Consider the following 55037-nt stretch of genomic DNA (forward strand, 5'->3'; position numbering starts at 1 on the left):
ACTCCGGCGGGTAGTGCTTCATGACCACGAGATGTCCGTTCTCAGATCCTCAAGATCTAGTGTCTCGTGTGTCCAAGATCAAGGGTCAAGGTCCGAGCTGGGATATCTCGAACTCGACCGCCGCGGAGCTGAGATGCTCTTCCAGGTTCTGACCGAGCGTGAGGAAAAGAGCAGTGTCGCCATTGCCTCGAATGAATCGTTCGGCGGCTGGACCCGGACCTTCACCGATCCCAGGCTCTGCGCAGCCATTGTCGACCGGCTCACCTTCAACGGAGCGATCATCGAATCCGGCCCCGAGTCCTACCGGCTGGCACAGACCAGGGCCAGGCAACAGAAGAACGGCACATAACTCCCACTCCAGACCCGATACTCCGGGGCCACCCGGTCCCGGAGACCGGAGCCGATTCAAACCGGAACTTTCCTCCACTCGATCTTCAGCTGGAGCCAACTCAGGCCGGAAGAGTGGAGCCGCTACCAGCCGTTAAAGCCACCCCTCGACGTCCTCGCCGAGACAGGTTCCCCGCCTCCATCACCTGGCGCACCGCTCACTGACCCACGCCGAGGGCCACGGATACCTGTGGCCTGCACCACCAGGAGACCAAGCACCTGCCGAGTGCTACGCATATGCGGCTGGGCACAACTACTCACGAAACTGTCAGCTGTACCCTCAGCCGGACGACGCATCAAATCGCCTGACCAGCAGCGAAGCACGACTGACACCCCATCAGAACGAGCGTCGAATGAGCGCCACGAGCGTCATTTCAGCGTCAAGATATCGCCCGTAAAGCCCATGATGTCGCACCCAGCCCCCAACCAGCCGGGAACCGTGCGGCGAATGACGCCGGAGAGGGCTGACAGCCTCGCGCGCCGTTCAAGGCATACCTCAACACCCGCTTCACGGAAGCTCAGGGCCAGGTCAGCGGCACCCGACTGTTCCTGGAGATCCAGGCTCGCGACTACCGCGGCAGCCGCCAGGTCGTCCGCAAACACCTCGCCGCACTCCGCGCGGGCACCGCCGAACCGGCAAGCTCCGCGGACTGCAGCGAATCCTGGCCTGGTGATGCTGTTGTCACCGAGCGGCCTCCCAGGCCGTCCACAATCCGGCGTACACACCACCGGCATCAACCAGCTCTCCGTGGGTGCCGGTCTCGATGATCCGGCCGCGCTCCATCACCATGATCCGGTCGCAGGCTGCTGCCTGGGAGAGACGGTGCGCGACTACGACTGCGGTGCGCCCAGCGAGGACAGCATCAGCAGCGCGGTCGAGCTGTCCGGCGTAGGCGGAGCCGGCCTCGGCGGTCGCTTCGTCAAGGATCACCAGATCAGCGTCGGTGAGCAGCAAGTGGGTGAGCGCAAGTTGCTGCGCCTGTGCGTCGGTGAGCGGGTGTCCGCCGACGCCTATCAGGGTGTCCAACCGGTCGGGGAGAACATCGAGGATCGATGCAGCGCCGGTGGCTTCGAGCGCTGCATGGAGGTCGTGGTCGGTGGCCCCGGGCGCGGCGAGGGTGAGGTTGTCGCGCAGGGTGCCCGCGAAGACGTGGACCTCCTGGGTGATCATCGCGGTACGGCTGGGGCGAGTCACCGTCCCGGCCTCAGGTAGGTGGGTGCCGGCGACCACGCCGGCGAGCGTGGTCTTGCCTGCCCCGGACACGCCGACGACGGCCACGCGCTGACCGGAGGGGATGTCGAGGGTGATGTCGTCGAGCACTCGCGGCCCCTCGCTGTAGCGGAAGGAAACCTCGTCGAGCTGTACGGCGGTGCTCGCGGCCTGCGCCGGGACGTCCGACGAGCTGATCGGAATCGTGACGACCCCGATCATGCGGCTCAGCGATGCGAGGGCGGACTGGAGGGTGTCGATGACCAGCAGCAGCTGGTTGACCGGTCCGAGCAAGCGCAGCACGAGCAGCATCGCGGTGGTGGCGCCGCCGACGGTCGATACGTTGTGGTCGATGAGGACGAAGCCGACGACGAGTACGGCGGCCAGGCTCATGCACTCCCCGACGTTGAGCCGGGCATTGAGCATGCTCAGCACGGTGCGTGCGCGTAGCGACTGCCGCGCGACGCGCCAGGAGTCCGTCATCACAGCCCGGTGCCGTTCCTCGGCGAACCCGAAGCCGAGCACGGTGGCGTAGCCGCGCTGGGACTCGAGGATCTGCTGGGCGCGCGCGCTCATCGCCGTGCGCTCGGCCCGGTAGACCCCTAGTCCGATGCGCAGGTACCACCGCGCGGCCAGCACGTAGACCGGCAGTACGACGGCTAAGGCGGCCGCGTAGGGCCATTCCAGTGCCGCGAGCCCGCCCAGCGACACGACGATGGTGAAGGCGGTGACGGTGAGCACCGGGATCACGGCGGGGGCAGCGTCGGCGACAGCGGTGACGTCGTCGCTGGACCGCGAGATCAGGTCTCCGGTGCCGGCGCGCTCGACGTGGTGCTGTGGGAGCGCCATCGCGTGGCCCACGAGCTCCTCGCGCAGTGCGGCCAGGATGGAGTGGTAGACGCGGGTGGCGAGCACGATCGTCAGCGCGGTGCCCGCAGCACCGAGGACTGCCGAGAGTGCCAGGACGACCGTGACCGTCAGCACTGTGGCGAGGTCCGCGGTGCCGGCCTGTACGCGGTCGACGAGGAATCCGATCGCCACGGAAACGATCAGGTCGACGCCGGTGCTGACGATCCCGAGCACCCCGGTCGCGGCGAGCCGGAGCCGGTACCCGTGGCTGAGCCGCCACACCTCTCTGAGCGTCTCGCGGCCGCTTGCGACGGGCAGCCCGGACAGCTCGGCATCGGAAGCCGCGGTCTCGGTCCCGGCGGAGGTGCCGCTCACGGCGCTGTCCTTGCGGTCGCGGGTACGTCGTCGGACAGCTCGACGACGCGGTCGCAGGCAGCGAGCATCGCCGGGCTCGATGCGATCAGCAGCGTCGAGCGGCCTGCCCGGACACCATGCAGACGGTCTGCGATCGTGTGCTCGGTGACCGAGTCGACCGCGGTGGTCGGGTCGTGCAGCACGAGCACCGGGGCATCGCTCGCCAGGGCGCGGGCGAGCGCGACCCGCTGGCGCTGGCCGCCGGAGAGCCGGTTGCCGCCCTCGCCGACCGGGACGTCGAGGTCGGCCGCGAAGTCGTCGCAGGCGGCGGCTCGCACCGCGGCGTCCACCCTCTCGGACGCGCCGGCGATCACGGCGACGTTGTCGCGGAGGGTGCCGCTGAACAGCGTGGCGCGGTGCGGCGCGACGGTGACCCGGGAGCGGTACTCGACCGGGGACAGTTCCCGCGCCGCGATCCCGTCGAGCCGCGCCTCGACCCCTCCCTCGGGCCGCGGGTCCAGCAGTGCCTCGACGACACGGGCGGCGGTCCGGTCGTCGGCGCGCACGCCCACGAGTTCGCCGGGCTCGACCCGGATCGTCACGCCGGGCCCGGAGATGGTCGGCACGACCACGTCGAGCTTCGGCAGCGCGGTGACGTCCCGCCGGGTCGCGTCATCGGGCCCAGCCGTCGACGTAGTGTTGTCCCGCAGCACGTCGAGGACACGCACGGACGAGGCGCGGGCGCCTGCGAGGTTGGGGATGGACGTGCTCGCGATCGCCTGGATCTGCGGCAGCAGCGCCTGGGCGAGGCCGACGGCGGTGATCAGCCCGCCGATGCTGAGCTGTCCGTCCACGGCGAACCAGCCCGCCAGCCCCACCACCGCAGCGACGAACGTGCCGCTGATCACGCCCGAGCCCACCAGGAACCTCCCCAGCAGGCCCGCGTTGCGCCTGGCGCCTGCAAGGGTCTCCTGGCTTGCCTGCCGGTACCGGCTGGTCGCCTCGGCCTCGGCACGCATCCCCTTGATCACCCGGTAGCCGGTGACCAGGTCCGTGGCCTGTCCGACCGTGGAGGCCAGCAGCTCCTGGTACTCGCGGGTGTCCCGGGAGAGCCGCTCGCTGAGCACGCCCATCGACCAGACCGCGACCGGCGCCCCGAACAGCACCACGAGTCCGAGCAGCCAGTGCGTCGCCAGCAGCGATACCGCGATGAATCCGATGGCCGTGATCCTCGAGACCGGGATGATCGTCAGGGTCACCGCGTTGGACAGGCGCGCGACGTCGTTCGTCATCACCAAGACCACGTTGCCGCCGGGCGCACGGGCGGTGCCGCCGACCGGGTGCAGCACACCTGTGGAGAGGGTGCCGCGGAGTCGGTGCTGCAGTACCTGCACCGCGTGGGCGGTCAGCCGCAGCGAGAGCCTCGCCGCCGACGTCAGCGCGACGTACAGGGCCACCAGCACGCCGAGCCACAGGACCAGCTGTCCCTCGTCCCCGGTCGCGACGGCCCGGTCGATCGCGAGTCCCATCACCACCGGGACCGCGGACTCGCCGACCTGCCACACGATCGCCAGCAGCATCGCAGGAACGCTGATCCGCCGCACCGAGAAGATCACGCGCAGCAGGAACCGGCCCGGGGTGGTCCCCGGCCCGGACTCGAACGGCCGGGCGCCGAGCGGTTCGGCGGGAGCGAGCAGGAGCACTGGCAGCCGGCGGGTCAGCGGTCCGCGCCCCAGTCCTGCGGTGTCGGCGCCCGAGAAACGCAAGGAGTTCCTCATGACTGGCTCCGATCCCCGCTGCGGAGCGGGAAGCACCAGAGCAGGGCATCGGCGAAGATTCCTCGCCACCACGCGTAGTCGTGTCCGCCGGCGAACTCCCTGTAGAGGGTGTCGTAGCCCTTCCCGATGAGTACGTGGTCCAGCCAGCGGCTGTGGGTGTTCGAGCTCTCCAGCTCCCCGACGTCGTGGAAGACGCGGACCGGTGCCGTTTCCACGGCCAGGTAGTCGGCGATCAGTGTCGGTACGGGGGTGCGGCGCAGCAGCTCGCCCGGTCCGGTGCCCCATCTGAGGTCAGGGTGGTAGCCGCACGACGGGGACTGGAGGATGGCGTTGCCGAACGTCGTCGGGTGGTGGAGCGCCGTCCAGCCGGCGCACAGACCGCCGAAGCTCTCGCCGGCCAGCGCGACGTCACCGGGGTCCCGCGAGAGCGGATACCGGTGGTGCAGCCACGGCAGCAGTTCCTGGACCAGCATCCGGGAGAACGCCGGGTTGCAGAGCAGCTCCTTGTCGCGCTGCGGTGCGGGCCGGCCGACGAGGACCACCGCGCAGGGTCGGACCAGTCCCGCCCGGACCAGGGCGTCACGAACGCTCGGCGCGCTGTGGTCCGGCGTCCCGTCGAGGTGGATCACGAAGGGCAGTGCGCTGTCGTCCGAGAACTCTCCCGGGGGCATCGAGACCCAGATGCGGCGTTCGTCTCCCAGGAGCTCACTCGCCAGCACCGCAGCTTCCACTGCCGGGGTCGGCCGTGCTTCGGCCTGATCGAGCCAGGGCAACGGCACCGCGTCGGGCAGCACTGCCACCGAGGCACCGGAGAACCGCTCCACCGAGCACTCCGAGAACCTCGGTGGCGGGTTGAACGGGTCCGGAACCCGTTCGCCGTCACCCGTCGGCCCGCGTCGTGCGAACACGTAGGAGAAGCGCAGGTCGGAACGCATCCGCAGGGTGAGAACGCGGAATGGCGTCCCCGTCACCGGGGCGAACTCCGTGTCAATCGGGTTGAAGCCGATCCTGGGGCCGATCACCACCGAGAGGGTGACCGTCGTGTCGTCTCCGGGCTCGTCGACGAACGTCACCTCCACCTCGTCCGCAGAGACCCGCTCGACAAGTGGCGCACCTGTCTCCTTGAGGTGTCGTCTGAACCATTCCGGGCTCCACTCACGGGTCAACAGCCTCTCGACAAACGGATCAGCCACTTCTCGCACTCTCTACGTCGATGTTGTCGGCGCACTTCCGTCGGGTTCGTTCGCGGCCGAGCGGCACCACTTGGGGGCTGCCGGCCACCGGATCGGGCACCACCAGGCAGCGCAGGCCGAACACCTCCTCGACCAGCTCGGCCGTGACGACCTGATCCGGAGTGCCCTCGGCGACCACCGCGCCATCCTTCATGGCGACCAGATGGGTGCCGTAGCGGGCAGCGTGGTTCAGGTCGTGCAGCACGGCGACCAGGGTGTGGCCGACGTGGTGCAGGTCGGTGAACAGCTCCATCAGCTCGATCTGGTGGGTGATGTCGAGGAAGGTGGTCGGTTCATCGAGCAGCATGATGTCGGTGTGCTGCGCAAGCGCCATCGCCACCCACACGCGCTGGCGCTGCCCGCCCGACAGCTCGTCCACCAGGCGCCCGGACAGGTCGGCGACCGAGGTCTGGTGCATCGCCCTGAGCACGGCCCGCTCGTCGTCCTCGGTCCACTGCCGGATGAACCCCTGATGGGGGTACCGTCCGCGGGCCACGAGGTCGGCGACGGTGATCCCGTCCGGGGCGATCGAGGTCTGCGGCAGCAGTCCGACCCGCCGCGCCACCTCTCTGGTCTTGTAGGAGTTGATGTCGGCGCCGTCGAGGACGACCTGCCCGGCCGAGGGCTTCAGCAGTCGGGACAGGCTGCGCAGCAGGGTGGACTTGCCGCACGCGTTCGGGCCGACTATGACCGTGAACGACTCGTCGGGGATTGCCACCGAGAGGTGCTCGGAGATGATGCGCCTGTCGTAGCCGATCGTCGCCGACTCCACACGCAGGCGCGCGGTGTCGGGCGGGGTTGCGCTCACAGGCGTCTCCTGGCTTCGCTGAACAGCAGGTAACCGAGGTAGCCGCCGCCAAGCACAACGGTGACGATGCCGACCGGCAGCGGGGTGGGGGCGACGTGCTGGGCGAGGTAGTCCGACACCAGACACAGCAGCGCGCCGACGAAGGCGGCGGGGGCGAGGGTGATTCCGGCGGTATGGGCGAGTCGGCGTCCGATCTGCGGGGCGACCAGGGAGATGAATGCGATCGGCCCCGACGCGGCCGTGACCGTCGCCGTCAGCGCCACTCCCACCAGGATCAGGCCAAGGCGTACGGACGGGACCCGTACCCCTTGCGAGGCGGCCGCGTCGTCACCCAGCTCCATCTGCCGCATCGGCCGGCTCAACATCCCGGCCAGCAGCAGGAGTACGGCGATGCAGGCGCCGCCGATGACGACCTGGTCCCAGGACACGCCGTTGAGCGACCCGGCACCCCACGCCGCCGCGGACATCGCCTGATCCAGGTCGGCCTTGAGGATCAGCCAGGTGTTGAGCGACCCGAGCATCGCCGAGACGCCGATGCCGACGATGATCAGCCGGAACCCCTGCACCCCCCGTCGGTGGGCGAGCACGTACACGGCCACGGCGGTGGCCATCCCGCCCAGCAACGCCCCGCCGACCAGCTGCGCATAGGTGCCGTTGACGACCAGGATCACGATCAGTGCGCCGGTGTAGGAGCCCTGGGAGAACCCGATGATGCCGGGGTCGGCGAGAGGGTTGCGCAGCAGTGACTGGAAGAGCGCCCCGCTCGCCCCCAGGGCTGCGCCGAACACCAGCGCCGCGGCCACCCGGGGCAGCCGCCACTCGACCACGATGTCGTGGACGATGTCGGTCTCCCGGCCGGTCAGCGCGGAGAGCACCTGCCCGGGGCTCAGCGGGTACGAGCCGGTCATCAGCGCGAGGACCGCTGTACCGGCGACCGCGACCGCGAGCACCGCGCAGACGACGACCGAGCGCCACTGGAGCCGTACCGCGAACCGCCGGCGCCTCAGCACCAGCACCTGCCGCCCGAAGTCCACCCGCGGAATGTGCGTGTTCATAGTCCGCTCGATTTCTTCCGCCGCACCAGCGCGACGAGAACGGGAGCGCCGACGAAGGCGGTGACGATACCCACGGGGATCTCGCCGGGTCTCATCACGATGCGGCCGAGGATGTCGGAGACCAGGAGCAGGCTCGGGGCGAGGAGGATGCTGTAGGCGAAGATCCAGCGCTGGTGCGGCCCGACGATCCAGCGGGCCACGTGCGGCACCATGAGTCCGACGAATGCGATGGGTCCGGCGATCGCGGTCGCGCCGCCGGCAAGAAGGGCGAGCGCGATCACCGCGAGCACACGGGTGCGTACCAGCCGGACCCCTTGGGCGATCGCCAGCTCGTCACCCAGAGCCAGGGCGTTGAGCGGGCCCGACATCGCGAAGGCCAGGACGAGTGCCACCGCGAAGAACGGCAGGATCGGCCACATTACCTCGAGCGGGCGACCCGCGATCGACCCGGCGTTCCAGTTCCGCATCGCGTCGAAGGCGTCCGGGTCGGTCAACTGGAGTGCCTCCCTGGCGCCGCCGAGCACGGCACTGACGCAGACCCCGGCGAGCACCATGACCACCGGCGAGTGGCCCTGCCGTGTCGACCCGAGGGCGAGCACCAGGAGCGTGACGATCAGTGCCCCCGCGAACGCGAACCACATGTAGCCCTGGACGTCGCGGACGCCGAGCAGGCCCACGGCGACCGTCACTGCGAAGGACGCACCGGCATGGACGCCGAGGACACCCGGATCGGCCAAGGGATTGCGGGTGAGCGCCTGGATCAACGCGCCCGACAGACCGAGGGCGACGCCGACGACCAGACCCACGATCGTGCGCGGCAGCCGGAAGTCGCGGATCGCGAACTGGTCGGTGTCGGCCGAGGAGTGGAACAGCGCGTCCCACACCGTGGACGGCGCGATCGCCGTCGACCCGATCATGACGCTCAGCATCAGCAGGACCACCAGCACCACCAGTGCGACGGCCAGGCCGAGTAGACGACGACGCGGTCCGGGCACCGTCTCGGTGCCCGGACCGTCCTGCCCCAGGGCGAGGGCTGTCACTGCTTGCCGGGGAGGGTCGCCAGTGCGCTGTCGAGCGAGTCCAGGTACTGGATGACGGGCCCGTAGGAGTTGTTGCCGGGGCAGAAGACTCCCAGCGCTCGACCGGAGCCCACGGCGGGCAGCGCCTTCCAGGTGTTGGTCGCGACCACCGACTTGAAGGGCTCTGTCGGCTTGCCGTCGGCGTCGACGGAGTAGGTGATCACGTCGTACTTGGACAGCTCACTGATCTGCTCGAACGGCAGGGACTCGTAGGCCAGGGGGTCCTTGCCCTCGGCTGCCTCGGGGAGGTCCAGGCCGATGTCGTCCCGGGCGATCTCGGAGCAACCGATGTCCGCGATGTAGAACGTTCCGGGATCGCTCCAGTCTCCGCGGGAGACGTCGACGAACGAGGTGCCGTTGATGATCTCGCTGTAGGTCGTCTGGATCTTGGCGACCTTTTCCTTGTACTCCGCCTTCTGCCGGCTGAGCGCGTCCGAGACGTTGCCGACGTCCGCGATGGCGTCGGCGAAGGCCTTCCACTCGGTGTCGAGCCCCCAGTTCACGGTCGGGGCGACTGCCTCTAGTTGCTTGCCGACCTTGTCCCAGTCATCCGAGGAGAACTGGACCAGGATGAGGTCCGGCTTGAGGGCGGCGAGCTTCTCGAGGTCCACCTCACCACCGCTGTCGCCGATGATCTCGGCTGCCTCGTACGCGGTCCTCTGTTCCTCCGGCAGCACGTTGAGCTCGGAGTCGGACGCCTCGGTGACGCCCACCGGCTTGCCGCCCAGATCGATGAAGGGGAGGTTCGTGTTGCCGATCGTGACGATTCGCCGGGGGTCGGCGGGAACCTCGATGGTGCCGTTCTCGGCCTTGACGCTGCGGGTCCCGACGGCCTTGTCGCTGCGGGTCGCGGCGGCCTTGTCGCCGGTGTCGTCACCGTCACTGCCGCAGGCGGTGAGGACGAGCGACGCGCTCATCAGTGCGGCGGCGAGGACTGTGCCGCGTCTCATCAGGGGGGCGTTGCTCATGGATGTTCTCTTCTTCTCGGTGTGGAGTGGTTCAGTCGGCGGTGGAGCGGAGAAGCTCATGGACGGTGGCACCCAGGCCGACGGTGTGCGCCGACCTGCGCGTGAGGCCTGCCCGGGCGATGACGGCGTCCAGCTCCGCTGCGGTGCGAAGGCCGGAGCCGTGGCAGACCAGGCCGATCAGGTCTTCCTCGCCGTCGTGCTCGTCGAGGTCGTCGGTGTCGAAGACCTCCTCGATCAGCAGCACCCGTCCGCCGGGGACGAGGTTCTCGGCCGCCCGGCGCAGAGCGTGGGCGGCGTCGGCGTCGGGCAGGGTCTTGAAGGCGCGGCAGACGAGCACGGCGTCGGCAGCTGGGCCGGGCTCGAAGACGGACTGCTCCAGCACACCGACCCGCGTGCGTTGCTGCTCGTCGGGAATCGTGGCGGGCAGGTCGCGGCGCAGCCAGTCGGCCTGGGCGGGCAGGGCGCAGATCGTCACACGCAGACTTTCGTGGGCTGCGACGTACTCACGGGCGTGGGCACCGGCACCACCGGAGTGGATCACCAGGTGCTGGACTCCGGCGAGCAGGCCGGACGTGGCGATCGGTTCGGCCAGTGCGGGCTGGAACTTCGCCAGGCGCTCCAGGTGACGGTCCTCGTAGTCCTGCTCGGCCCGCACCTCTGCAAAGGTCTGGCCGGTGACCGAGGTGTAGGCGGACCGGCCGGTGCGGACCGACTCCGTGAGGCCGTGGATCCCGAGCATCTCGCGACCGACCACCCCGGCGGAGTGGAGCCGGTCGGCGATGAACTCGAGAGTGAGGACGTCGCCGACCGGCGTCAGGGCGTAGTGACCCGGCTCTGTCTCGGTCACCACGTCCAGGGTGTGCAGGTAACGCAGCAGCTTGCCCAGAGCGCGCTCGTCGGCGCCGACCTGGGCGGCCAGCTCGGTCACGCCGGTCACGCCGCGGGAGACCAGATCGGGAACGCCCAGCTCGACGGCGGTGCGGATCGCGATCGGCGCGACGAGCTCGGTCAGGTCGTGGAGCTTCTGGAACGGGGTGACCGTCCTCTCCGGGTCGGGTACCGCCCCGTCGGACTCCAGAGCGACGACCTCGGAGCGACGCCAGTAGCCGGCGAAGTCGATGTCCTCCTTGGCCACGCCACGGTCCTCAACCAGGTGCCGGCGGATGTCCCGGACGGCCTTGTGCTCGCCTGCCAGCCACACGAACGCCTGGCCAGACCACCACTCCGCACTGCGGACGGTCTCGGTGAGCAGCGACACTGTCCCGGTCATTGCGCCGGAGCGGACCAGCCACGTCACGTCGACCCCGGGCAGCTCGCGCAGCTCCTGACGGTGGGCGTCCTCGGCGATCTCAATGAACACCTGCGCCCGGGCGTCGAGCGGGAGATCGTCGAGAAGGCGGCCGATCGCGGGGAGTGCGGTGTCGTCGCCTGCCACGAGCAACCAGTTGGCGCCGGTCGGGAACGCCTTGGACGTGCTCGGGCCGCTGAGGTGGATCCTGTCACCCGGCCGGGCGCGATGGGCCCACGTCGTTCCCGCGCCCACCCCGTGCTTGACGAAGTCCACGTCCAGCTCGCCGGCCTCGGGGTCCCACCGGCGGACCGTGTAGGCCCTCGACAGCGGTCGAGGATCCCTGGGCACGATCAGCTTGGCCTCACCCTGGACCGGGAGCACCGGATCGCGCTGACCCGGGTACGGGAAGTAGAACGCGAGGTCGTCGTCGAAGCCCGGGGACTCGAAGGCCGGCCGCACGAACCCGTCCGCAGTGGTGAACGCACGCAACTGTTCGCCGCTCAGCGTGACCCGCCGCATTCCCGGGGTGATGTCGACTGTCCGGACCACCTCGACCTCACGCAGGGTCGGCGGGCGCACGGTGAGTCGGCGCGAGGTCTTGGGCATGCGGGGAACTGACCTTTCCGGTCGCTGCGAGGGCAGGAGTCGCGCACCGGCGTCGGGAGGGCGCGCACTGCTAAAGTTAGGCAAGCCTTACCCTCAATAGGGTGCGCAGACTGCCGCATGGTTAGGACAGGGTGGACCCCTCCTCGTTCGCCGCAGGTGCCGGCGACCCGCCGCCGATTCCGGCCGCGCGGTTGGGTTCGGCAGATGCCCCCGCTCGACCGCTGCTGCTCTGGGTTCGCACCGGCGTGGCGCAGGTGCGCCTCGACGGCGGGCCTGTGCTCCACCTGGAGGCCGGCGAAGGCGCCTGGATTCCCGCGGACGGCTGGGCGCAGCGGGCGGTCATCACCGAGCCGGGCACTGTCGCCTTCCCGCTGTGGCCCCACGTCGGCGTCGGCGCTTGGGGGGTGTCGGAACCGACGCGGTTCGACGTTCCCAGTGGCTGGCAGGACTGGTTGATCCAGCTCTTCAACCTGCAGGTCACCCCGTTCAGCGGCCGCGGGTACTCCCCCGAGGCGATCGAGGCGCTCCTTCGGCGTCCTGGCTCGCGCTCGCCGGCGCCCGTCGGGGCCGGGCGGGAACCGAGCTCAGAGGGGTTCGCCCCGTCGGCGATGCCGCGAGCCCTCGGCGCCAGAGCAGTCGCCGAGGAACTGATTCGCGACCCCGCGCTCGACCTCACGGTCGAGCAATGGGCGGCGCGGGTGCTCTCCAGCGCGCGCACCCTTCGCCGTGGCTTCCTCGCCGACACCGGGCTCACGTTCGAGCAGTGGCGGCTGCTCTGCCGACTCGGCGCCGCCGTCGAGTTCCTCTCTGCCGGTTACGACGTGGACCAGGTGGCCGCTCGAGTGGGCTTCGCCAGCCGCAACGGCCTCACGCGGGCCTTCAAGGGACGGTTCGGACTGACCCCCCACGAATTCGGACGGAAGCTCTCCGCCCGACCCGGCGCCAACGGGCTGACGCAACGGACGGCGGCGGCCCGGCAGACCGACGAACTCTTGCGGATGATGCGCAGGACGGACACTCCCGCTGCGCCCGAGATGCTGCCCGCGGCCAGCACGCCGTCGCACACCAACGACATCCACGTCCTCAGCTGGATGTATCGAGGCAGCGGGTACCTGGACATCGGCGACCAACGCTACGAGCGGGATCGAGGGGTGGCGACCTGGATCCCCGCAGAAATGGAACATGTCACCGGCCTCCGCGAGAACTCCGTCTCCCTGCCGCTGGGCAACGCGAGTACCGGCGACCTCCGACTGACAATGCCGCTGCAGGTGCGGTTCTCGCCTGCGTGGGACGACTACTTGATGTTCTGCTCGATCAGCGCCCGCTCCGGACTGCGTCCTGACGACCACAACCCCCGCCACATCCTCGACCTGTTCGCGGAACAGGTTGCCGCGCAGCGAGCGCTGTCGGTGCCCATGCCCACCGATCCGCGCGCGCGTGCTGTCGCGATGGAGTGCTTGCGTCGTATCGGCGAGCCCGGCGGAACGCATGATGTCGATGTCTGCGCTGAGATCCACCGCGCCTTCCGTGACGAGACAGGTATGACACTGGGGCGTTGGCGCTACGCCGCCCGCATGCGCATCGCTCGCGACCTGCTCGCCGGGGGCGCGCCGCCCAGCGCCGTCGCGCGCCGGATCGGGTACGCCCACCTACCCACGTTCAGCGTCGCCTTCTCCCGCTTCCACGGACTCTCTCCGCGCGACTACCAGCAGCGCGAGTCTGAGCGGAACTAGTGTCCTGCGCCGTGGATCGTGATCTCGATGGTGAGGGGCGTCGAGGCGGCAGGTGTCCAGCGTGGATCATCTCGCCCGAGATCGCCCATGCCGTCGCGGGCGTCGGCTCCTTCTCCGTCTACCCGAGTTCACCGCGCCGGAGGGCGTCCCTTATCTCGCTGAGCTTCGCGGTCGTTGCCGGGGTCCGCTCCTGTGCTTGTTCAGCGAGTCGGAGGGCATCATCGATCTCGCTGAGCTTCCTGGAGGACAGGACGGCCGCCCGCTCTATCAGGTCGTCCCGGGACACGGTGGTCAGCCACGTGCACGGGGTGAAGCCTGGACGCGGGAACGCGAGCCGCAGCACGCCTTCGAACGGCAGCCCTTCACCGGCGCCGACCGTCACTTCGATGCCCAGACCGCTGATGTCGACGCCCGCCGGAGCGACGACCTGCATCACCTGGAACCCGGACGCGTCGTCTCCTGACAGCAGTACGACCAACCTCCGCTCGTCGAACTGGACCCACCAGACTTCGCCACGTTGCACAAGTCCTCCGATACACAGGACGGCAGGCAGACGCTGCGCGACCTGACGCGGTGTGGAGACGGGTGCCGCCACCGTTGATCATCGGCGTGTGAAGACAAACGATCATGCGGTGGCCGCAGGTCACAGCGTAGACCCTGCCTGCTGGCAGGAGACGTTCGAGGGCCTGATGAGCCAGACAGCGGGACGCTTCACACGGGTCGAATCCCTACGCCGGGCCCGGAAGTTGGTACTCGGCCTGTTGTCGGACCTGCCGCGCAAGAACTGCTGGACCATCGCCGAGTGGACCGGGGACAGGACCCCGCACGGCATGCAGCACCTGCTCGGGAGGGCGAAGCGGGATGCCGACCAGGTCCGCGACCAGGTGAGTGACTACCTGGTGGAGCATCTGCACCACGACGAGGCGGTGCTGGTGGTCGACGCGACCGACGACGTGAAACAAGGCACCGACACCGTTGGAGTCCAGCGGCAGTACACCGGCACCGCGGGCAGGATCGAGAACGCCCAGGTCGCCGTCCACCTGGTCTACGCCGGCCGCCGCGGGCACGCCGCAGTGGACCGGGAACTCCATGTTCCGCGTTCCTGGACCTCCGATCCCGACCGCTGCCGGGCCGCCGGCCTCGGTGACAATACGGAGTTCGCGACCAAGCCGGACCTGGCCGCTCGCATGGTCACCCGATTCCTCGACGCCGGCCATCGGGCCGCCTGGGTCGCGGGAGACGAGGCCTACGGCGGCAACCCGAGGCCGCGCACCGCGCTGGAGGAACGCGGCACCGGCTACGTCCTCGCGGTGGCCTGCTCGCACGAACTCACCACAGGCGCCGGGAGGTTTCGCGCCGACATGTTGGCCAGGAAGGTGCCCGAGAGGGCCTGGCAGAAGCTGTCCGCAGGGACCGGAGCCAAGGGCCACCGCTTCCACGACTGGGCCGTCATCGACCTCACCGATCCCCGGCCCGGGAGCCGGCAGCTGCTGAACCGCCGCAACCGCGGGCGGCTTGGGTCGGAGCGGTTGATGGGGTCGTTGACGCTGTAGCTGTAGGCGGAGAGGTTCTGCGGCTCGTACGGGGCGCTGAGGGGATCCGGGCTGAGGAAGCGTCCAAGGGGACCGGGTCGTAGGCACGTGCGCCGAGCAGGACCATCTGAGTTCGCTGCCAGGTCACCACCGACCCAGTGCCCCTGTGGATGATCCGCAGAAGTCGTCTGCCTTGATCGTCATCGATCTCACGGACACGTACTCGTTCTGCCACCCGCACAGCCTGACGGCCACGCGCCGCCCGGAACCGGACCCGAGGGGCGCGTCACATCACGACCGGGCAATGTTGCCTGGTGCGGCACTGGGTGGTCATGTCCGCATGCCAGGCCGCAGCCCTTGCCCCACTCGACTACCGGCCTTGACCAGCCAGCCAGAGCCTCACCTCCTGCCAGGCGGCCCGCCCCTCGGCCTCCGCGCCCCACCACCAGGAGAAAGGCGAATCACCCGAATCCAGCTCCTCCCGCCACCAATGGACGCTCTCGTTCAGGTGCTGACGGGCGATCGGGCCCTTCTCCGCCTCCCAGCGGGCCAGCCACGGAGTGACCGAGGACGCCGCCGTCACGCAGCCCTCGAATACCTCGGGTGCCGAGGTCGGCGGAGCTTTCGTCCGCAGGGTCCTGGTCCATCACGCGTCCAGGAAACCCGCGACGGCCTGGGCCTGCTGGCGGGGCCACTGCGGCCAGCCTGCCGCAGCCAGTCCCCGAGCCCCGAGGTCAGACTCGTGCTCCCCCTCAGCCAGGATCACGACGAGCTCTGGCAGAACCCGTCTGATGATCGCAGGCTGGTCGTCCCAGTGGGAAGGATGCTTCTGAGCTACGCGGCGTGCAAGCTCCGCTGGGACTGGTGGATCGGGAGTTCGCAGCAGCTCGACCTCGCCCGTATCGAAGCACCGGCCACAGCCGGTCTCGTCCACACGGGCCGTCATGCCGCCGAAGACTTTCGCGACCCTGGCCACCGCGGCGGCGAGGACATCGGCATCCGGAAGAGTCACAAGGCACCCCGTCGAAACTCCAGCAGGTCGCCCCCGACCGAAGAGAGCGACGCTACCAGGCGACACCTCTCCACGGCCGAACGGGGCGAACATTGCCTGATACGGCACTAGATCGCGGTGAAACCGCCGTCAGCGGCGACCACGGCTCCCGTGACGAAACTGGAGCGGGGCGAGACGAGGAAGCACAGGACCTCGGCGATCTCCTCGGGCTGCGCCACACGTCCCAGTGGCTGCGCGGCGGCGAAGGACGTCAGGTAGGCGCGGCTGTCGGGGCGGAGTGTGTCGAGGAAGTCCGTCTCGATGACGCCCGCGGCCACGAGGTTGGCGCGGATGCCCAGCGGGCCGCCCTCGACGGCGAGCACCTTGGTCAGTTGAGCCAGAGCGCCCTTCGACGCACTGTAGGCGACGCCTTCGGGCAGGGCGACGGTAGAGGCGTCCGAGCCGGTGCTCACGATGGCGCCGCCGGCACGGCTCTTCATGGCCCGGAATGCCTCGCGGGCGCAGAAGAAGGAGCCGCGGGCGTTGACCGCCATCACGGTGTCCCAGTCCTCGGCCGTGGTTTCGGTGACGGGCTTGTTCTGGGTACGCCCGGCATTGTTCACGAGGATGTCCAGCCCACCGAAGGCGTCCAGGGCCCTTGCCACCGCACGGTGGGCGGTCTCCTCTTGGGTGATATCACCGTTTGTCGTGTTGACGCCGGGAAATTCCTCCGCCAGGTTCGTGACGTCGGGGCGGAGGTCGAGGGCGACGACCCGGGCGCCGCGGGCGTGGAGGAGCGCCACGGTCTCCCGGCCCACCCCTCGCGCGGCTCCAGTCACGAGGGCGATCTTCCCAGCGAACTCGGTGGATTCGGACGTTGCGGCGGATGCGGTTGCAGGTGTCATGGTGCGGTCCCTGGAGAAGGTGAGCATGAGTGCAGGCGTCGGTGCAGGACACCTGAGGTGCTGTGCAGTGGTGCGGTGCGCGGACCGGGTGGGCCGCGCCGTTGACGCATTCACGGCACGCCCACGTGGACGTCGTACGGCTGGGTTGTTCAGTGCGCGGTGAGCCCGCCGTCGACCACCAGCTCCGCGCCGGTGACGAACGAGGAGTCGTCGCAGGCCAGGAAAAGGATCGCGGGGGCGACCTCGTCGGCGCGGCCGGCTCGGCGCATGGGGGTGCGTTGGATGTCCGGCTGCTGGTCGCCTTGGTCGTCCAGGAGGTCCTGGATCATTGGCGTGGCGATCACCCCAGGATGCACCGAGTTGATCCGTACTCCCTGCCGGGCGTACTCGACCGCGGCGGTCTTGCTCAACAGGCGCACGGCCCCCTTGGACGCCTGGTAGGCCGCAGCCGCACCGCTTCCCACCAGGCCGAGTACTGACGACGTATTGATCACCGACGCGTTGCCGCTCGCACGCAGGAGAGGCATCGCCGCCTTCATGCCGAGCCATGTGCCTTTCTGGTTCACGTCAATGACGCGGTCCCACGCTTCTTCCCGCGTGTCCTCGATACCTGGCCAGTCCAGGATGCCGGCGAGGTTCACGAGCACGTCCAGTGTTCCGAACCGGTCGCGTACGACGGTGATCACTTCGTTCCACTCCCGCGCGGAGGAGACATCGAGGCGGGCAGTGACGACCTCCGCACCGCGTGCCTCGATCCGGTGGGACAGCTCCCGCAGGGGGCCTTCGGCGACATCGGTGATCACCAGCCGGGCGCCTTCGCTGGCGAAGAGCTCGGCGGTCGCTGTGCCGAGGCCGCCAGTCGCGCCTGTGATCAGCGCGACCTTGCCGTCAAGTCGTTGTCCTGTCATGGATGTGGTCCTTGATTCTCGTTGATGTTGACTGACTGCTGTGTCGGGACTTCCTGGTCCGCCGACGGCGGAGTCACACCGTGGTACCAGGGCGGTCACGGGCCCGGCCTTCTCTACGACTGCTTCTGCTCCCGGTAGAGCACGAGGTGCTAGTGACAGAGCACTCCGTCCCGAATGTCGCCCGTGGCGGCAGAGTCGGTGTCGTCGGCGTAGTCCAGGTGGCTGCCGGCCACCGAGTACCGGCCGGTGTACGCGCCCGCCCGCTCACCGCGGGCTTCGTCGTACCGGCCGTCCGGCAGCAGCTCCTGCCGGATGTGACCATCCGCGGTCACCCGCACCCCGACCACGTCGACTTGGTCGCCCTCAACGGTCCCGGTCATGGCGGACTCCTCTCCTCGCACGATGTGGTCGTTCCCGCTCCACCGAGTCTGGGCAGGCCACCAGCCATCAACCAGGACGTGTGCTGCCTAGGCATGGCACACCCAGGCAGCACACCGAGCCCTCGCCTAGCCTGAACACATGGACGACAACCACCTGGGAGACTTCCTGCGCGCACGCCGCGCCGACCTGCGGCCGGAGGCCGTTGGCATGGCGAGTTACGGGCCCCGCAGAGTCGCCGGACTGCGCCGCGAGGAGGTCGCCGTCCTGGCCGGAATCAACGCCGACTACTACACCCGCCTGGAACAAGGCCGCGAGCGCAACCCCTCACCCCAGGTGATCGACGCACTCAGCCGCGCACTGCACCTCGACACGGAGGCCCGCGTGCACTTGTACCGGCTGGCCGGGGCCACGCCGAACGACCGGCCCTCGGCCCGTGCCACCGAGGCCGGGAGCGTACCGCAGGACAGGCACGCCAGGTCCTGGACGCGGGCGGCCCCAACATCGGCCTGAAGGATGAGATGGCCGGCAAGGACACGGCGCATCTCGCCTCAGCACTCATGGCAGCCGAACCGGATGAGTCCAGGCAGTTCGCACAGGAGCCGGCGGCAGACACCTGCACCTGACCCGGCCACTCAGCGGAACGGGACCGTCGGCTGCCACGCCACGGTCCCTCCGGCTGATGGGCGCGGGCCTCCACCGAGAACCGGGAAGTACTCACACGGACCCTGCCTCAGACCGGCCGTCGTTGTAGCGACGGCTGAATACTCGCCGCGGACGATCCCCGGCTCGGACGAACGTTTCCCATGGCTGCCCCGTCATTAAGGAAACGAGGAAGGACCTGTACATGGCCAGAGGGCGTGCCGCACGACGGCCCGGTGAGGACGATCAGCCGTCCTTGGTCGATCCGGCCGAGGTCAGGCGCGTGCGCGCGGTGCTGGCGCTGGGCGGCGTGCCGCGGGATGCGCTGGACGACGGTGTGCAGCGGGTCAGGCTCAAGCTGCTGGAGGAGCGGGCCGACCCGACGCGACCGGAGGTGCGTGATCCCCTGGCCTGGCTCACTGTTGTCGCCTCCCGTGTGTCCAGTGACTGGCATCGCTCACAGAGCAGAGACGCCGGGCTGCGTCGGCGCCTGGCCGAGCGCTGGTCTCGGCCGCCTGTGGAGCATGTCCGAGGAACAGCGCCTGCTCGCCCTGGCGGTGGCGGATGAACTGGAATCGATGCTCCCGGCGCACCGGCAGGTCCCGGTGTTGCGCTACTACGCGGATCTGCCCATCCGTGAGATCGCGCAGCTCCTGGACGTCCCTGAAGGAACCGTCAAGAGTCGCTTGCACGCGGCTCAGGCCGTAATGCGGGCGCGGCTGCGCCAGGTGGAGGCGATCTTGACATGACCCCGTTGACCGGCCCGGAGGAGGACCAGTTGCGGCTGGCCCTCGGCATGATCGGTGAAGCGGCCGAGGACGGCGGGAGCGGCTCTGGGCAGGGTCCGCGCCGCGTTTGGATGAAGCGTCCCGGCACGATTGCCGGCGCGTTGGTCGCTGCCGCGGCCGTCGGCCTGGTTCTCCTGGCGTACGGGCTTGCTGCTGATGGTTCGGACGGTTCCCGGCAGGATCAGGGACAGGCCCTGACCGAGGTGGAATGGATTGCCTGCTCGCCGAAGATCGTCGAAGGAGACATCGCGGCGATCGAGGACCACCCCGAGCAGGCCGACGCCGTGAAGGTCACGCTCACCGTCACGGACTGGATCAAGCCGAAGCAGGGCTCTCAGCGACAGATCCAGTTCACCACCATGAGCGGCAAGTGGAAGGGCGAGACTGCTTACTCGACGGGGGAACACATGCTGGTGGTTGTCATGGACCGTCCTGACGAGCCGGCCGAGACCTTCCGGGTCGACGGGGCCGGGACATCACGGACCCTGGCATCCTTCCGCAGCCGGATCGACAAGGATCTACCTGCGGCAGCAAAGACGGAGTGCCCTGCCTTCTGGCGCAATCGAGACGAGTAGAGCAGGGGGCGAGCGGACAGTTGACCTGGAACCGTCTGTGGTGCGATGGGTCCAGCAAGGTAGAGGTTCGGACGTTTGGCGATATCGCCGGTGAGCTCCGTTCAGGCGGTCCGGGGACCGTTATGAGGGCCGGCTTCGCGATCGTCGGCGCGGGCCTGCTCGGAGTCGAAGGCCCGGGCCATCTGCCGCTGCTGTCCTGGCGCAGAGGGACCGGCGGCAAGGAGCCGAACAGACCGTCGGCGCCCCAGGACAGCGCCGCAGCCGCCCAGCAGCAGCCCGCACCAGAACGTGTCGTGGGCGTGCGCGCGGCGGAAGAGGTCCAGCACCATGGCCTCGGTCGGCAGGATGACGGGCACGTCCGAATGCTCGTCCCCGATCCCTGCCGTCTGCACCAGCCGCGTGTCCCGCACTCCGACGACCCCCAATCGTCCACGGTCAACGATAGATCTGCGAGCAGCGGGATCCACAAGCCACAGAGCGCTGGGCACCGAACCCCTCGCACGGCAGGCACCTACTAGGTACCATCGGGTGTATGCCATCCCTGAATGTGTCGTTCACCGACGAGGAGCTCGAAGGCGTGCGCGCGGCCGCGGCCGCCGAAGGCAAGAGCCTCAAGCAGTATCTGCACGATCTCGGTGTCCGTGAGATGCAGCGCAGCCAGTTCGTCGCGGGTGCGAGGCACTGGGCTGACCGGCTGCGCGGGGAGTTCGACGATGCCTTCCCCGACGAAGTGCCCCCCACCGAGCGCCCGGGCGGAGCCGCAGCCGCCTGATGCACCTGCACATCGACGTCTCCTGGCTTCTCGACGTCCAGGAGGCCGCCCTCCGCAACGGCGAGGACATGTCCGTCGCGGACTACTCTGCACTGGTCGCCGCAGTCGCCCGGCACAAGACCAAGCTGCCCACCCTTGAGGCCGCCGACCCGGACGCCGCATGGCGCGCCGCGGCGCTCATGCACACCATCGTCCGACTTGAGCCGCTCCCGTACCGTAACGGCCTGTATGCCGCGTTCATCACTGCCCAGTACATGAGTCAGTCCGGCGAGGGCATCGACCCGCCGTACGGCACCCTGTCCGATCTCGTTCGGAAGATCCGCGATACCCGCCTGCGGGTCCCCGAGGTCGCTGACCAACTGCGCTCCTGGAAGATCTGACCGGGGGCACCTGGACCCGCTGGGGGCTGACGTGGCATCGCGCACGGCAGTCACGTGATCGAGGGGATACAGATCGCGGGCTCCTGTAAAGGATCAACGGGAGCCCGCGATGGATGCCTCACTACTGCCTCGGGACTCTCTGCCCACCGCGGTATTCGGCTGTCCGGGACTGTGAACGGCAATCCCGGACAGCCTCTACTTGTACTGGCCCGCGGTCGCCGCGTCGCCGTTGCGGAGCTCGCGCACCACCCGCCGGGGCACCCTGGCGCGGATGGCGATCTCGCGGTCGCTGCGACCCCAGCCGATCGCGGCGCTGACCAGCTGCAGACACTCGGCGCGCGGCGGCTCCAGCGCCTTGTCGACGGGCTCCGTCGAGGGGGCGGCCGCGGGGTGGTGCGCGCCTTCATTCCGCAGTCCCACCGGCCGGGGGCCGAGGCGGAGGTGGACTTCGGCGACGTGAAGGTACGCCTGGCCGGTGAGCTGGTCACCTGCTTCGTGTTCGCGATGCGCCTGTCGTATTCAGGCAAGGCCGTGCACAGCATCTTCGCCTCCTGCGGCCAGGAGGCGTTCCTCGAAGGCCACGTCTACGCTCTCAGCGTGCTGGGCGGAGTGCCGACCGGCAAGGCCCGCTACGACAACCTCCGCTTGGCGGTCGTCACGGCCGAGCACAACACGACCATCCGCGGCGTCGTGGAGTCGCCAGCGGTCAGCGACAGCACCGGCGCGACAGCGTGCCCGGGACCACCAGACGCCTGGACGTAGAACTCGGCGACGGCGATCGCCCCCACTACGCGGCCGCAGACGTGCCCGTCAGGGCAGGCCGGAGACACCCAACGAGGCGCCCAAGTCCCCTGCCCCACGTAGTCGACCGTGGGGCAGTGGACTTGCCGTGTCAGCCTCGCGAGACTGCGAACCCCAGGGCCGGTCAGTTGACCGCAAGAACCGCCGTGTTGTTCGTGCGATCCGGATCGAAGTCGAACGGGTACTCCCCGAACTCTCCGAACGGGGGGTGGATGCTCACGGCACCGGTCGCGCCTGGCACCACGGTGTCGACACGCACGGAGAACGCGAACGTGCGCTGGGTGTCCTCCAGTACCCAGTACCTCAGGGAGCAGTCGTAGCGTGGGGCGCCCGTCTTGTTCTCGTAGTAGCCGCCGGCGAGGGTGCGCGGGGAGCAGCCGGACGGCACGCCGGTGACCTTGGTGCCCTCGGGCACGATCAGCCGGACTGTGGCGACCGGGTCGCCGGAGCCGAGGTTGCCGAACCAGGCCGGGCCATTGTTCTTGAACGTGAGCTCCGCCGTGGCCGTCTCACCCGCCGCGCCGGAGATCGTGTCACCGGTCACGGAGAAGTCCGCGGTGTTGTCCGCGCCGATCTGGAGGACGGTGTAGTCGTTCTCGGAGTCGAGGTCCTGGGCGCCGTCGCCCGGCTCGACATCGATGTCGAGGCGCTCGTTCAGTGCGTGCGGGGCAAGTCGCACGGTCAGCGGCTCTGGCAGTTCGAAGGTGTCGCCCGGCGCAAGGACCTGGTCGAACGTGCAGAGTGCCTTGTTCGACGGTGCGTAGTCGATACCAGTCGTCGTGGTGTAGGTACAGGCGTCGTACCGGGTCAGATCCGTCAGGCCGTACGAGGCGTACAGCTTGATGGTGAACCCGTTCGTGCTCTCGTTGCCCATGTTGGTGACCTTGAACGGGATCGTCCGCTCGTCGCCGGGCTGACCGTCCTCGATGTCGGCGACGGGGTCGATGGCAAGGTCGGGCCCGGCACCGACGGTGAGCGTGGTGGCGAAGCTCTGGTGCGGCGCGGTGAGCGTGCCGTCAGGCCCGCCGGTGGCCGTCGCCTCGTAGGTGATCCTGCCCTGCGCACCGACTTCGGCGCCGTCAGCCGCGTGCACCGTCAGGAACACCTGGTCCTCGTAGTCGCCCCCGATCGCGGGAACCACGGGGATGTCGCACACCGCACTCGTGCCGCTCGGCGTGCAGTTGTCAGGCCAGGTCACCTCGGCGACCCCGGCGAGGTCGGAGATGTCGAGGGTGAGCCTGCCGTCGGTCACCGTGAAGTTCTCGTTGTCGTGGTAGAGGCCGACGCCGAGGGTGCGGGACTGCGGCTGGCCGCCGTCAGTGGCCAGCGGCAGTGTCTGCTCGTACGGCTCGTTGATCCACAACTGGTCGGTCTGCGGCGGATCGTCGTCAGCGAACGCGGGCGCGGCAAGGCCGACAGTCAGTAGACCGGCCGCCACCGCCACGGCCGCGCCGGATCTGAGACGTACCGGGCGTCCAGCAGAGAACAGTCTCATTGCTACCCCCCAGGGTGTGGTGACGCGCCGGCACTCCCGGCGCTCCGGCAGGATCATCACATGGCAGGCGGCCCGTCGCGCCCTGGTTTTCCGGCCCTGTTGGAGAACACCCGGCTACTGGCCAACCCGCCCTCTGTCCCGAGGACTTGGACGGCTGGGTCCTGCACCATTGCACCCACTTCTGGTGGGCCACTTACTCCGGCTACCCACAGCCACCACAGGCGTCCACCGGTCCGCCAGCGCCACCGCACTCAGCCCTCCGACCGGATGCGGGCCGCAATCTCCCATGCCCACCGGCCCGTGTCCAACGAGAGCCGACCGTCCTCCCCAGCGGTCGCCTGCAGCAGACGAAGCAAGTCGTGCGCCTCATTCAGGGGCAGCAGGGCCAGCCGCTCCGCGGTGAGCTCCCCGGGAGCAAAGTCGGCGGAATCAAAGCCAAGGGGGTCGTCGTCGTCCATGGCCTGGGCAACGTCCCCAGCGCCCGACTGGTCACGCACAGAGCCGCACCGGCCGGGATCACCCCCTGGAAGGGGCAGGGGATCGAGTGCCGGCGCAGGACTCCGCTCGTAGGCTGATGTACGTTCTCGGTTTCGCTGTCAGGTGACGGCGCTGTGACCTGTTGTCCTTCTCCTTGTCTCAGGCCGTGTCGCTGGACGGCCGTCTCAGGAATGTGTCATTTCCTCATGCCGGGGTTCGAGGAACAGGCGCGAGGATTCCCGGAAGTGGGTTACGAGCGGGTTGTGGTCGCCTGCGCGGCTGGCGACGACCACCTGACAGGGTTCGATGTCGTCGACGGTGATGGCGGCGAGGTCGTCCCGGAGTGTGTAGCGCCGGTCATACGCAGGCACGATGGCGACCGCGCGCCCGTCCGCGACGACTTCGAGCTTGTCCTCGAAAGTGTCCACGAGCAGCGGACCGAGTGGTGCCGGGTTGCCGTCTGACCGGGGTTCGAGCCGCCAGAACCCGCTCCAGCCCGCAGCCATGCCGGCACAGGCCGGCAGGGGTTCGTCGGCGAAGTCGTCCTGCCTGACCGACTCCTTGTCGGCGAGGCGGTGGGATGCGGGCACGAGGAGTACCCGGGGCTCGTCGTAGAGGACGGTCACACTCAGGTCATTGTCCGGGATGGGAAGCGGCGTGCGGGCGACGAGCACGTCGACCCGGCCGTCGGGAAGGGCGCGGGTTTCGTCCCAGTGCAGATGCCGGGTGCGGACGTGGGCGTCGGGATGACGGCGGCGCAGGTCCCGCACCGCGGGAGTGATGACGAGGTCCTCGACGTACCCGATGGTGATCGTGCGCGGTGGCGCCGCGGCGCGTGCGGCCCGCACCGCCTGCTGGGCGGAGTGCAGGAGTGCCTGTGCCTGGGGATCGAAGGCCGCACCTGCCGCGGTGAGAGCGCTGCCCTGGGGGGGTGCGCTCCAGCAGACGCACGCCGAGGGCGTCCTCCAGCCGCTTGATCTGACGGCTCAGGGAGGGCTGGGCCACGTGCAGCACGGCCGCCGCCCGGGCGAAGTACAGATGCTCCGCGACGACCGTGAAGTACCGCACCAGCCTCAAGTCGAGGTCGAGGCCCGGATCGAGTGCCGGAGCGGGCAAAACTTCATCGGACATGCAGACACCCTACGCGTGATGCCGATCCTGCATGACGGGGTGCGAAACAGGTCTTGGACGCCTTACCGCAGGCGGCTGTTGACTCGTTGCTGTCCCCCCCCCCCGTGGCCGCCCCGGAGGGACATGATCCGCAGGCTGATTCCTGAAACAGAGGAGGTCCACCATGGGCAAGTACGAGGGCAAGAACGTCGTGATCACAGGAGGCAGCAGCGGGTTGGGCCTGGCCACCGCCCGGCTCCTCGTGGGCGAAGGGGCACGGGTGCTCATCACCGGGCGTAGTCAGGCTTCGCTGGATGCCGCCCGCGACCAGCTCGGCGACAGCGCGAGCGCGGTACGCAGCGACGCGTCGTCGTTGGCCGACATCGACGCGCTGGCCGACCGCGTGAAAGCCGAGTTCGGCACGGTCGATGCCCTGTTCGCCAACGCGGGTGTCAACGGATTCGCACCGTTCGAGGCGACGAGCGAGGAGCTCTTCGACGAGTTGCTGACGATCAACGCCAAGGGCCCGTATTTCACGGTGCAGAAACTCGTCCCGCTGCTGGCCGAGGGCAGTGGCGTGGTGCTCACCACCTCGGTCGTGAATGTGCTGGGCCTTCCCGCGCTCAGCGCATACGCGGCGAGCAAGGCGGCGCTGCGCTCGATGACCCGCAGCATGGCCCGCTAGCTGCTGCCGCGGAAGATCCGCGTCAACGCGGTCAGCCCCGGCCCGATCGACTCCGGGATCCTGGAGAAGTCGATGCCCCTGGAAGCGGCGGAACAGACGAAGGCACAAATGGCCACGGACATCCCCATGCTGCGTGTGGGCACCCCCGACGAGATCGCCAAGGCAGTCGCCTTCCTCGCCTTCGACGCCACCTTCACCACCGGCGCCGAACTCGCCGTGGACGGCGGCGGTTCCCAACTCTGACAGGCGTCTCCGTCATGGCCGGGAGCGGCCCCACGCTGCCCTCCCGCCCGCGTCGTCCCTCCCGGACGAGCGAAGATCACGCCTGCCAGTCGCAAGTCCGTGTCGCATCCGCCCCCGGGCGCGACCTTTGCCAAGGGGCTGGCAGTTGAAGGCGAGAGAGTCGGCAAAGCCGACGGTGACATAGTTGCCTGGCTGCAGCGTGTCGGCTTCGCCGTCTCTTGAACCCGGGCCGAGCACGCGATGTCGGGGGCGGCTCAACGCCTCCTCGGACGCCCTGGGTAGGACCCGGAGGGGCGCAGCGGGACGTCGTTCTTGAGCAGAGCCAGACGGACCGCGACGGCCTGGAACTGGCCCAGGTATGGGACGACCTGCGCTGCAGCGTCGACGACATCCCCACCCCGGTGTCCGTAACCGTCAGCGTCCGCCGCGACATCCTCGACCGATTCCTGCGTGTCCACCAGTCCGACCTGGCCGAGCCAACATCCGCCGACCCGTCCACCACCACGGCCGCAGGGCCGGAGCGGGTCCAGGTCGACATGCGCTTCCGGTCCCTGGGCGCCGCCGAAGCCCTCCTCGTGTTCGGCTCCGATGCCGAAGTCCTTGCCCCGCCGAACTCCGCAAAGCCCTGGCGCGCAAAGCCGCCGAGACCGCCACCCTCTATGCCCCGGCCAAGACGGCTGACGCCATCGTCCAGGTCCGGGTGTGTGAATTTATCGGACCTGCCGAGCATGACAGGGCCGCCGAGGAGTCAGAGTCATGACGTCCACGGCGCGCAGCGTCGGACGTTGTGCGCGAGGGCTTCGAGTACCTCGGAGCGGGTCACCTGAGTGGGGAGCATCCGGGTCAGGTGGGAAGGCATGTCCGGCTGGCCGGGTGGCAGGAAGCCGATTTGGGCTACGCGGGCCATGCCGCGTGCGCGAGGTTGCGGGCTGGAGGGATCGGCCAGCAGGGGTCCGTTGGCCGGGCGGCCCGCCTCGTTGAGGAAGTCGATGCATGCTTGTTCCAGGTCGGCTGCGGTCAGGCGGGCGGGGCCGGCGGTGACCCAGTGGAGGCCGGGACCCGTTGCGCTGCCGCAGATCTGGGCTTCGGCCAGTGCGGTGACGTAGTCGACGAGGGTCTCCATCGGGAGGATGTCGGTCCAGTGGTCGGGGTGGACGGGCAGCGAACCGGGTCGCGCTTGCAGCATGGCGGTGAACAGGGCGTGCGGGAACTGGTGTCGCGGGGCGGCGAGCGCGTTTCGAGCGGCGAACAGGAGCGCGGTGCGCACGATCGCGACAGGCTGGCTGCACTGGGCGGCCAGTTCCTCGCCTCGACGCTTGGACTGGCCGTACGCGCGCATGGAGCGGGCGGCGAGGTCGTCCCCAGGGACGTCGAAGGCGGCTGAGGCGGAGGAGAGCAGGACCACGGGCACGCGGGCATCCTCAGCGAGCTCCAGGATTCTGCGGGTGCCCTCGGCATTGACGTTGTCGAAGGCGGTGCGGTCGCGGGGGGCGAAGTCGGTGAGACCGCCGCAGTGCACGATGACGTCGATGCCGGCGGCCAGTTCGCGGCGCCGGCTGCTGCTCAGGCCCAGGCCGTCGGCGGTCAGGTCGGCCTGCACGCACATGGTGGCACCTTCGGGCAGGCGGCGGTGGACGAACGCGGTGACGTCGTGGCGGACGGCGAGTGCCGGGAGAAGGTTCGCCCCGATCACGCCGGTCGAACCGGTGAGGAGGACGGTGGGACGGGCTGCGGTCATGGTGGCCTCGGAACTGGAGGAACGGGCACGGGGCAGCCCTCTGTACGGGATGCCCCGCAACTGGGATATCGGGGGCCGTGGCGCTGACCACGGTCAGTTCACACGCCGTCGGCGGGAAGGATCCCGTACGGACCGGCGCTCGGTGCGGATCGGTGGGAGAGCCGGAGGAGGTGGGCGCCGGCTTACCTGGGGCAGGAACGGATTTCGGTGAATCGGGTCATCGCCGGCCGTCCGCCGCGCACATCGCGGCACTGAGCAATGGCGCGGTCGAATATTCCACCGTGTGGCAGTAGGCGAGGCCATCGAGGGACTGCCCGGTCGCGAAGCGCGTCAGCAGGTCGCCGGCCAGGTCCGGGAGCTCCAGATGCATCGCGTGGTCGGCACCGTGCACCAGCACGACGCGGGCGTCGAGGCAAGCCGAAGCAACTTCGCGGCACAGGCCGGGCGGAGTAAAGAGGTCGTGCTCGCCGGTGGCCACCATGACGGGCACGGTGATCGGCGGCTGCGGCGACGGCGCCTGTTCCAGCAACCTCAGAGTGTTGTTCCGGTACTTGTCCCGGTCCGCCTCACCGATGTCACGGAACATGGAACGCAGGATGCGGCGCACCGCCGACTGGCGGGTCACTCGCCCGCCCGGCGTGGAGCGCAGGATGACGTCGGCGCTCAATTCGGCGAACGCCTCCATTCGCTCGCCTGCCAACAGATCCACGGTGCGCCGCAGTTCCTCCCGGACCGCGTCGGGGACCCACAGGAGTGGTCCCGCCAGCACCAGGCTGCGTACCGCCTGGGGACAGGTCTGGGCATAGCGGTGGGCGATGCCCGAACCGTACGAAGCGCCGAGCACATGCACCTGCCGGTGCCCGGCCGCCTCCAGCAGGTCATGCAGGGCGCCTGCGAGGAAGTCCAGCCCATAGGAGGCGGGCAGCGTGTCCGCGTCACCCCACCCGGGCAGATCCACCGTGAACATGTGAAACGTCTGGGCCAGAGCCGCCTCGAAACGGCCCCACGCCGTCTTGCGCTGGAGGGCCCCGCCGATCAACACGACCGTTTCCGCCGCAGGGTCGCCGTGCCACAGCGTGCGACCCTCGGACTTGTATCCGCCATAGCTGGACACCACGAACTCTTCGAAGGCCAAGACGCTCTCCTGTTCTTGTGACCCTTGAGGGCCCCGGCCCCGCGCCGCCCGTGACAGCCACGGCGGCATACGCGCCATCAGGTGCAACGATCTTGGCCACGTGGCGTCACGCGGATGGCGTAGAGCAGCGCCCGGCCTGAACGTGGGTTCGAGTCGAGTGCGTTCGTCGGTTCGAACCCCTTCGCCGCAGACGGGTCGCAGCGGGGTCGTCAGGTTCTGTATTGCGCCTGTGGAGCACTCAGCTGCCGCTCGTCTGCCTTGATCCGGGCGGGTGCCGGTGCGGTGTCAGCCGGGATGTGGAGGGCGAACAAGCGGCTCTTGAGGCGATCGCTGAGCCAAAGAGGCGCCGCACATTGCAGGGCAGTGCCCAGATGCGCGTCGACGCCGACGCTGTACCTGCGACGCGGCCGCTGGACACGGAGAGCCCTGGCGATGGTGCGGGCCACCGACTGCGGTCCGCCGGCCGACCGCTGGATGCGAGAGAAGAGGCTCGCGGCCCGGTCATGGACGCCGGCGTCGGCGTCGGCGTGGCCAGTAGTCAGGGCAGACAAGTCCTCCTGGGCCCGGTCCCAGAACGGGGTCGCTACCGTGCCGGGCTCGACGAGGACCACCCGCACGCCGTAGCGGCGGACCTCCATGCGCAAGCTGTGCGTCGCCGCGCTGAGCGCGTGCTTGCTCGCGGAGTACCAGCCGTTCACCGGTGTCGGAATCCGAGCGGCGGCGGAGGAAACGGTCACGATCCGCCCCCTGCCCCGCTCACGCATCGCAGGCAACACCAGGCTGCACATACGCAGGGTGCCTACAACGTTGACCTCCATCACCTCACGGATCCGGTCCTCCGACACATCAGTGATCGCACCCGTCAGCGGGATCCCGGCGTTGGCCACCAACGCATCGGGGCCACCATCGGTAAGCTCGGCCACTCTCCCGGCAGCCTCCCGGCAGGACACCGGGTCAATGAGGTCCATGACCACCGCGTCCAACACCAGCCCCTGATCGCGGGCTGTGCGGACCAGCGCGTCGGCCTTGTCCTGCGAGCGGGCAGTCCCGATCACCCGCCGGCCCTGACGGGCAAGGAGCAGAGCAGTCGCCAGCCCGATCCCACTGGTCGCACCCGTCACCAACACGCTGGCCGGCCAACCGACACTGCTCGTCTGCTCATTCACGTGTCGCTCCATAGGTATGCCAGTAGACGTCCCGCCGCGAGCCAGCCCCGGCAGTTCTGGCCCCGGCCGAGATGTGCCCTTCGCGACAACGACCTCACACCCGCTCAGGGCACGCACCGTCTGCGCAGGACCGCTCAACGGGCTCCGACGTCTTCAGGCGCCCCACGACCAACCCCGGCACAGACCAGCCCAATGAACCAGTCGACGCACCGGTTCGTGCGCATTCGAGTCCGCGAACCCGCGCGTTTCCGTCTTCGACGTCCTGCGCCTGGCAGGCACCACCACTCTGGCGTGGACGTACCAGCGGCGCCGCGCCACGCTCGAGGAACTGTGCAGCGAGCATCAGCTGACGGCGCCGTGGGCACTGTGCCCGCCGACCACCAACCCGGACACCGTGCGCGAGTGGCTGACGTCCTGGACTCCGGCCAGCCTAGAAGGCTTGGCGGCGAATTCCCTGTTGAATCTGCGCGTTGAAGCAGGTCAGCAGAGAGGTTCATGGTGTCAGGGGGCGTGTCAACTGGGTGCCGGCGAGGCGGGTCGTCGAGGCGACGCGGGTCTCGGCGCTGGGCTGCTGGGAGGACTTGGAGGAGTGCGAGACACGTGCGGGAATCCGGCCGGGGACGCCGATTCTGTTGTCGCCCAACTGCCACGGATGTGTACCGACCGTCATCGTCGATAGCGTGGCTGGCATGGCTATCGCTCGCTTGCCCCTCATCGTCATCGACTGTCCGGATCCTGGCGCACTAGCGAGGTTCTACGGCGCAATGTTGGATTGGAAGATTGACGTCTCCGCTGACCGGGCTGCGGTTTGTGCTGGCGACGGCCGGTGCCTCTCCTTTCATAGGGTGGCTGATTACACCCCGCCGGAGTGGCCCACTCAGGACCGGCCTCAGCAGATGCACCTCGATGTGATCGTTGACGACCTTGATGCCGCCGAGGTGGCAGTAATCGATCTTGGTGCGACCAAGCATCAGGAGCAGCCCGGTACGTCCTACCGAGTCTTCCTGGACCCGGCGGGCCACCCTTTCTGCCTTTGTCTGAACTGAGGGAGCTCTCTGATGCGTGACCTTGCATTCTTGCGTAGCTGTTAAGGCGGGAGCCGCGGCCCCGGCCTCCGGTCGGCTCCGCTTCAACACGCTGAAGTTGACAGGGAACTTCAAGAGGCTCGACAGCCCCTACCGGCCCGCGGTCAGAACCCATCTTCAAACCGGTGAGAGGCCTGACCGAGATACGGGTCAAAGGGGCAACGGCATGGATAGCTGCCGTGGGGACGAGATTCGTGACGGTTCTTGTGAGCCCTCATCGTATTTCAGGGGGATATCCGCGCTGTTCTGCCAGCGGCAGAACAGCGGCCGGACCGGGCTCGACGATCACTACAGTCCAGTCTCATGACGACGATTACGACGCGTACGGTCGAGTACCCGGCCGACGGTCTGACGATGATCGGGCACCTCGCGCTCCCGGCCGGTGTCGACCGCCGGCCCGCAGTGCTGCTCGGACCAGAGGGCACGGGGCTCAGCGACGTCGAGCGCCGCCGGGCCGATGCTCTCGCCGAGCTGGGATACATAGCGCTGGCCTTCGACCTCCACGGCGGGCGCTATTTGAGCGACCCCGCGGAGATGCTGGCCCGTTGCATGCCACTGCTCTCTGATCCCGACCGGATGCGGAGTATCGGCCATGCAGCGCTCGACGTGCTGCACACCGAGCCCCGGACTGACCCCGACCGGATCGCCACCGTCGGCTACGGCACCGGGGGCGCCGTCGGGCTGGAACTCGGGCGCGGCGGCGTCAAACTGCGCGCAATCGGGACAGTCAACGCACTGACCACGGGCCGACCGGGCGAGGCAGCGCGCATTCGCTGCCCGGTGTGGGCCGGGGTCGGGTCGGAAGACCCGATCATGCCGCCCGCGCAACGAAACGCGTTTACCGCTGAGATGCAGGCCGCGGGCGTCGACTGGCGCCTCGCGGTCTACGGCGGAGCCTTGCACGCCTTCCACCACCCGCCGGTCGACCACCCCGTGGTCCCCGGCGTCGGCTACCACCCACAGCACGCACAGCGAGCCTGGCGCGACATCGTCGACCTGCTCACCGAGTGCCTGCCTGTGATGGAGAACTTGGGGACATGACCCAGGCACACATGTTGGTGCCAGGCCTCGTCGGCGTCGCGCACTGCACAGCAGACCCACATTCGGGCAGTTGTGCGATCGCGGAGACGTATTCACAACTGCCGCAGCAAATAACGGATTTACTGCGACGGAGCCCTGGCCGTGATCGTCGCGACCTGCGGCGGACCGTTCCGGCTTCCAGGGCGAGCTGTACGCATTTACTGCGGCGTCACTCTGCTGACCGCGCGTAAAGCCGCATCAAGATCTACTCATTGCCCCCTTGACGCGTATCTCGGCTGAACCCCGTAGACACCGATGTCGAGACCGCCGTTGGCGAAGGTGACTGCGGCGACCTCCAACGAGCTGGGGCCGCCCTCCTTAGCCTCTTCCTCGTCCGCGTCTTCACCGTCACGGTCGTTCTTCCACGCTTTCTACGCCGCCTTGAGACCTAGATGATCGATTCCAAGGGGTGCCTGCGGAGGGTGTGGGGGTGGGCGTTCAGGCGTCGGGGTCGACTTCGGGATGCGTGAACCACACGGGCTTGCCCAGCGACCGGGCGTAGGCGATTTCGGCTCGGGTGCTGTCTCCGATGTAGTCGCCGACTACGAGCACCTCATCAGCGAGCCGGATCTTCGCTCGGTGCAGATCGTCGAGTCGAACCTTCAGCGCCTCGGCCTCGACAGGATCGGACCAAAGTTCGTGCGGCGACTTCATGTCGCAACCCGGCTTGACGACAATCTTTCCGGCTTTGGTCTCCCGCAGATCGGCCTCGGTCATCTCTGTCATGAAACGAGTGGAGCCGCAGATCACGACGATACGCGGGAGGCTCAGCTGCTTCTTCGCGTCGGCGAGTTTCTCCTCGGGGGTGAGCGGTTGCGGGTATGACACTGGTTCCTCCTGGTGGGGTGGTCCAAGGGGTCCCTGCGGAGACGAGAATGAGGGTGTCCAAGATCGTCTTACGGCGAAGAACGTGGACACCCTCGCCATGATGCGGACCGCCCGGCGACAGTACCCGGCGCACGGCCCCGCAGTGCCACCCGGGCCACGGCAGCCTCGTCAACGAGATGGCCGCCCTACAGCCCCTTCAGGCGACAGCACCACACCTGCCGCAGTGGCTAGACTCCCAATCAATGGCGCTGAGCTGCACCAACGTGAACCAGTCGCTAACGCCACCGCCCAGAACCCCAGAGAACGCGCAGCTGCCGGACGCGACGGCACTGGACGGCGTTATGTGACCTGTGGGGGTGTCTCAGTCCCAGGGTGTCTCAGCAGCGCAGCTCCCATGGACGAGACGCGACTGGCGTCGCGACCACGTGCCGCAGCGGCCGCTCAGAGGTGGTCGTCCAGGAACTTCCGCACCTCGGCGATGGTCATAGGCCCCGTGCCGTGCGCCACCGCCTCTCCCTCCTTGAGCAGGACGTAGGACGGGGCTCCAGTGATCCCGTATCGCTCGGTTGCGGCCGGACAGCGCGTGATGTCGGTGCGGACGGCCGTCAGGCGGCCCGTGTAGTCGTCGGCGATGCCGCCCACGACGAGGTCCATCACCCGGCAGGGCTCGACCGCCTTGGGCCATGTCCCGGTGAAGTATGCGAGGACCGGAACTCCGCTCATCCCGACGATGAAATTGAACTCCGCGTCCTCACGGGGTCGGTGAACCCGCTTCGCCATGGAAACTCCTGACCTCACGTTCCGTCATTCCATCCCCATCATCCCTCCCTCGCGCGGTGCGCCAGGCCGGCTCGGTCGGTCGTCCGGCTGACCTGTCGGAAGGGAGGCACGGGGCCGTCGCAGAACCACGGTGGTCCCCGGCGCGAGCGGCCCGGCCCCCCGCCCCTGGTGACCCGGCCCGGCCGCCCCGCCGGTCACCCAGCTGCAGCCCGCCGCGCGCCCGTGGGTCAGCTCGTGCCAGGACAGCGCCCTCCACGACGACATGAAAGCCGTTTTCAGGGCATAGCTGCCCAGATCACCGACCAGATGCTCGATGAGCGCGTCGACGAGCGGACCGGTACGCATCGTCCACCGGATCCAGTCGAGCCGAATCCGCCACCGCGCTCCTCAGAGACAGCGCCCCCGACGGGCTTCACGAGGCCCTGTCCGGTCTTCACGCCAACCCTCCGGTCTCAGCCGGCTCATACCGCTCTTCGACGGGCCGCATGAGTCAACTGATGGCACCGAGAACGAGGCACGATTCCTGGACCGCTCGCGGACGCGGTCGTGGACGGTCGACGTACGCGTCAGTCGACGTACGCGTCAGCCGTCCCGAAGACCGACCGCCAGCGTCAGTTCAAGGACCCGGTGCGGCGATGCGAGATCCGGAAACAGCTCCCGCAGCTGCGACATCCGGTACCGGACGGTCTGGGGGTGGACGAACAACGCCGCCGCCACCTCCTCCCGTCTGCCCTGGTGCAGCAGCCACGCCCGCAACGTCTCCTCCAGCCGCCGTGCGGTCGCGTCAGGCAAGGCCTGCAACGGTGCGAGGGCCCGGGCACGCAGGTCTGCGAACGCGTCCACGTCGGCGCTCAGCACCAGCTCGGGCAGGTGGTCCTCGGTGTCGCGGATGTCGGAGGAGAGGGAGCGGGCGCGTACGGCTCGTGCGTACGAGGCGGACGCACGAGCCCATGGCCGGGCCGGGCCGACCACGGCGGTGCGGTCGGTCAGCTGCCGCAGGAGATGGGATCGGTCGGCGTCGGGGACGAGCAGCACACCGGTGGCGTCCGGCAGATCGTCCAGGACGAGGGTGCTCGGGTCGAGCGCGCGGTAGGCGGGCCGGGCCTGGGCGGCGGGCAGCAGGACCGCGGTCAGTGAAACCGGAGGCTGCCACCTGGCCCGTTGAGCAGAGGCCAGCAGCACGTCCGGGCTCGCGGCGGCGAGGAGGTCGCGGGCCAGGTGTTCCAGGTGGCGCTCGCGGTCCCTGCCCCGGGCGGCCAGTTCGTCGGCGTGGCCCGCGGCGCTCGCGGCGGAGAGCTCGTCGATGTAGGCGAAGGTCAGCTCGGCGAACTTGGCGACCTCGGCGGCGGGCAGACCTGCGGGTACGGCACCCGCCGCCAGGCATCGCCAGGCCACGCGGGCGCCGACGCGGTAGGCGCTGAGCAGGGCGTCCATCGAACGGCCGTCGCGCACCTCGCCGCGGCCCAGCTCGTAGGCCGCGTCACCGGCGTCGCCGCCGGTGGCGTTCCCGCTGGCGAGGTCCAGGTAGTGCCCCAGGGCGGTACGGACCGCTCGGCGGATGGTGGCGCCCATGCGGCCCGAAAGGGCGTTGGCGTAGGGAGGGACCTCCTCGATGATCGCCTGGACGACCTCGTCGGCGGTGCTCTTCAACGCGGCCCGAAGTGCGGTGACCGTCGTCTCATCCAGGGCCAGTTCGCCGGCCCTCCGGATTGCATGGCTCATGTTTTTGTTCCCTGCGAACAATTCAGCCGACCAGATTTACGTCCTGCGGTCAGGACTTTACCCCTTGAGGCGCAGCAAGCTGGAGTCATGACGAGTACAGCCCTCCGCAGCAGGGCGAGGAAACTGCTGGAGATGGTCACGACGCCGCTGCTGCCGTCGGACTACCTCGACCTGGTCAGCCCGCTGCGTGCGGGCGCTGACCTGCGTGGGCGCATCGAGGCCGTGCACGCCGAGACGGGGGACGCCGCGACCATCGTGATCAGGCCGGGACGGGGCTGGCGCGGCCACACAGCCGGTCAGTACATGCGGATCGGGGTCGACGTCGACGGGGTGCGCCTGTGGCGTGCCTACTCCCTCACCTCGCCGACAAACCGCCAGGACGGCCGCGTCACGATCACCGTGAAGGCGATCCCGGACGGCAAGGTCAGCAACCACCTGGTCCGCAGGGCCAAACCGGGCACGCTGATCCAGCTCGACCAGGCGACCGGTGACTTCGTGCTGCCGCAGGCCAAGCCCGCCAAGGTGCTCTACCTGACGGCCGGCAGCGGCATCACGCCCGTGATGGGCATGCTGCGCAACACCGAGTTCGACGACGTCGTCATGGTCCACTGCGCGCCACAGCCGCAAGACGTGATCTTCCGCAACGAACTGCACGACCTGGTCGCGGACAAGAAGCTGCGGCTCACCGAGGTGCACACCGACACGGACGGCATGCTCGACATCGCCCGTCTCGACGAACTCGTGCCCGACTGGGCCGAGCGCGAGACCTGGGCCTGCGGGCCCGCGGGCCTGCTCGACGCCGCCGAAGAGCACTGGACCGAGCACGGCGTACCAGAGCGCCTGCACACCGAACGCTTCCGCCCCAGCATCGTCGTCGCCGGCGACGGCGGCGAGGTCACGTTCAGCGCCACCGGCAGGACCGTCGACGCGGACGGCGCCACGCCGTTGCTGGACGTCGGCGAGGAGGCCGGTGTGCTCATGCCCTCGGGGTGCCGCATGGGCATCTGCTTCGGCTGCGTCACGCCGCTCAAGGCGGGCGCCGTCCGCGACCTGCGCACCGGCGAGATCACCGAGGCCGAGCCGGGCGTCCTCATCCAGACCTGCGTGTCCGCCGCGGCGGGCCCCTGCGACATCGAACGGTAGGAGCACCTTGACCGCCATCGACCCCACCGCCCACCTGACCTCGGAGCAGATCGAGGAGCTCGGCCGCGAGCTGGACGCGATCCGCGACGAGGTGATCGCCGGCCGCGGCGAGAAGGACGCCGCCTACATCCGCAAGGTCATCTCGGCGCAGCGCAAGCTCGAGCTGGTCAGCCGGGGCGTACTGCTGTTCTCGATCTTCCCGCCCGCGTGGCTGATCGGCACCGCCGGCCTGTCCGTGGCGAAGATCATGGACAACATGGAGATCGGCCACAACATCCTGCACGGCCAGTGGGACTGGATGCGGGACCCGAAGATCCACTCCACCACCTGGGAGTGGGATCACGTCTCACCGTCCGAGCAGTGGAAGCACTCGCACAACGAGCTGCACCACACCTACACCAACGTGATCGGCAAGGACAACGACCTCGGCTACGGCATCATGCGCGTCGACGAGGACCAGAAGTGGCACCCGTTCCACCTCGGCCAGCCGCTGTGGAACTTCCTCAACGCCTGCTTCTTCGAGTACGGCATCGCAGCGTACGACCTGGAACTCGGCAAGAACCTGCACAAGCGCCGCCGCAACAACCCGGAGTTCCGCGCTCGGGCCAAGGCCGTGGGCCGCAAGATCCGCAAGCAGGTCCTCAAGGACTACGTGATCCACCCACTGCTGTCGGGCCCGTCGTTCCTCCCCACGCTCGCCGCCACATTCACCGCGAACCTGGTCCGCAACCTCTGGACCCACTCCGTGATCATGTGCGGGCACTTCCCCGAAGGCGTCCAGGTCTTCGAGCGCCACTCGATCAAGGGTGAAACCCGCGGCCAGTGGTACCTGCGCCAGATGATGGGCTCGGCGAACATCAGCGGCAGCAAGGCCATGCACTTCATGACCGGCAACCTCTCCCACCAGATCGAGCACCACCTGTTCCCGGACCTGCCGAGCAACCGGTACGCCGACGTCGCGGTGAAGGTACGCGCGCTGTTCGAAAAGTACGAGCTGGAGTACGTCACCGGGCCACTGCCCAAGCAGGTTCTCTCCGCATGGCACAAGGTCTTCCGGCTCTCACTGCCGAACAAGAAGCCCAAGGCCAACACGCCGGACCGCGAGCAGGAACTCGTCGCGGCCTGATACCCGGTACTGGTTCAGATCCTTCGGCCATACCGACCGTACCGGCAACACCGCCGGGAACGGTGAGACCCGCTGCGGACGGTCGGCGGCCGCGGCATCAGACCGTACGACACGGGATCCGGGCAACCCGATGCCCAGTTGCGCTCCCTGGACGTGCGCCAAAACCCAGCACACAGCCCCCGGCGAGGTGCTGCAGTGCGCTGACCTGCCGCGGTCGGGCCGGTAGTCGGGTGCGTACGCGCACTCGGATTGCCGACGGGCGGGCTGGATGGAAGACATGGGCTGTGACGCGGACACTGCCGCAACCGAAGCTCGCCGCCCCTGCGTCCGACCCGAAGCTGCTGACGGGGTGAGCGGGTGAGCCGAAGTTATGGAGTGTTTCTCGTTGTCCGTAGTCCGTAGTTGACCAGATACTCGGGTTCGGCGACGGCGTTGAACAGCAGGTTCGTCGGGGTGACCGCCGGGTTGGATACGCCGAAGACGCTCAGCTGGACGGGAAGGAGGAACACCGCACGGACACGCCGACTGGTGCGGTCACGGTCGCGATCAGCAGCCCGGCGACCAGGCCTCCGGACACCGTCCAGTCCACCGTCGCCCCCTGCCCGTTGTTCGCCCGGCCAGTATCTACGCCTCGAAGGACAGTGCGGCGACCTGCAACGAGGTGTTCACGATCGGCCCGGCGGGCTGCGGTGCCCTCGCCCGGTCGGCACGGTCACCTCTAGGGCTGCTCCGGTGGTCGGCCGGCCCGAGGGGGTTTGCTGATGACGCGGTACATGCCGATCGAGTCGTGGGTGGCGGTGTCGGCGAAGCCGAACTTCTCGTAGAGGAAGCGGGCCGGGCCGTCTGCGATCAGTGAGACGTAAGCGGTGGCGGGCGCCCGGCGTTCCAGTTCCTCGGTGAGCGCGGCCATGATGCGCCTGCCGAGGCCACGACCCTGGTGGACGGGGTCAACGCACATGTCGACGATCTGGAAGGCGGTGCCGCCGTCCCCGATGATGCGCCCCATTCCGATGGGCTCCCCCTCGTGGTGGAGGACCACCCCGTGCCACGTGTTCGGCAAGGCGAGCGCCACCGCCTCGGGGTCCTTGTCCGAGAGGCCGGCGTCGGTGCGCAAGCGGCGGAAGACCTCAACGGAGGGCACCCCGACGCTCAACTCGTACGGGTCGTTCACGCAGTCCACTTCCGATCGTGCGTCGTGTGCGGTGAAGGCGCGGCCGTGGTGCTCGGCTGGTGGGTCAGTGGCCGGTTTCGGCGTGGTCGCCGTGGTCGCTGAGCTGGGCTTCGAACCAGTCGTGCAGAGCGTCGGCCAAGGCGGACTCGTCGGTGGCGTACGTCAGGGTGGCTCCGTCGGGCCGCTCCTTGTAGCGGACTTCGATGCGCTCGTAGCCCTCCTCCAGTGCGGCCAGCCCCGGCATGCTGTCGCCGTGGATCTGGGCGGGGTCGCCGAAGTCTCCCTGGGCGAACGCCTTGGCCTCCTGTTTCAGATGGGTGCGGATGAGAGCGATCTGCTTCTCGTCGTCGGGCTGGTCGGCGACGACGTCCTGGACGCCGCCCGTGTCGGTCGGGATGAAGTGGTGGGTGGTCTCTTCTAGGTCGAAGGGCATCACGGACCGCCCGCGTTCGGCGACCGCTTCCTGCCGGTCGGTCCGCACCTCACCGCCGTCCTGGTGGGAGCCGCCGATCCACAAGGCTGCGCCCAGGGCCGCGCCGATGCAGGCCGTGGTGATACCGGCCGTCAGCAGCCGGCGTTCTCCGATGTCCATCGTGTGCCTTCCGTGAGCATGTCGAGGGCGGGTGGCAGACCCGCTTCGTTGCGGTTCGGATCCGGCGTGTGGCCTGGGCTTACTGCTGCTTGGCGGGGATCAGCCACCAGACGATGACGGCGGAGACCGCGGCCAGGCCGGTGGCGACAAGGAACGCGTCGTCGAAGCCGGAGGCGCTCTGGGCACCGGTGCGGGCGGCGATGCTCGTAGCGGCGGCGCTGGAGACAGCCGCCGCGCCGGCCGAGGCGCCGAACTCGTGGAAGGTGCTCACGATCCCCGACGCGACCCCGGCCTCGTGGGGCGCGACGCTGGCCAGCGCGGTGGCGGAGGCGACCACGAACAGGCCGCCCAGCCCCGCCGCGGCCACGCTCACGCCGGCGACCATCGCAGCCGTTCCCGACCACAGCACCGGCACGAGGAACCCAGCGGCCGCCACAGCCAGAGAGAGCGCAGCCAGCAGCCGGGCTCCCAGACGGCCGATCACACGGCCCGCGGCGGCAGCGGCAACCATGGTCAGCAGCGCCACCGGCAGGAACAACACACCGGTCATCAGCGCCCCGTGGCCCTGCAGGTTCTGCAGGTAGAAGGAGCCGAGGAAGAAGGCCCCCACCATCAGCGCCGTCGTGACGGCGATGACGAAGGTGCCCGCCACCACCGGCCGCCGGGTAAGCAGCCGCATGTCCATCAGCGGCGCCGCCGCCCGGCGCTGCCAGAGGGCGAAGGCCGTGTAGCCGGCTGCCGCGGCGAAGGCCAGGGCCACGGTGACGAGGTCGAGCCAGCCGTGGTCGCCGGCACGGATCAGGGCGTAGATGAGGGCGGCGGTGGCGGCGGCGACGAGGGCGGCGCCTGGTACGTCGAGGGAGCCGGTGGCCGCGCGGGGCAGGCGGGGCAGGATCCGGGCGAGTGCGACGAGGACGGCCAGGCCGACGGGGACGTTGACGAAGAATACCCAGGCCCAGCCGGGACCTGCCGTGATCAGCCCGCCCAGCAGCACCCCGAGGGCGGCGCCCCCGCCGCCGAGTGCCGACCAGATACCCAGCGCCCGGTTGCGCTCGTCGCCGTCGAACAGCCGCACCACCACCGACAGCGCGGCAGGCGAGAGCAGCGCGGCGCCCGCGCCCTGGGCGATGCGTGCGGCGAGCAGCAGCGGGGCGCCGGTGGCGAGCCCGGCGGCCAGCGACGCGGCGGTGAACACGGCGAGCCCGGCCAGGACAACCCTCTTGGGCCCGAACAGGTCCGCAGCCCGGCCGCCCAGCAGCATCAGGCTCCCGAACGTAAGGGCGTAGCCGCTGACCACCCAGGTCAAGGCCGCGCGGCCCAGGTCAAGGCCGGCACCCATGTCCGGCAGGGCGATCGCGACGACCGTGATGTCGAGGATCAGCATCAGCTGGGCCAGCCCCAGCAGTCCCAGAGCTGTCCAGCGCAGCGGATGCGGTTCATCCGGCGCCCGGGTCGTGGTGGATTCCGTGTCGCTCATGACGCGCACCTCTCATCAGTAAGTCGTACAGTGCTGTTCACGTTATACGGCCCGGAGTTATAAGCCAAACAGTGCTGTACGACTTAGTGAGGTAGAGTTGGCGCATGGCGAGCAAGAACTCCACGGCCACCAAGCGCGCCGACGCGCTGCGCAGCATCGAGGCGATCGTGCAGGCCGCCGCCGAATGCCTCGGGCGCAACCCGGAAGCGAGCCTGAGCGAGATCGCGCGGGCCGCGGGCGTGGGCCGGGTGACGCTGTATGGCCATTTCGCTTCCCGGGCGGAGGTCGTCGACGCAGCGATGAGCCGCGCCCTCGACCGGGGCAACGAGGTCCTGGACGCGGTCGACATGACCGGCGACCCGAGGCTCGCACTGGCCCGGTACATCGAGGCCGGCTGGCACCTGGTGGACCAGGCGCGGGCGCTGCTCGCCGCCGCGCAACGGGAGCTGTCCGCCGGGCGCATCCTCGAACTGCACGCCGGTCCCGCCGCCCGGGTCGAGGCGCTGGTCGCCCGCGGCCGCGCCGAGGAGGTCTTCCGTACGGACCTGCCGGTCGCCTGGATGGTCAACGTGCTGCACGCAGTCATGCACAGCGCGGCAGAGGAGATCCGCGCCGGCCGCCTGCCCTCCGAGCGGGCCGCCGGCCACATCACGGCCACGGTGCTCGCCGCCTTCACACCGCCGGGCACACCGGTGCCCGAGACCGGCGGCGGGGCCCACCGTAACCCACACCGAAGACCCCCGTGATCTCCGAGGAGTTCTCGGTCTGTCCGCCCGTACGGTGACCTCTCTCGCGAGGGCGGTCAGGTGGTGAAGGACGCTGTCTCGTGCGGGGCGAGGTCGTCACGCAGCCGTGCGAAACGGACGGGGTGGCGGTGGCGGCGGACGTCGACGGCGGTGTCGGCGACGAACTCGGCCACCAGGTCCGGCTTCACGATGAGGAACTCCAGTTCCCCGGCAGCTCCCCGGCCGGCGCTGAAGTGCCGTCCGTGCCAGGGGTGTTCGGATCCTCCGGGAGTCAGCCGTCGGCCCACATCGCGCCGGACCCCGGTCGCCAACGGAGTGGTACGAGCGACCATCCGCAAGTCGCCGGCTTCGCCGAAGCGGCTCAGCAGGAGGGTGAGCGACTCCTTACGAGTTGGTGCGTGATAGCGGATGAGGCGTCGTGCCTGGCTGGTGACATGATCCGGTCGTGGCGATCATGGTCAATAGGGCGGTGCTGGCGCATCGGCTGTTCACGGGGATCTCGCAGCATCATCTCGCGCGTCTGGTCGAGGAGTTGGCGGTGCCGTGGCAGGCCCGACTCGAGGGCCGCCGTCATGCTGCACGGGATGGGGCCAGGAAACAGGCTGCGGGTGCCGGCGCCCGTCACCATTTGGTATTCGTCGACCGGCTGGTGGCCACGCTGATCCATCTGCGGCACGATCTGCCGCATTCGGTGCTGGGACTGCTGTTCGGCGTCGACCGCTCCACCATCACCCGCGCGATCACAGAAGTACGCACTCTCCTGGCCGAGCGGGGGTGCGCGGTCCCCGACCGTCCCGGCCTGCGGCTGCGGACGCTGAGGGATGTGTTCACTTACGCCCAGGCCGAAGGCATCGAGCTTCGCCTGGACGCAACCGAGATCCAGGTCCGCCGTCCGCCGGCTGGACGTGGTGACCGGCGCGCGTTTGTCTCGGGCAAGAAGAAACAGAACACGATGAAGGCCACCGTCATCGCCGACTGGCGGGGCGGCACCTTATGGACCGACGCCCTGCGACCTGGTCGTATGCACGACGCCACGGCCGCCCGCAACGAAGGCATCGCGATGCGCTTCCAGCACTTCCCCGACGTCGAGGTCCTCCTGGACGACGGCTATCTCGATCTGAGCCGCGACCACCGTGGGCAAGCGATCACACCGCCCAGAAAACCACGGCCCGGAGCACTGCCCGGCAGAGTCGAACAGTGGGAACGCGACCGCCACTCCTCCGACCGCATCACCGTCGAACACGCCCTCGCCGACCACAAACGCTGGAAACAACTGACGCGCTGGACCCATCGCCGCGACCGCCTGCCCGACACCTACCACGCCATCGCCAGCCTCGTATCCGACCGCACCATCACCACCTGAAAACAGGCGACGATCACGCCAAACACGCCCACCCGCTATCACGCACCAACTCGTAAGGACTCGGGAGTGTCTACCTGCCCCGTCCGGGCTGGACTCTGTGCTTCGTCTACTACCGGCACGCACTCTGCCGGTCGATCGGCACCCGGTGGCGGCATCCGAGTGCGGGCCAACAGGACCTGCTTACCCTCTCCCACCTGTGCAACGGACACCCCTGGTCCAGCAGTTCGCCCGCGTCGTGCAGGTCCTGGAGCTGGAGAACGAGCAGTTGCGCCAGTTCAGCACGCACCCGGTGATCCGGCCCTGCCTGGACGCTGACCGGCGTCCACTCGCCGGGCGTGTCCGTTTTCGGCACCGGACACAGTGATGGCCGCCGGTGGCGAGCTGACGCCTCCCAAGCAGCCATCACAGCGGTGGGGTCAGTGACTGGTGAGTTCGCCGGTGAGCTTGCCGTGGAGGTCGGCGCTGGGGTCGTTGAGGCCGATGATCTCGACGGTTTTGCCGCGCTGGGCGTACTTGGTCTCAATCGCGTCCAGGGCGGCGACGGAGGAGGCGTCCCAGATGTGCGCCGCACTCAGGTCGATGACGACAGCGTCGGGGTCGGTGGCGTAGTTGAACTGGCCGACGAGGTCGTTGGAGGAGGCGAAGAACAGTTCCCCGGTCACCGAGTACACCACCGTGGCGTGGTCGGGGTCGGTGACGGAGGTGACGTTGGCGAGGTGGGCGACGCGCTTGGCGAAGATGACCATCGCGGTGATGGAGCCAACGACGACGCCGATGGCGAGGTTGTCGGTGGCGACCACGCAGATCACCGTGATGACCATGACGGCGATCTCGCCCGTCGGCATGCGCTTGAGGGTCTTGGGGGCGATGGAGTGCCAGTCGAACGTTGCGAACGACACCATCACCATCACCGCGACCAGGGCGGCCATCGGCATGTCGGAGACGACCGGGCCGAAGACGATGCACAGCACCATCAGGAACGAGCCCGCCAGGAAGGTGGACATGCGGGTTCGGGCGCCGGACACCTTCACGTTGATCATCGTCTGGCCGATCATGGCGCAGCCGCCCATTCCGCCGAAAAAGCCGGTGACGATGTTGGCGATGCCCTGGCCGATCGACTCACGCGTCTTGGAGGAGTGGGTGTCGGTGATGTCGTCGACCAGCTTGGCTGTCATCAGCGACTCCATCAGGCCGACCAGCGCCATCGCGAACGCGTAGGGGGCGATGGTGGTCAGGGTGTCCATGGTGAACGGCACGTCGGGCAGGCCGGGCACCGGCAGGGAGGACGGCAGGGCACCCTTGTCACCCACGGTCGGCACGGCGATCCCGGCGGCGACGGTGATGACGGTGAGGATGACGATGGCGACGAGCGGCGCCGGGATCACCCTGGTGATCTTCGGGAAGAACACCATCAGCGCCAGACCACCGATGATCAGCGGGTAGACGGCCCACGGAACGTCGTGCATCTCCGGCACCTGCGCCATGAAGATCAGGATGGCGAGGGAGTTGACGAAGCCGACCATCACGCTGCGGGGCACGAACCGCATCAGCTTGGCCACCCCGAGCGCGCCGAGGGCGACCTGGATGACGCCGGCGAGGATGACGGCGGCGATCAGGTAGCCCAGGCCGTGCTCGCGGTTGAGCGGGGCGATGACCAGCGCGATGGCACCGGTGGCGGCGGAGATCATCGCGCGGCGTCCGCCGACGATGGAGATGGTCACGGCCATGGTGAACGAGGCGAACAGGCCGATCGCCGGGTCTACCCCGGCGATGATGGAGAAGGAGATCGCCTCAGGGATCAGGGCCAGGGCGACGACCAGGCCGGCCAGCACCTCGGTACGCCAGACCTTCGGATTGTTCAGCCAGTCGGGACGCAGGCGGCGCAGGCGCGCGGCCGGGGACAGTGCGGAAGTAGACAAGGAAGCGGGTACCTGTCGTGCTCGGGCACACCCCACCGACGGGCAGGGGCGTGCGGGAGGGCGCGGAAGGCCGGGCCGGCATCCCGCGGACGGCCCGCTCGGCGGGCCGAAAGTCTGCGACGGAGCAGCCGGCACGACCGCGATGCGGCCGGGGCTCTCGTCAGGGGCGAAGCATCACGGGGCAGGCGGTGGCGCGGGGCACCAGGAACACGCGCACGCACTTCTCCCGCAAAGCTCGAAGATCTTCGCCGGGGGCGCCGTCGGCCCCGGCACGGCAGCGGGCCGGACTCGAAGCCCGCGCCGCACAGCTGAAGGCGGCCGTCCCTCAGCATCAGCAACTCTACCCTAACGTTAGAGTAGAGGTTGGCGGGGTCGGCGGGACGCGGCGGCACCAGGGACGACAAGGGTGAGGACCACGGGCGTGGACGACAAGCACATGCAGATCGGCGAGGTCGCCGCACGGACCGAACTGTCACTGCGCACCATCCGCCACTACGAGGAGACCGGCCTGGTCATCCCCTCCGCCCGCTCCCAGGGCGGTTTCCGCCTCTACACCGAGGCCGACATCGCCCGCCTCATGGTCATCCGCCGCATGAAACCGCTCGGCTTCACCCTGGACGAGATGCGCGACCTCCTGGACGCCACCGGCCGCCTCGACTCCGACGAGCCGGCCGACATCGACGAGCGGGAAGCGCTCCTGGAACGGATAGGGGTCTACGAGCAGGCCGCCGCCCAGAAGATCAAGGACCTGCGCGTCCAACTGGCCCGCGCCGAAGACTTCGCCGCCACCCTCCGCGTCCGGCTCGGGGCCGCCCGCCATCAGCAGGACGCCCCGGCCTGAATCACCGGCCGACGGCTGGCACCGCGCGTCGCACGCCGGCTCCCAGGAGGCCGCCGGCACCGGCGGCTTCACGAGGTGTCAGCCCGGACGCGGAATGTCAGCCCCTCCGGGGTGCTCAGACGCTGGTCGTCCAGACCTGCGTGACCGGGCCCGCACGACACCTCCTGCCCCAGGCCGCGTATGCGGGCGGCAACCGCGTCGGGGTCTTCGACGCCGACGGCGAGCTCCCATCGGGGTGCGCAGCCCTCGGGGCCGTGCGCCAGGACGAAGTCCGCGCAGCTGGGAGCTGTACCGAGCATGTCCCGGTAGAAGCGGCGGGCCTGCTCGGGGTGGGGGCAGGCCAGGATCATGCGCTGCGGTGCGCTCGCCGATGGGAGCCATCGGTTGGAGGGGTGTGTCTGCCACAGGGAGAAGACCGCGCCGACGGGATCGATCAAGGTCGCGATGCGGCCCTGGTCCCCAGCGTCGAATGGGGCGAGCACGAGTTGGGCGCCTGCTGCCCTGGCGGCCTCGGTGCGGGCCTCGATGTCATCGACGGCGAGGTAGTAGGCGATGTGCGCGGGAGTGCCCGGCGGGTAGAGCGGACCGCTGAGGTCGCTCACGCCGCCGATCTGATAACCGTCGGCGAAGATCTTCGTCGCGCGGCGCCAGTCGTCTTCGTCCACGGCGAACCGCCAGCCCAGCACAGCGGAGAAAAAGTCTGCGGTGCCCGGCACGTCGTGCGTCTTGAGGTCCATCCAGCAGAACTCATTCAGCGCACCGAGGTGAGGTGTCGTCAACTGCCTTCTCCTTGCCGCGTCGGCCAGCTGCCGTAGTAGCTGACCTGCTGCTCCCTCAGCAACCTTTTTTCTGCGCGGACGCCCTGGTCACGCCCACAGCGCCTCGGCGAAGGCGACCCCAACGAACACCGCGCCCAGCCCCGCCACCACGCTCGCGATCACGTTGGCCGCAGCGAAGAACCGCGCCCCGTCCTCGGCCAGCCGCAGCGTCTCGTACGAGAACGTCGAATACGTCGTCAACGCCCCGCACAGCCCCGTCCCGAGCAGCAACTGCACCTGCGAGGAGGCAGCCCCGGCCACCACCGCGCCGCTCAGCAGACCGAGCACGAAGCAGCCCACGACGTTCACGGTGAAAGTGCCCCAGGGGAAAACGGTGTCGTGCCGCTTCTGCACGGCACGGTCCGTCAAGTAGCGCAGAGGCGCGCCTATCGCACCGCCGACGATCACCAGCAGCCAGTTCACGCGTCGCTCCCCCTGCCCACGTACCGGATGACCTCGCAGTCGTCGAGGATCACCAGGCCCTCGGAGACGAGTCCGTCGAGCTGCGGCAGAAAAGCGCGCACCAGCTCCTCGGTGTCGACGATCACGATCGCCACCGGCAGGTCCTCGCTCAGCGACAGCAGACGCGAGGTGTGGATCAGCGAGGACGCGCCGAAGCCCTCGATGCCCCGGAACACCGACGCACCCGCCAGCCCCGCCTTGTGCGCGCGGTGCACGATCTCCGTGTACAGCGGCTTGTGGTGCCAGGTGTCGTTCTCCCCGATGAAGACCGTCACCCGCAGGGCCCTGCCCGTCAGCCTCGTCATCGCTTCCTCCATGCCAGAACGCGGCGCGTCGCCGTCACCGCGAGCCACACCGCCGCGAGCGCCGCCAGCAGCGTCGCGGCCAGATACGCCAGTGCGCTCCGCGCCTCACCAGCGTTCACCAGCCCCTCAATGTCGACGGCGTAGGTCGAGAAGGTCGTGAAGCCGCCGAGCACACCGGTGCCGAAGAACGGTCGTACGAGACGGTGCGCCGCCCACACATCGCTGATGATCACCATGAACACACCGATGACCGCGCAGCCGACCGTGTTGACGCTGAGCGTGGTCCACGGGAAACCGCCGGACGCGACCGGCCAGAGCAGTGAGGCGCCGTAGCGGGCAGCGGCTCCGATGCCGCCGCCGAGCGCCACCACCGTCACGGTCGGTCCCTGTACCCGCCAGGACTGCTGCCGCTGGGCGGGCACGCGCAGATCGACGTCGGGGTCCGTGGGTTCGTCCACCGCCTGGGACTTCGGGGCTGTCATGAACGTACGTCTCCTACTCGCCGGGGCCCGCACGCACGCGGGCACACACCATCGCAAGTAGGGACTGTTGGCGGCTCCAATGCCGCGGTTCGGGTACGGCGAGCCCCACCGCCGCGCAGTGGTCACGGATCGCCGCGGTCACTGCCGGACACCAGAGTAACGCCACCGCTCCCCCGGCCACCCGTTGAGCTCGTCCCTTGGGGCCCTCGGGTCCTGCGAACACCGGTCTCGGAGAAGTCAACGCGGCCCGAGCCCGCAAGGGGTAGCCAACGCCTTGAGGATGGCCAGGTCCCCGCGCACGACTCGCGACATACGAAATCCGTCGCCGGCCGGTGCCAGCGGGCCGGCCTGTCGGCGTGGCACGTCGGCATGGCCGGGCCGGCGGGCGTGCGGGCGACGGATTTCGTGCTCCCGATGTCGACGCGTCTCGGTTTCAGCCGCTGGCGTTGCCGGCGGTCGTCGAGGGTGCGGACAGCGGCTCAGCGCAGTGACATCACTGGCACTGGCGGCCGGTGTTGATGCACCGGACCATTTCGTTCATCAGCTGCTCGTCGAAGACGTTGACGAAGTCACCGTGGTCGGTGATCGGTTTGTGCATCTGCTCCGGGAAGCCGTCCACCGCATAGAACGGACTGGACTGGCCGTCGTCGCCGAGGCTGGGTGCGTCCACGTCGTAGACCAGCCGCTGTACGAGCTGGGGAACGGCCTTGAAGCCACTCGGGCAAGCGCCTGTCTTGGGATCGGCGAACGCGACGTGGTCGCGGTGGTTGGCGCTGTCGACGTTCTGGCCGTCCCAGCAGCTCTGGAACTTCGACGTCCGAACCAGGCTGCTGCCCTCGGGACAGATCGGGTACTTGTCCGTCAGCTGGCGGTTCTCGAAGCCGGTGCAGCTCCATGCCGCGTTGGCGTTCGTGGTGCCGTTGGTGAACGCCTTGGCGTCACCGGTGATGATCCGCAGGAATTTGGGCATGGCCACGACCTGGCTGCTCGCGTTGCCCATGTAGTCCAGGGTCACCTGCGATGCGGTGAGGATCTTGCCGGCGTTGCCCTCGGCGCCGCCGCCCTGTTGCTCGGCGTCGAATTCCTCGGTGCCGTCCTGCAGCCGCAGGACCGGCCAGTAGTAGGAGGACTTGTCCCCCTGGTTCCGGCAGGTCGTCTCGCCGCCCGCGAAGTCGTCGTTGTCGGCGAACGCGTCGTTCGCCTGGTTGCCAACGTAGTCATGTGTGTGATGAGCACCGTTGTCCACGCCGGGCGCGACGATGACGTTGTCGGTGTTGTACAGCTTGTTCTCGTTCGCGCCGCACTGGGTGGTGAAGGTCCCCCGGGAGGCCCGCTGCGACGCTCGGGGTGCTGCCACGTTGGGTTGGACCGAGGCGATGTCGACGAAGTCGGCCGCGACAGGTCCGTTGCCTGCCTGGCCACCATTGGCGGGCTGCCCCTGCCCGTTGCCCTGGCCCTGCTCCTGGCCGTTCTGATTGCCGCCGGCGTCGCTCTGGTTGCCGGAAGCGCGCAGCGAACAGGCGGCCAGTGCCTCAAGGCCCTGCGGCTTGTTCCCCACCCTGCCAATGGCAATGGCGATCCGGCCGATCGTCGCGACCCGCTTGTCCTTGAGGGGCCCCATGATCGCGTTGTTTGCGAAGCCGTTGTCCTGCTGCATGGCCCGGGTTGAACTCTGCAGCCGCTGGTAAGCCTCGGAAACCTGGCTGTCCAGTGCGGCGAGTTCCCTGTCGACCTCGGCCCGGGCCTGGTCCGGCACCTGCTGCAGTCGGCTACCGACGTCGGGGCAGTCGATGGTCGAGGCCTGCAAGGCCGCAGCTTGGCCAGTCCCACCTTGAGGCGACTGTTTGACGGTGTTGCCGCCCGGCGTCTCGTGGGCGGAGGCGTACACGTTCACGGCCACCAGTCCGCCTGCTCCGAGTGTGAGAGCCGCCGCAGCGGCTAGGGCCTTGCCGCCCGTGGTCCTCGATCGTTTGCGCGTGTTGCGCCGCATATTTCCTCCGAACTCTTCTGGGTGAAACACCACTTCACGAGGCGGGTCGGACCAGAAGAAAGCGATGTCCTGCCAGGTGGTCCCGTTGAGGGGCGCGTTGCCGACGAAGGGTCGGTTGGGCCGTCGTGCGAAGCATCCGCCCCTCGTCCCTCGGGCTTGCTTGGTCTGTTCACTCGCGGGTTTCACTGGCTCTCGACTCTTCTGTCGAGATCTCGTTCAGGAATCAGAGTTGTCCATGGGGCTGCCGTGACGGAGGCATTGGGTCGTCGCGTCAGGTTCTCGTAAGAACTCGCCGCGCTGAGCCGCGACTTCGGGAAGGTTGGGTTGGCTGATGACGCCCGCGACGCTGGAATCAACCTCACTCCGCCCGCGGCTCGGAGGGGTGCGGTGGTACTACGACGCTCCACCGGAAGGTCACAGCGGCGACGCGGTCAGGGCGCCGGGCAGGTGCGTACCCGGGTTGGCCGCCGTTTGCTACTGACGTGATGACTGCCAGTCCCAGGAGGCTGCCGGGCCGTATCGCGGCGCTGAGGACGAAGGCACCGGGACACCGCGTACTTCTTGATCGATGGCTGGGCGGCATCCTCACCCCCGAGACCGGGGCTCGTATACACGGACCCCGGCGCATTGCGAGCTGTGCGAGTTCGGCTCGACGCAGTTGAAGCGGGAGGCATACGGTCCAGTTCTTACGAGAGGTTGACACGATGACCAACCGACTCCACCCAGGCTGCTGAACCGGCAAACCTGACCCCTCCCCACCGGCCCGGAGCGGCGGTGGCCGAACCCCGAGGAGTCGAGCATGAACAGGCCCAACGAGCGCGACAACCACAAGCCCACAGCACCGAGTCCACTGAGTGTCATCGGCGGCGGATACCTGGCGACCGCAGCCGTCCGGGCCACGGCGACCGTTGCCCCAGCCGACCAGCCAGTTCGTTCCGCCACCGAAGCGGACCATGCCCTCGCTGTCCAGGACGACAGCTGACACAGACCGTCGAGAGTTACCGGCAGCCAAACGCCGGTAGCCCGGGGCCTAGGATCAGCCCGCTGCCACACCGTAGTGACCTGCCACATGTCCCTTCTGGTCGCACCCACTCCATGCAGCGGTCGAAGACGCGTAGAGCGGCGATCCAGCCGAGGACATGTGCGCTCGCTCTTCATGGCGCCGAGGCGAGGGCTGGGCAGCAGGGTCATGTCGTAGGCGGCCACAGCCGCGGCTCGGTCCGGACGGTCGCGTTGCCCTCCACGATGCCGGATCGGTAGATGTCCAGCGCCTGTTCGGCATGGGCTGCGGCACGGTCACTCTGCAGTCTCGTGACCGCGCGCTGGGTGGCGGCGCAGCATGCCGGTGGGTCGCTCAACCGCTGTCCCCCAGGCAAGCAGCGCGAAGCCCAGGGCGAAGCCGAGCATCGTCCAAACACCGCGTGGCCAGAAGATGTGGCTGTCGACGAAGGACCAGCCCGCCGCCAGGAGCACCACAGTGCCGGGAAGTACTCGGACGCCGTGCTTGGGAAGCAGCGCGACCGCGGTGGCCGCGATGGCGCCGATGAGGGCGTAGGCGCCGGCCTGCCCCAGCGCCTCACCCGTGTCGTAGAGCGGGCGCTTGACCGGTCCGAGGCTCGCTGCCACGTCGGCGTGCTCGACCGCGGTTCCGGCCGCGATGCCGGCGACCGCGTCGAGGCCGGTGTAGAAGGCCGCGTAGATGAAGGCACCCGCCCAGGCCACCACGGTGGCGAAGCCCGCGAGTCCGAGTCGGGGCCGGTGCCACAAAGGAACCAGGAGACCGACCGTGAGCAGCGGAAAGACCGGCAACAGTGCGATGTGCAGCTGTGTCCAGTCCGAGGCCGTCGATCGGGACAGCCCGTGCGGATGCGCGATGCCCGCCGCAGCCAGCACGAGTGGGGCGGCGGTGACGAGGGCCATGCGTCGGATGGTCAACATGCCTGCGAGCGTAGGTGCGTGAGGTCCTGCGATCCGGCCGCGTAAGAGTTCCGTAAGACGCTTGCCGTCCTCAGGCTGGGTGACTCGGTGATTCGAGAACGCGGGGCTTGTCGGGCGCGAGGACCCGCGCCCGGCGAGGAGGTTTCGTCGCCTGCCCGCCGCCAGAAAACCCTGTCGCTTTGCCACCAGGACGTCTTACGAGAGTCTGACGCGGCCATCGTTCCGTATCGGCACACCACTCCCACGGCTCACTCTGGTGCCGTCCGCAGCCGTGGACCGCATCGCGCCGACACAGAGGAACGAGACGTGAACATGCACAGCAACCGCAGGGGTTACCGCAGCTTGAGCCAGCCCGCTGGCATACGTGGCGGTCACCGGGTGAAATCCAGGACACGGCGCATCGTGATCGGCGGCGGGGCCCTGGCCATCGCCGGGGCCGCCACGGTGGCCGTCTCCCTGGCCTCGGCGAGCCAGTACTCCGGGAGCTCTGCCGGGGCCGACCACGCCGTCTTCGTCCAGGGCAACGAGCTGGACGCCAACACCATCCATGTGTTCGCGCGGGACGACGACGGCAAGCTGGGTCCCTCGGAGACCTACACGACCGGCGGCCAGGGCGGTGACCAGGTCGACGCACCCACCGACTCGCTCGCCTCCCAGGGCTCACTCGTCTACGACGAAGCCTCGGGCATGCTGCTGGCCGTCAACGCGGGCAGCGGCACGGTGACCTCATTCCGCGTCGAAGGGCAGAAGCTGACAGACCGGAAAGTCGTCGACTCCGGTGGGGAGTTCCCAGCCGGCATCGCGGTGCACGGCAAGATCGCGTACGTCATGAACGCGGGCGGCGAGGGCAGCGTCCAGGGCTTCAAGATCACCGGCAAAGGGCTCAAGCCGCTGAAGGGGTCCTACCGTTCCCTGGGCCTGGACAACGAGGATATTCCGCGCTTCGACACCTCGCCGGGTGAGGTCGAGTTCGCCCCGGACGGCCGCAATCTGATGGTCACCACCAAGGGCAACAACACCGTCGAGGTCTTCCCGATGAAGCGCAACGGCCTGCCGGCCGTCGCCGAGCCGGTCGTCAACAAGTCGGCCGGCGGCGTACCGTTCGCGATCAGCTTCGACAGGACCGGGAAGCGGATGCTGGTCGCCGAGGCCGAGAAGTCCACTGTCACCGCGTACAAGGTGAATCACGACGGAAAGCTGAAGGTTCTTCAGAAGCCCCTCGCCAACGGCCAGGAGACCCTGTGCTGGCTGGAGCGCGCGGGCAACTACTTCTACGGCGGCAACACCGGCAACTCCACCGTCACCGGGTACCGCATGGACAAGCAAGGCAAGCTGGCCCTGACCAACGACGTGGGCATCGCAACCCCGCCCTCCGCCAACTCGCAGGGCGTCATCGACCTCGCCGTGACCGAGGACGAGAAATTCGTCTACGTCCAGAACGCCGTCTCCGGCACCGTCGACGGCTTCCGTGTCGAGGCCAACGGCGCCCTCACCAAAGTCACGACAGCCGAGGGCCTCCCCGCCTTCGACGAATCCGGCATGGAGGGCATCGCTGCCGTCTGACACGGACACAACCGTCACGGAGAGCCCATCGAGATCCGGAGGCTTCCGCGATGGTCCGAAGGAATCCTCCAAATCGGAGACTCGCCTTCCATAACCGAAGCCCCAGGACCTGACCTGGGGTTTCTCATGGCACGGGTGGCGTTGTCCGAGGGCATCGCCCGGGCCATCGGCAGCTATCTGCTGGCCACGACCTCCGGACCGCCCGGCGACATGATCCCCCGGCTGGAGGCGTTCCGCACGGTAGCGGCCGCCATGCCCGTACGGAGTAACTGCAGCCGGTGCCGTGCTCCTGGGGGGAGCTGCAGGTCCCAGCCGTATCAGGCCGCGGCCGTTGGGTTCGCTGATTCGGCGGCGCGGCGGTAATCGGCGTTGATGCGCTGGGCTTCTTCGAGCTGGTCTTCGAGGATGACGATGCGGCAGGCGGCCTCGATCGGGGTGCCCTGGTCGACGAGTTCCCGGGCGCGGGCAGCGATGCGCAGCTGATAGCGGGAGTAGCGGCGGTGTCCGCCCTCCGAGCGGAGCGGGGTGATGAGGCGGGCTTCGCCGACGGCGCGGAGAAAGCCCTGGGTGGTGCCGAGCATTTCGGCGGCCCGGCCCATGGTGTAGGCGGGGTAGTCGTCGTCATCGAGCCGGTTGAACGAGTCGTCTGCTGTCATTGCACCTCTCTGTGGAACGCCTGGAGGGGCCTTGGTGCCGTACGGCACCAAGGCCCCGAAGGAACTGCTACACCATCTGCCGGCCGTGGTACTGCGCCGGCCTTCTGTGTCCGCACGCCCACCCGGGAGAGGAGGGGCGATGCGGGGATCGCGGTTGCCTGACCGGAGACCACCTCACTATCGATGTCCTGCGGTACCCGGGCTCAGCATTTCCGCCCGGGCGATCCTGATGGCGCTCGGCTCCTCCGTTCTTCCCTCTTGATCAACACTTGCCAACGGGAACTGCGTACTGCTGGTACTGCGCACTGCTCTGCACTACTGGTGATGCGAACTGCTGGTGGCCTGGGTGAGCGCCACTCTTCGGCAGCCAGCCCCGTCGCCCGTCCTGCGTCTGCTCTGGCTTAGAACCCCACTGCCGAACCTCCCGGTGCGCGCGTCCGCAGCCGACGCCTTCACCGAGGTGCTGCTCACTGACTTCACTGCTGGATGTTGCGACCTGCACTTGCGGTACTGCACTTGCGTTAACTGCGGTTTTGCCCACGGCGGCCCCTGATCACTGCGGGCCACCCGGTACGGCCGTCAGTCCCGTCGCCGTCCTGCAACAACCCTGGCTTCGGAACTCCACCACCGCACCGTCCTGCGGTACTGCAACTGCGTACTACTGCCCGGCAGTTCGTGTCTGCCGGGCCCTGCTGATCTCGGCTACAAGAGAAACCATAACCACTCCACCACCCAATGTCTACTCCGGCCAACATAGATTTCCGTGAGCTCGGCAGCGAGATAATCGACCTCATACAGCGCCGGCGAAGGCAAGACCGTAAGTGCTCTCGTCACCCGGTAGCCCCAGGGCACCGACGCCGACGACGGTGACCGGCGCCC

At 68.7% G+C, this 55037-nt stretch carries 54 protein-coding genes and 7 pseudogenes; 20 read left to right on the top strand and 41 right to left on the bottom strand.

Annotated features, from left to right (window positions below; all coding sequences use genetic code 11):
- On the top strand, nucleotides 1-349 hold a 349-nt coding region (locus ACZ5VQ_RS45420), incomplete at its 5' end, for an ATP-binding protein (RefSeq protein WP_469110115.1).
- Between the two features lie 407 nt (nucleotides 350-756).
- Here ACZ5VQ_RS45420 and ACZ5VQ_RS45425 read toward each other — a convergent pair.
- From ACZ5VQ_RS45425 to ACZ5VQ_RS45465, 9 genes are all read right to left on the bottom strand, one after another.
- Complete coding sequence (locus ACZ5VQ_RS45425; RefSeq protein WP_469110116.1) at nucleotides 757-990, bottom strand: hypothetical protein; 234 nt, start codon at nucleotides 988-990, stop codon at nucleotides 757-759.
- 79 nt (nucleotides 991-1069) lie between these two features.
- Nucleotides 1070-2821 carry an ABC transporter ATP-binding protein gene (locus ACZ5VQ_RS45430; protein ID WP_469110117.1) on the bottom strand — a complete coding sequence of 584 codons (1752 nt, stop codon included), beginning with the start codon at nucleotides 2819-2821 and terminating at the stop codon, nucleotides 1070-1072.
- Complete coding sequence (locus ACZ5VQ_RS45435) at nucleotides 2818-4578, bottom strand: ABC transporter transmembrane domain-containing protein (protein WP_469110118.1); 1761 nt, start codon at nucleotides 4576-4578, stop codon at nucleotides 2818-2820. Before ACZ5VQ_RS45435 ends, ACZ5VQ_RS45430 begins: the two co-directional genes overlap by 4 nt.
- On the bottom strand, nucleotides 4575-5771 hold the full coding sequence (locus ACZ5VQ_RS45440; RefSeq protein ID WP_469110119.1) for an alpha/beta hydrolase: 1197 nt from the start codon (nucleotides 5769-5771) through the stop codon (nucleotides 4575-4577). Before ACZ5VQ_RS45440 ends, ACZ5VQ_RS45435 begins: the two co-directional genes overlap by 4 nt.
- A complete protein-coding gene (locus ACZ5VQ_RS45445; protein ID WP_469110120.1) occupies nucleotides 5764-6618 on the bottom strand; it encodes an ABC transporter ATP-binding protein in 855 nt (284 codons plus the stop codon). Before ACZ5VQ_RS45445 ends, ACZ5VQ_RS45440 begins: the two co-directional genes overlap by 8 nt.
- The gene (locus ACZ5VQ_RS45450) at nucleotides 6615-7673 is read right to left on the bottom strand and encodes a FecCD family ABC transporter permease (protein WP_469110121.1); all 1059 of its coding nucleotides are present in this window, start codon (nucleotides 7671-7673) and stop codon (nucleotides 6615-6617) included. Before ACZ5VQ_RS45450 ends, ACZ5VQ_RS45445 begins: the two co-directional genes overlap by 4 nt.
- Nucleotides 7670-8713: a FecCD family ABC transporter permease gene (locus tag ACZ5VQ_RS45455; protein ID WP_469110122.1), complete on the bottom strand. Its 1044-nt coding sequence runs from the start codon at nucleotides 8711-8713 to the stop codon at nucleotides 7670-7672. The genes ACZ5VQ_RS45450 and ACZ5VQ_RS45455 overlap by 4 nt, the downstream gene beginning before the upstream one ends.
- Nucleotides 8710-9720 (bottom strand): ABC transporter substrate-binding protein, encoded by a 1011-nt coding sequence (locus ACZ5VQ_RS45460; protein ID WP_469110123.1) that lies wholly within the window; start codon nucleotides 9718-9720, stop codon nucleotides 8710-8712. The genes ACZ5VQ_RS45455 and ACZ5VQ_RS45460 overlap by 4 nt, the downstream gene beginning before the upstream one ends.
- A 31-nt stretch (nucleotides 9721-9751) precedes the next feature.
- Nucleotides 9752-11617 carry an SIP domain-containing protein gene (locus ACZ5VQ_RS45465; RefSeq protein WP_469110124.1) on the bottom strand — a complete coding sequence of 622 codons (1866 nt, stop codon included), beginning with the start codon at nucleotides 11615-11617 and terminating at the stop codon, nucleotides 9752-9754.
- Nucleotides 11618-11748: 131 nt separating this feature from the next.
- Here ACZ5VQ_RS45465 and ACZ5VQ_RS45470 point away from each other — a divergent pair, with 131 nt between their 5' ends.
- Nucleotides 11749-13350, top strand: a complete 1602-nt coding sequence (locus ACZ5VQ_RS45470) for a helix-turn-helix domain-containing protein (RefSeq protein WP_469110125.1) — start codon at nucleotides 11749-11751, stop codon at nucleotides 13348-13350.
- A 118-nt stretch (nucleotides 13351-13468) separates the two neighbouring features.
- Here the strand turns inward: ACZ5VQ_RS45470 and ACZ5VQ_RS45475 are convergent, their stop codons facing one another.
- Nucleotides 13469-13873, bottom strand: a complete 405-nt coding sequence (locus ACZ5VQ_RS45475; protein ID WP_469110126.1) for a type II toxin-antitoxin system PemK/MazF family toxin — start codon at nucleotides 13871-13873, stop codon at nucleotides 13469-13471.
- Between the two features lie 166 nt (nucleotides 13874-14039).
- On the opposite strand from ACZ5VQ_RS45475, the pseudogene ACZ5VQ_RS45480 reads away from it, so the two are divergent.
- A pseudogene (locus ACZ5VQ_RS45480) lies at nucleotides 14040-14858 on the top strand (IS701 family transposase); the annotation flags it as partial.
- Between the two features lie 127 nt (nucleotides 14859-14985).
- Here the strand turns inward: ACZ5VQ_RS45480 and ACZ5VQ_RS45485 are convergent.
- The 5 genes and pseudogenes from ACZ5VQ_RS45485 to ACZ5VQ_RS45505 form a co-directional block, all read right to left on the bottom strand.
- A pseudogene (locus tag ACZ5VQ_RS45485) lies at nucleotides 14986-15117 on the bottom strand (IS630 family transposase); the annotation flags it as partial.
- A gap of 135 nt (nucleotides 15118-15252) precedes the next feature.
- Nucleotides 15253-15465: a hypothetical protein gene (locus ACZ5VQ_RS45490; RefSeq protein WP_469110127.1), complete on the bottom strand. Its 213-nt coding sequence runs from the start codon at nucleotides 15463-15465 to the stop codon at nucleotides 15253-15255.
- 536 nt (nucleotides 15466-16001) lie between these two features.
- Nucleotides 16002-16778: an SDR family NAD(P)-dependent oxidoreductase gene (locus ACZ5VQ_RS45495; protein WP_469110128.1), complete on the bottom strand. Its 777-nt coding sequence runs from the start codon at nucleotides 16776-16778 to the stop codon at nucleotides 16002-16004.
- Nucleotides 16779-16927: 149 nt separating this feature from the next.
- The gene (locus tag ACZ5VQ_RS45500; protein WP_469110129.1) at nucleotides 16928-17686 is read right to left on the bottom strand and encodes an SDR family NAD(P)-dependent oxidoreductase; all 759 of its coding nucleotides are present in this window, start codon (nucleotides 17684-17686) and stop codon (nucleotides 16928-16930) included.
- A gap of 149 nt (nucleotides 17687-17835) precedes the next feature.
- Nucleotides 17836-18066 (bottom strand): Atu4866 domain-containing protein, encoded by a 231-nt coding sequence (locus ACZ5VQ_RS45505; RefSeq protein ID WP_469110130.1) that lies wholly within the window; start codon nucleotides 18064-18066, stop codon nucleotides 17836-17838.
- Between the two features lie 139 nt (nucleotides 18067-18205).
- Here ACZ5VQ_RS45505 and ACZ5VQ_RS45510 point away from each other — a divergent pair.
- The 3 genes and pseudogenes from ACZ5VQ_RS45510 to ACZ5VQ_RS45520 all read left to right on the top strand — a co-directional run.
- Nucleotides 18206-18511 (top strand): annotated as a pseudogene (locus ACZ5VQ_RS45510) (helix-turn-helix domain-containing protein); the annotation flags it as partial.
- Nucleotides 18512-18911: 400 nt separating this feature from the next.
- A pseudogene (locus ACZ5VQ_RS45515) lies at nucleotides 18912-19455 on the top strand (RNA polymerase sigma factor).
- Nucleotides 19452-20069: a hypothetical protein gene (locus ACZ5VQ_RS45520; RefSeq protein ID WP_469110131.1), complete on the top strand. Its 618-nt coding sequence runs from the start codon at nucleotides 19452-19454 to the stop codon at nucleotides 20067-20069. Before ACZ5VQ_RS45515 ends, ACZ5VQ_RS45520 begins: the two are co-directional and overlap by 4 nt.
- Before the next feature lie 101 nt (nucleotides 20070-20170).
- Here ACZ5VQ_RS45520 and ACZ5VQ_RS45525 read toward each other — a convergent pair whose 3' ends face one another.
- Nucleotides 20171-20494, bottom strand: coding sequence for a hypothetical protein (locus ACZ5VQ_RS45525; protein ID WP_469110132.1), 324 nt, complete (start codon nucleotides 20492-20494; stop codon nucleotides 20171-20173).
- Nucleotides 20495-20601: 107 nt separating this feature from the next.
- On the opposite strand from ACZ5VQ_RS45525, the gene ACZ5VQ_RS45530 reads away from it, so the two are divergent.
- Both ACZ5VQ_RS45530 and ACZ5VQ_RS45535 read left to right on the top strand, forming a co-directional pair.
- Nucleotides 20602-20841 carry a hypothetical protein gene (locus tag ACZ5VQ_RS45530; protein WP_359858431.1) on the top strand — a complete coding sequence of 80 codons (240 nt, stop codon included), beginning with the start codon at nucleotides 20602-20604 and terminating at the stop codon, nucleotides 20839-20841.
- On the top strand, nucleotides 20841-21221 hold the full coding sequence (locus ACZ5VQ_RS45535; protein ID WP_469110133.1) for a toxin Doc: 381 nt from the start codon (nucleotides 20841-20843) through the stop codon (nucleotides 21219-21221). Before ACZ5VQ_RS45530 ends, ACZ5VQ_RS45535 begins: the two co-directional genes overlap by 1 nt.
- Nucleotides 21222-21416: 195 nt before the next feature.
- Here the strand turns inward: ACZ5VQ_RS45535 and ACZ5VQ_RS45540 are convergent, their stop codons facing one another.
- Entirely contained in the window at nucleotides 21417-21641 is a 225-nt protein-coding gene (locus ACZ5VQ_RS45540; RefSeq protein ID WP_469110134.1) for a hypothetical protein, read from the bottom strand.
- A 36-nt stretch (nucleotides 21642-21677) separates the two neighbouring features.
- Here ACZ5VQ_RS45540 and ACZ5VQ_RS45545 point away from each other — a divergent pair, with 36 nt between their 5' ends.
- A complete protein-coding gene (locus ACZ5VQ_RS45545) occupies nucleotides 21678-21983 on the top strand; it encodes a hypothetical protein (protein ID WP_469110135.1) in 306 nt (101 codons plus the stop codon).
- A 163-nt stretch (nucleotides 21984-22146) separates the two neighbouring features.
- On the opposite strand, the gene ACZ5VQ_RS45550 is transcribed toward ACZ5VQ_RS45545, so the two are convergent.
- From ACZ5VQ_RS45550 to ACZ5VQ_RS45560, 3 genes and pseudogenes are all read right to left on the bottom strand, one after another.
- The gene (locus tag ACZ5VQ_RS45550; RefSeq protein ID WP_469110136.1) at nucleotides 22147-23517 is read right to left on the bottom strand and encodes a COG1361 family protein; all 1371 of its coding nucleotides are present in this window, start codon (nucleotides 23515-23517) and stop codon (nucleotides 22147-22149) included.
- A gap of 251 nt (nucleotides 23518-23768) precedes the next feature.
- Entirely contained in the window at nucleotides 23769-23975 is a 207-nt protein-coding gene (locus ACZ5VQ_RS45555; RefSeq protein ID WP_469110137.1) for a DUF6417 family protein, read from the bottom strand.
- Nucleotides 23976-24179: 204 nt separating this feature from the next.
- Nucleotides 24180-25125, bottom strand: a pseudogene (locus tag ACZ5VQ_RS45560) (LysR family transcriptional regulator).
- Nucleotides 25126-25288: 163 nt separating this feature from the next.
- Between ACZ5VQ_RS45560 and ACZ5VQ_RS45565 the strand changes: the two are divergent.
- Nucleotides 25289-26032 (top strand): annotated as a pseudogene (locus ACZ5VQ_RS45565) (SDR family oxidoreductase).
- 254 nt (nucleotides 26033-26286) lie between these two features.
- Here ACZ5VQ_RS45565 and ACZ5VQ_RS45570 read toward each other — a convergent pair.
- From ACZ5VQ_RS45570 to ACZ5VQ_RS45590, 5 genes are all read right to left on the bottom strand, one after another.
- A complete protein-coding gene (locus ACZ5VQ_RS45570; RefSeq protein ID WP_469110138.1) occupies nucleotides 26287-26490 on the bottom strand; it encodes a hypothetical protein in 204 nt (67 codons plus the stop codon).
- A gap of 296 nt (nucleotides 26491-26786) precedes the next feature.
- Nucleotides 26787-27770: an SDR family oxidoreductase gene (locus tag ACZ5VQ_RS45575; protein ID WP_469110139.1), complete on the bottom strand. Its 984-nt coding sequence runs from the start codon at nucleotides 27768-27770 to the stop codon at nucleotides 26787-26789.
- A gap of 217 nt (nucleotides 27771-27987) precedes the next feature.
- Nucleotides 27988-28905 (bottom strand): alpha/beta fold hydrolase, encoded by a 918-nt coding sequence (locus ACZ5VQ_RS45580; protein WP_469110140.1) that lies wholly within the window; start codon nucleotides 28903-28905, stop codon nucleotides 27988-27990.
- Nucleotides 28906-29114: 209 nt separating this feature from the next.
- A complete protein-coding gene (locus tag ACZ5VQ_RS45585; RefSeq protein WP_469110141.1) occupies nucleotides 29115-30071 on the bottom strand; it encodes an SDR family oxidoreductase in 957 nt (318 codons plus the stop codon).
- A 493-nt stretch (nucleotides 30072-30564) separates the two neighbouring features.
- Nucleotides 30565-30741, bottom strand: coding sequence for a hypothetical protein (locus ACZ5VQ_RS45590; RefSeq protein WP_469110142.1), 177 nt, complete (start codon nucleotides 30739-30741; stop codon nucleotides 30565-30567).
- A gap of 19 nt (nucleotides 30742-30760) precedes the next feature.
- On the opposite strand from ACZ5VQ_RS45590, the gene ACZ5VQ_RS45595 reads away from it, so the two are divergent.
- Both ACZ5VQ_RS45595 and ACZ5VQ_RS45600 read left to right on the top strand, forming a co-directional pair.
- On the top strand, nucleotides 30761-31117 hold the full coding sequence (locus ACZ5VQ_RS45595; RefSeq protein WP_469110143.1) for a VOC family protein: 357 nt from the start codon (nucleotides 30761-30763) through the stop codon (nucleotides 31115-31117).
- 342 nt (nucleotides 31118-31459) lie between these two features.
- On the top strand, nucleotides 31460-32197 hold the full coding sequence (locus ACZ5VQ_RS45600; RefSeq protein WP_469110144.1) for a dienelactone hydrolase family protein: 738 nt from the start codon (nucleotides 31460-31462) through the stop codon (nucleotides 32195-32197).
- A 477-nt stretch (nucleotides 32198-32674) separates the two neighbouring features.
- Here the strand turns inward: ACZ5VQ_RS45600 and ACZ5VQ_RS45605 are convergent, their stop codons facing one another.
- From ACZ5VQ_RS45605 to ACZ5VQ_RS45615, 3 genes are all read right to left on the bottom strand, one after another.
- A complete protein-coding gene (locus tag ACZ5VQ_RS45605) occupies nucleotides 32675-33064 on the bottom strand; it encodes a hypothetical protein (RefSeq protein WP_469110145.1) in 390 nt (129 codons plus the stop codon).
- Between the two features lie 441 nt (nucleotides 33065-33505).
- A complete protein-coding gene (locus ACZ5VQ_RS45610; protein WP_469110146.1) occupies nucleotides 33506-33844 on the bottom strand; it encodes a thioredoxin family protein in 339 nt (112 codons plus the stop codon).
- Between the two features lie 582 nt (nucleotides 33845-34426).
- Nucleotides 34427-35566: a PucR-like N-terminal domain-containing protein gene (locus ACZ5VQ_RS45615; RefSeq protein ID WP_469110147.1), complete on the bottom strand. Its 1140-nt coding sequence runs from the start codon at nucleotides 35564-35566 to the stop codon at nucleotides 34427-34429.
- An 87-nt stretch (nucleotides 35567-35653) separates the two neighbouring features.
- On the opposite strand from ACZ5VQ_RS45615, the gene ACZ5VQ_RS45620 reads away from it, so the two are divergent.
- Both ACZ5VQ_RS45620 and ACZ5VQ_RS45625 read left to right on the top strand, forming a co-directional pair.
- Nucleotides 35654-36709: a ferredoxin reductase gene (locus tag ACZ5VQ_RS45620; protein ID WP_469110148.1), complete on the top strand. Its 1056-nt coding sequence runs from the start codon at nucleotides 35654-35656 to the stop codon at nucleotides 36707-36709.
- A 7-nt stretch (nucleotides 36710-36716) separates the two neighbouring features.
- On the top strand, nucleotides 36717-37835 hold the full coding sequence (locus tag ACZ5VQ_RS45625; RefSeq protein WP_469110149.1) for a fatty acid desaturase family protein: 1119 nt from the start codon (nucleotides 36717-36719) through the stop codon (nucleotides 37833-37835).
- A gap of 398 nt (nucleotides 37836-38233) precedes the next feature.
- Here the strand turns inward: ACZ5VQ_RS45625 and ACZ5VQ_RS45630 are convergent.
- From ACZ5VQ_RS45630 to ACZ5VQ_RS45645, 4 genes and pseudogenes are all read right to left on the bottom strand, one after another.
- Nucleotides 38234-38424 (bottom strand): annotated as a pseudogene (locus tag ACZ5VQ_RS45630) (sulfite exporter TauE/SafE family protein); the annotation flags it as partial.
- A gap of 129 nt (nucleotides 38425-38553) precedes the next feature.
- On the bottom strand, nucleotides 38554-39015 hold the full coding sequence (locus ACZ5VQ_RS45635; protein WP_469110150.1) for a GNAT family N-acetyltransferase: 462 nt from the start codon (nucleotides 39013-39015) through the stop codon (nucleotides 38554-38556).
- 55 nt (nucleotides 39016-39070) lie between these two features.
- Nucleotides 39071-39598 (bottom strand): aspartate carbamoyltransferase, encoded by a 528-nt coding sequence (locus ACZ5VQ_RS45640; protein ID WP_469110151.1) that lies wholly within the window; start codon nucleotides 39596-39598, stop codon nucleotides 39071-39073.
- A 79-nt stretch (nucleotides 39599-39677) separates the two neighbouring features.
- Nucleotides 39678-41075 (bottom strand): MFS transporter, encoded by a 1398-nt coding sequence (locus ACZ5VQ_RS45645; protein WP_469110152.1) that lies wholly within the window; start codon nucleotides 41073-41075, stop codon nucleotides 39678-39680.
- 104 nt (nucleotides 41076-41179) lie between these two features.
- Here ACZ5VQ_RS45645 and ACZ5VQ_RS45650 point away from each other — a divergent pair, with 104 nt between their 5' ends.
- A complete protein-coding gene (locus ACZ5VQ_RS45650; RefSeq protein WP_469110153.1) occupies nucleotides 41180-41821 on the top strand; it encodes a TetR/AcrR family transcriptional regulator in 642 nt (213 codons plus the stop codon).
- A gap of 56 nt (nucleotides 41822-41877) precedes the next feature.
- Here ACZ5VQ_RS45650 and ACZ5VQ_RS45655 read toward each other — a convergent pair whose 3' ends face one another.
- Nucleotides 41878-42153 (bottom strand): hypothetical protein, encoded by a 276-nt coding sequence (locus ACZ5VQ_RS45655; protein ID WP_469110154.1) that lies wholly within the window; start codon nucleotides 42151-42153, stop codon nucleotides 41878-41880.
- A 122-nt stretch (nucleotides 42154-42275) separates the two neighbouring features.
- Between ACZ5VQ_RS45655 and ACZ5VQ_RS45660 the strand changes: the two genes are divergently transcribed.
- A complete protein-coding gene (locus tag ACZ5VQ_RS45660; RefSeq protein WP_469110216.1) occupies nucleotides 42276-43184 on the top strand; it encodes a transposase in 909 nt (302 codons plus the stop codon).
- A 196-nt stretch (nucleotides 43185-43380) separates the two neighbouring features.
- On the top strand, nucleotides 43381-43548 hold the full coding sequence (locus ACZ5VQ_RS45665; RefSeq protein ID WP_469110155.1) for a hypothetical protein: 168 nt from the start codon (nucleotides 43381-43383) through the stop codon (nucleotides 43546-43548).
- Nucleotides 43549-43600: 52 nt separating this feature from the next.
- Here the strand turns inward: ACZ5VQ_RS45665 and ACZ5VQ_RS45670 are convergent, their stop codons facing one another.
- Nucleotides 43601-45103, bottom strand: coding sequence for a SulP family inorganic anion transporter (locus ACZ5VQ_RS45670; protein WP_469110156.1), 1503 nt, complete (start codon nucleotides 45101-45103; stop codon nucleotides 43601-43603).
- Nucleotides 45104-45524: 421 nt separating this feature from the next.
- Between ACZ5VQ_RS45670 and ACZ5VQ_RS45675 the strand changes: the two genes are divergently transcribed.
- On the top strand, nucleotides 45525-45944 hold the full coding sequence (locus ACZ5VQ_RS45675; RefSeq protein ID WP_469110157.1) for a MerR family transcriptional regulator: 420 nt from the start codon (nucleotides 45525-45527) through the stop codon (nucleotides 45942-45944).
- A 68-nt stretch (nucleotides 45945-46012) separates the two neighbouring features.
- On the opposite strand, the gene ACZ5VQ_RS45680 is transcribed toward ACZ5VQ_RS45675, so the two are convergent.
- The 5 genes from ACZ5VQ_RS45680 to ACZ5VQ_RS45700 all read right to left on the bottom strand — a co-directional run bounded on the left by ACZ5VQ_RS45680 (nucleotide 46013) and on the right by ACZ5VQ_RS45700 (nucleotide 50001).
- Nucleotides 46013-46723, bottom strand: coding sequence for a VOC family protein (locus ACZ5VQ_RS45680; protein WP_469110158.1), 711 nt, complete (start codon nucleotides 46721-46723; stop codon nucleotides 46013-46015).
- An 87-nt stretch (nucleotides 46724-46810) separates the two neighbouring features.
- Complete coding sequence (gene crcB / locus ACZ5VQ_RS45685; RefSeq protein WP_469110159.1) at nucleotides 46811-47185, bottom strand: fluoride efflux transporter CrcB; 375 nt, start codon at nucleotides 47183-47185, stop codon at nucleotides 46811-46813.
- Entirely contained in the window at nucleotides 47182-47529 is a 348-nt protein-coding gene (locus ACZ5VQ_RS45690; RefSeq protein WP_388370073.1) for a DUF190 domain-containing protein, read from the bottom strand. The genes crcB (ACZ5VQ_RS45685) and ACZ5VQ_RS45690 overlap by 4 nt, the downstream gene beginning before the upstream one ends.
- The gene (gene crcB / locus ACZ5VQ_RS45695) at nucleotides 47526-48011 is read right to left on the bottom strand and encodes a fluoride efflux transporter CrcB (RefSeq protein ID WP_469110160.1); all 486 of its coding nucleotides are present in this window, start codon (nucleotides 48009-48011) and stop codon (nucleotides 47526-47528) included. The genes ACZ5VQ_RS45690 and crcB (ACZ5VQ_RS45695) overlap by 4 nt, the downstream gene beginning before the upstream one ends.
- A 493-nt stretch (nucleotides 48012-48504) precedes the next feature.
- Nucleotides 48505-50001: a DUF1996 domain-containing protein gene (locus tag ACZ5VQ_RS45700; protein WP_469110161.1), complete on the bottom strand. Its 1497-nt coding sequence runs from the start codon at nucleotides 49999-50001 to the stop codon at nucleotides 48505-48507.
- A 799-nt stretch (nucleotides 50002-50800) separates the two neighbouring features.
- Here ACZ5VQ_RS45700 and ACZ5VQ_RS45705 point away from each other — a divergent pair.
- Nucleotides 50801-50983, top strand: coding sequence for a hypothetical protein (locus ACZ5VQ_RS45705; protein ID WP_469110162.1), 183 nt, complete (start codon nucleotides 50801-50803; stop codon nucleotides 50981-50983).
- A 314-nt stretch (nucleotides 50984-51297) separates the two neighbouring features.
- Here the strand turns inward: ACZ5VQ_RS45705 and ACZ5VQ_RS45710 are convergent, their stop codons facing one another.
- Entirely contained in the window at nucleotides 51298-51939 is a 642-nt protein-coding gene (locus ACZ5VQ_RS45710; protein ID WP_469110163.1) for a hypothetical protein, read from the bottom strand.
- A 378-nt stretch (nucleotides 51940-52317) separates the two neighbouring features.
- Between ACZ5VQ_RS45710 and ACZ5VQ_RS45715 the strand changes: the two genes are divergently transcribed.
- The gene (locus ACZ5VQ_RS45715) at nucleotides 52318-53502 is read left to right on the top strand and encodes a lactonase family protein (RefSeq protein ID WP_469110164.1); all 1185 of its coding nucleotides are present in this window, start codon (nucleotides 52318-52320) and stop codon (nucleotides 53500-53502) included.
- 317 nt (nucleotides 53503-53819) lie between these two features.
- On the opposite strand, the gene ACZ5VQ_RS45720 is transcribed toward ACZ5VQ_RS45715, so the two are convergent.
- Entirely contained in the window at nucleotides 53820-54158 is a 339-nt protein-coding gene (locus ACZ5VQ_RS45720) for a MerR family transcriptional regulator (RefSeq protein ID WP_469110165.1), read from the bottom strand.
- Nucleotides 54159-55037: the final 879 nt, after the last annotated feature.

The sequence above is a fragment of the Streptomyces sp. NPDC033178 genome (genome assembly GCF_055577685.1).

What these genes read in the sequence shown, in the direction of transcription:
- ACZ5VQ_RS45435 (WP_469110118.1), bottom strand. Translation starts at nt 4,578, where the DNA reads ATGAGGAACTCCTTGCGTTTCTCGGGCGCCGACACCGCAGGACTGGGG.
- ACZ5VQ_RS45450 (WP_469110121.1), bottom strand. Translation starts at nt 7,673, where the DNA reads ATGAACACGCACATTCCGCGGGTGGACTTCGGGCGGCAGGTGCTGGTG.
- ACZ5VQ_RS45460 (WP_469110123.1), bottom strand. Translation starts at nt 9,720, where the DNA reads ATGAGCAACGCCCCCCTGATGAGACGCGGCACAGTCCTCGCCGCCGCA.
- ACZ5VQ_RS45465 (WP_469110124.1), bottom strand. Translation starts at nt 11,617, where the DNA reads ATGCCCAAGACCTCGCGCCGACTCACCGTGCGCCCGCCGACCCTGCGT.
- ACZ5VQ_RS45495 (WP_469110128.1), bottom strand. Translation starts at nt 16,778, where the DNA reads ATGACACCTGCAACCGCATCCGCCGCAACGTCCGAATCCACCGAGTTC.
- ACZ5VQ_RS45500 (WP_469110129.1), bottom strand. Translation starts at nt 17,686, where the DNA reads ATGACAGGACAACGACTTGACGGCAAGGTCGCGCTGATCACAGGCGCG.
- ACZ5VQ_RS45505 (WP_469110130.1), bottom strand. Translation starts at nt 18,066, where the DNA reads ATGACCGGGACCGTTGAGGGCGACCAAGTCGACGTGGTCGGGGTGCGG.
- ACZ5VQ_RS45520 (WP_469110131.1), top strand. Translation starts at nt 19,452, where the DNA reads ATGACCCCGTTGACCGGCCCGGAGGAGGACCAGTTGCGGCTGGCCCTC.
- ACZ5VQ_RS45530 (WP_359858431.1), top strand. Translation starts at nt 20,602, where the DNA reads ATGCCATCCCTGAATGTGTCGTTCACCGACGAGGAGCTCGAAGGCGTG.
- ACZ5VQ_RS45535 (WP_469110133.1), top strand. Translation starts at nt 20,841, where the DNA reads ATGCACCTGCACATCGACGTCTCCTGGCTTCTCGACGTCCAGGAGGCC.
- ACZ5VQ_RS45550 (WP_469110136.1), bottom strand. Translation starts at nt 23,517, where the DNA reads ATGAGACTGTTCTCTGCTGGACGCCCGGTACGTCTCAGATCCGGCGCG.
- ACZ5VQ_RS45555 (WP_469110137.1), bottom strand. Translation starts at nt 23,975, where the DNA reads ATGGACGACGACGACCCCCTTGGCTTTGATTCCGCCGACTTTGCTCCC.
- ACZ5VQ_RS45575 (WP_469110139.1), bottom strand. Translation starts at nt 27,770, where the DNA reads ATGACCGCAGCCCGTCCCACCGTCCTCCTCACCGGTTCGACCGGCGTG.
- ACZ5VQ_RS45590 (WP_469110142.1), bottom strand. Translation starts at nt 30,741, where the DNA reads ATGACGGTCGGTACACATCCGTGGCAGTTGGGCGACAACAGAATCGGC.
- ACZ5VQ_RS45595 (WP_469110143.1), top strand. Translation starts at nt 30,761, where the DNA reads ATGGCTATCGCTCGCTTGCCCCTCATCGTCATCGACTGTCCGGATCCT.
- ACZ5VQ_RS45600 (WP_469110144.1), top strand. Translation starts at nt 31,460, where the DNA reads ATGACGACGATTACGACGCGTACGGTCGAGTACCCGGCCGACGGTCTG.
- ACZ5VQ_RS45610 (WP_469110146.1), bottom strand. Translation starts at nt 33,844, where the DNA reads ATGGCGAAGCGGGTTCACCGACCCCGTGAGGACGCGGAGTTCAATTTC.
- ACZ5VQ_RS45615 (WP_469110147.1), bottom strand. Translation starts at nt 35,566, where the DNA reads ATGAGCCATGCAATCCGGAGGGCCGGCGAACTGGCCCTGGATGAGACG.
- ACZ5VQ_RS45620 (WP_469110148.1), top strand. Translation starts at nt 35,654, where the DNA reads ATGACGAGTACAGCCCTCCGCAGCAGGGCGAGGAAACTGCTGGAGATG.
- ACZ5VQ_RS45640 (WP_469110151.1), bottom strand. Translation starts at nt 39,598, where the DNA reads ATGGACATCGGAGAACGCCGGCTGCTGACGGCCGGTATCACCACGGCC.
- ACZ5VQ_RS45645 (WP_469110152.1), bottom strand. Translation starts at nt 41,075, where the DNA reads ATGAGCGACACGGAATCCACCACGACCCGGGCGCCGGATGAACCGCAT.
- ACZ5VQ_RS45650 (WP_469110153.1), top strand. Translation starts at nt 41,180, where the DNA reads ATGGCGAGCAAGAACTCCACGGCCACCAAGCGCGCCGACGCGCTGCGC.
- ACZ5VQ_RS45655 (WP_469110154.1), bottom strand. Translation starts at nt 42,153, where the DNA reads ATGGTCGCTCGTACCACTCCGTTGGCGACCGGGGTCCGGCGCGATGTG.
- ACZ5VQ_RS45660 (WP_469110216.1), top strand. Translation starts at nt 42,276, where the DNA reads ATGGTCAATAGGGCGGTGCTGGCGCATCGGCTGTTCACGGGGATCTCG.
- ACZ5VQ_RS45690 (WP_388370073.1), bottom strand. Translation starts at nt 47,529, where the DNA reads ATGACGAGGCTGACGGGCAGGGCCCTGCGGGTGACGGTCTTCATCGGG.
- crcB (WP_469110160.1), bottom strand. Translation starts at nt 48,011, where the DNA reads ATGACAGCCCCGAAGTCCCAGGCGGTGGACGAACCCACGGACCCCGAC.
- ACZ5VQ_RS45700 (WP_469110161.1), bottom strand. Translation starts at nt 50,001, where the DNA reads ATGCGGCGCAACACGCGCAAACGATCGAGGACCACGGGCGGCAAGGCC.
- ACZ5VQ_RS45705 (WP_469110162.1), top strand. Translation starts at nt 50,801, where the DNA reads ATGAACAGGCCCAACGAGCGCGACAACCACAAGCCCACAGCACCGAGT.
- ACZ5VQ_RS45710 (WP_469110163.1), bottom strand. Translation starts at nt 51,939, where the DNA reads ATGTTGACCATCCGACGCATGGCCCTCGTCACCGCCGCCCCACTCGTG.
- ACZ5VQ_RS45720 (WP_469110165.1), bottom strand. Translation starts at nt 54,158, where the DNA reads ATGACAGCAGACGACTCGTTCAACCGGCTCGATGACGACGACTACCCC.